Consider the following 57,671-nt stretch of genomic DNA (forward strand, 5'->3'; position numbering starts at 1 on the left):
CTGGACGCCTATCATCAAGCCTACAACCCGGCCCGTCTGGGAAACTGAAGGCGGCGGCGCGGGCATTGTATGAGCAACGCCCCTCCGCCGAGCAACTGGCGTTTCTGGGACTCACCCTGGACGACGTTGAAACCGAGGATGTGGAGGTGTGGCCGGATGCATGGCCGGCCTTCTGCCTGTTCGAAGCCCTTGGCACGCAGTGGCGCCTGGGGCCGGGCGGGCCGTCTGGACTCGACTACGCCGCCATTCCCTGCACGGCCAAGATGATTGGCTTAAAGCACCGCGAGCTCTCCGAGGCCTTCAACGACCTACGCGTCATGGAGAACGAAGCGCTGACTGTGATGGCTGAGGCGGCGGAGTAGGGCGGACCATAGAAATCATCGTGTTTGGTGGGCCCTGGCTCGACCGGACGCGCCTTGTACTGCGTCATCGGGACGCAAAATGAAGCGGCATGGACCTAGGAGAAAAATATGAAACTCATGAAATCGCTCTTGCCGAGCGGGAAGGTTGTGATGAGCGGAATAGATATGGGTGGCGGCAGATCACCGTCTGCCGCACAGCCTGTCACTTCAGGCGATCTTGAACCATCGAAATCGCATCGGTGTAAAGGCGCTGGTTGCCGTTCTCGATGTGAACACCCTTGATCTCTTCAAGCTCATTTTGCAGGGCAATTCGGTCAAAATCTGGTTGATTATTGAGCGAAGTTACAACCGCCATGAGCGTGTTCTGTAGAGCGCTTCCTACGGAGTTCAGGGCTTGCTCCAGCTCAACAACTCGCTGATCTAGCGTTTTCAAATAGACCTCCTAGGTCATGATACCCCAGTCCATGGGCTCTCCGGCAACGGACCGGGCGGCTCGTTTAGGTCAATCGTTCCAGTCGCGCTCAATCATCAGCTGAGGACCGCCGTTTCTTCCGCTCATGGTAAAACGAACCACGGCAATTTGGGTGTGGGTTGCCAAGTGGAACGTTAGGGTGCCCGACCAGGGGTCGTTTCCGGAAAGGCTTCGCGTACATGGGGCATCTGCAAGCTCGGGGTACACCCGATCGATTGCAACTTTCAGTGCTCTGTCTTGTTCTGGTGTCATCGTGTCGCCTCACTGTGAGAAGGCACAACGCTACTACGGCGCCGAGCCGGGCGGCTACTGGCTTTCCGTCCAGGGTGGATGGGCGGACAGGGTGGTGCGCGTGATGATAGCGTGGCAGGCTCCATGGTTTAGTCGAGCAGAGAGGTGTCGTCAGGTGATCAGCGAGGATGAGAGGCGGGGTCGGTGCTTCGAAGGTATGGGGGATGCTCTTGGGGCTATGTATTGCGACCTCAACGATCACCTAGTGGACGTTCTTTTGTTGTGGGAGCAATTTGAGCAGCTTTTCGGTGCAGATGAAGAGACAGTGCAGGTCTTGAACAGCGCAGCGCCTACTTTCTTTGGTGTTGTGCAGGCACAGTTCTTAGATTCAGTGATGCTCGGGATATCAAGGCTTACCGATTCGCCTGTCAACTCACGTCAGAAAAATCTTTCCATTCGATCGATCCCGCCGTTTGTCAGTGATTTAAACCTCCGCGATCAGGTGGACGGTGCGATCCAGATAGCGTTGGCGGATACGAAATTCGCGCGCGACCATCGCAACAAACGTATTGCTCACACTGATCTTTTACATGTTCAAGGGTGTGCCGCTAAACGACTTCCTCCTGCGAATCGCCAAAAAATCAAGGCTGGCTTGGAATCAATCTGCGCGGTTCTCGAGATTCTCAATGGGCACTACCTGCAGTCAGAATTTGCCTACGACACTCTCATCTACGGAGGAGGCGCTGGTAGTGTGGTCGCCCTCTTGAGGGGTGGCCTGAAGCATCAGGACTGTGAAGTCGAATACTAATCTGTAAGCCCAGCACCGCGCTGGGCTTTTGCTTCAACCCCAAGCGTTATGGGTTCAGCTTTCTGCTGAGGTAATGGAAGATAGTTCGCGCTGCGTTCACAACCAGGAGTGCCTCATCTGGCTCAATAAGATGCTCGTTTGGATGAGCAACGCTACCGTGATTGCGTACAGGGTTCAGCGCGTCAAGAACTGTGGCGAAGGACTGGAGAATTCTCCCGACTTGTTCCTGGTGCCTACCTAGATTTGAGAGTGCAGGATGCTGCAGGCGCAAGGTTCTGAACGCCTGGGTTATGGTGGCACCGGCCGGAAGGTCTATATTCGCTGCCGTGCATTCGCTCTTTAGGTATCCGTGCATCGCCGTGTGCAAACGATCCACGGCGCTTTGCGCCCCGTTAGATGCCATCAGTTGGTCTGCATCCGCGAGGGCTCTGCGCACTACCTCTGTGGCCGACGGGGAGGGAGCAATTGCTGGAACATTTCCACCGTGGCAGCCTAGTCGAGCTAGCATTTCCGGCTGATCCTGCTGGAGGAGCGGTAGAATTTTCTCGTGCGTAACCAGGGCGGCGAGGGCTTTTATGTCTGCGCGCGCTAGGTAATCCAGGACCTCGTAAACGCAGCTTCCATAGTCGGGATCTCTCCAGCTCAGACTTCTAAGCAGACGACCGTGCCCCGCTATATAACCGTTCTGCCCGCTCAGGTGGCCAAACTCGCGCCAGTCCACTTCAGTGAAAACTTTTACGATCGCTCGTTGAAGAGAGAGCATCAAAGGGCCTTTCGAAAATGTATCTTGAAGAAGGGAGTAATCCAATTCTGACTTCCTTTCCAGTCGAAATGTTAAGCTGTGCCGTCTATGCAAGCCCGGCGCTTGGCCGAGCTTTAAGTAGGGTGACGCAGCTCAAGAAGCATCTCATCGTGCGCCTCTCTCGTGGCTGAGTAGACCATGCAACGTTCAAGAAGTATTTTTTTTCATGCTTCTGCATGAGGCAAAGTGCCTTGGCTCGACCGAGATTGTTAGGATTCTACCGCTTCGAATCTCAGTCACTTCTAGGTGGTAACGCCGAATTAATCCGTCGTCTCGCCTGGTGACTTCGAGGCATTTGAAGGTGAGGGTGGGTTCGGTCACATTGGGCACCACTGGCGGTCGTAGCGCTTGATGTATGTTCACAGCTTGTTCAGGAGGTCGGCAAAGGCCCAGAGCAGGGTGCCTAACGATGCGATGATGAACTCGTGTTTCTGAATTTTCTTCTTGATGGCGCTCGTAATGGCATCGCTGGTGAAAGCTAATCGTCGACGATGTTCTTTCTCGAAGATTACGGATAGCTGTTCATCAGTCGTCTCGGTGGTAATGCCATACAGATAGCTACGTTTTAGCATCTGCTCGAGAACAATCTCCTCTGTCGCCTTTTCGGCTATAGCTAAAGCTTTCTTGACGAACTGTTCAGGAAGGCCGGTAATTTCGAACATCAACGCAAGACAAACCAGGAAAGCGCCGAATCGAGCGAGCCACATCCAGTCGTGCAGATAAATGCTTAAGCCAATTCCGAGCGAGAGCGTCAGGGCGGCCAGTGCATAGCCGCCAATGAGGTGCCACGTAGGGATCTGGAATAATTTATCGGCTAATGCGGCAGTGGGCTTCATGCCGTTTGTTTTCCTTCGTGTCTGGAGAGACATGGCCCGGCGCTTGGCCGGGCTGGTATAGCCATTGGCAATACCTGGTCAGTTCGATATTTAGCCCGCAAAAACTCGCTGGTTAAGAAGTGAGCGATGATTGGTTGGGCTTGTTTCAGGCCGCATCGAACTTGATCCAGACCGAATCCGGACCATCCCATTCGAACTCGTAACCAGCATCGGAAAGCATCTCACTGAACGCATCTATTAGAGCGCTCGAATCTTCTTCAGGGATAGCTTCCAGATTCAAATCACTGAAATCCACACTGGCGCTGGCATGCCCCATTGAGACAGCCTGGTTGACACTGTCCACGATCCTTTTTTTGACCGTTGCCGGGATGCTTTGTCGAGCAATGGCAGACATCTGCTTAGCCTTCCCGGCTGGTATCAGCTCTTCCGCAGATGCTTCACCCAAAAAACTCAGCTCCAGCCTCGCGAGAATTTCGGCTGTAGCAGATCGTCCGTTCTCCTTTGCAGCCGCCATCACCTGATCTCTAAGCACCTCAGGTATGCGCAGGTTGAATTGGGGGTCGGTGCGGCTCATGACGAATCCAGTTCTATTAAACAGAACGGAAGGATGCATCACGGTGGTATTGACAGCAATGCATCACCGTTCTACATTTAGTCGTGTAAACAACGGTGATGCATCAGGAGATGCGTGATGGCTAGGAAAGATCCGCAGTTCAACCTGCGATTGCCAGAGGAGTTGAAGCAGTGGGTGGAAGCTCAAGCGCAGAAGAACCACCGCTCTCAAACAGCGGAGTTGGTTTATCTGATAGCGGAGGAGAAAAAGCGGCAGGAGCAGGCAGCAGCCTGAAACGAAGAAGCCCCGACGAGGTGAGAGTCGTCAGGGCTTCGAGAAACGTCAATCAGCTTAGGAAAAACGTCGAGATGAATAATAGCACAGCGGTGACGGCGGGCAACCTGCCGCGCATTATGTACTCTGGAAAGCTGGTAGTTACTACCTCTGTCTTGGCACACGTCTACGGAACGGATGATGTCCGGATTCGCCAGAACTATGACAGGAATGCTGATCGCTTTGTCCCAGGGAAGCATTTCATCAAGGTAGAAGGCGCTGAACTCAAAGACCTGAAGAACAGCGTATCCCAAAGCTACTCTGTCGAAATCATCCACAAGCAAGCCCGCAGCGTGATGCTTTGGACTGAGCGCGGCGCCGCTAGGCACGCCAAGATGCTGGATACAGACAAAGCGTGGGAGATGTTCGAAGCCCTGGAAGACAGCTACTTCGGTCGGAGCAATGGTGCGCAACAGCTACCGATTTCAGCTATGCAGACTCTTATTGGTACTGTGATCGGCAGTGATGGGGAGCACGTTCTGGATCAGGTCATCGATCAGAAGGCCAGCGCTCTCCCGCCTGCGCTTCGCCGTAGCTTCAAGCACACCATGAAGAGCCGGCTGCGCACTCGGTTCAGCGTTCAGAAGACTGCGCTGATTCCAGCAGAGGAACTGGCAAACGCCTGTAACTTCGTCGCAGCCTACGTCTTCGAGGGCGATCTGATGCCAAAGCGCGAACAGGTCGAGATCGTAGGAAGTCCGCAACAGCGCTACTTGGTTGCCTTCAACCACAAAGGCGAGCAAACGGTTGAAGAGATTCCGAATGACGCTTACGTGCTTTCTCAGCGCGAGCTGATGGCGGGCATGGTCGCGACCCCAGGCGATATCCCAGTCTCGATTCCTGACATGTTCCAGTTTTTGATGGCAGCAGTCGTGAACCTGAAAAGCCGGTACGAGTACATGACCCGGAGGGCTGGGAAATGAGCATGGAGCTTCTGATCCTGAGCATCAAGGGCACCTCGCCTCTGATGATGCACAGCGACAAGCTGGCTAACCCGCTGCACCCTGCGACGAAAGCTCACAAGGAGCTTACCGCGAAGCGCAAAAAAACTGATGATGATCACCTGGCCATTGCCCGGTCGGAGTTCATCGCCGGCGCCTATTTCGATTCCTCGTCCGGGTTCTTCATACCTGGCGCGAACTTCGACGCGACATTCCTTGCAGGCGCCAAGCTTCAGAAGCTGGGTACGCACTGGAAGCGCGGTGCCCTGGTAATGACTGACAAGGCTGAGCTTGAATTCGCCGGACCATCGACGCCGGAGTCGCTTTGGGAGGATCAGCGTTTCGTCGACTGCCGTGGCGTGAAGGTTGGCCAAGCCAAGATCATGCGGTACCGGCCGATATTCCTCGACTGGGCCTGCCAGCTTGAGGTGGCGATCAACACCGATGTGCTGGACTTGCAGGAGGTGAAGAAAGCAATCGAGGACTCCGGAAAGCTGATCGGTGTCTGTGAGTACCGCCCGCGCTTCGGGCGCTTCGAGGTGGTCTATGTCTGATGTCACCAAGTATCCGGTGCACAAGCAGGCCGTCGAAGACTTCCTGGCGCAGTTCAAGTACGGCGATCTCGTCGGCCATGACTGGTTGGAGGCGCGGTTCGGGATGCCTTCGATGAGCGAATCCAAGTCAATGACGGCAGAGCAGTTCCGCGATCGGCAATTCGAGTGGCTGGCCAATGTCGAAGCGTTCAAAGCTGAACTGCTGCGCGACCATCAGGTCTGCTTGCAGTCGGTTCGAGGTCGCGGGTACCGCTGGGTTCCGCCGCATGAGCAGACTGGCGTGGCCATGGAAGAGCTTGGGCGCAACGTTCGCAAGGTTTTCCGCAGCACCGGGCAGAAGTTGCGGCACTTGCGGATTACTGAGCTGACGGACGAGCAGCGGCGCGACAACTTGGACCAGGTCGCAAAATTCTCGGCGTTGCGAGGCATGACAGGCAAAGCGCTGCGATGATTTCACAGCGTACAGCGCATCCAGAGGGTGCGTTGTGCGGTGGAGAAAGCCGCTATGTGGTTAGTGGTGCTGAGGCGCGGCGTGCTAAGCCTAGCCTGGGTTAGGCCGGGTTCGGTTTGCTAAGCTATGGGCTGAAAACAGCGTAATACTCCTTCTTGGAGGGGGTATTGCGGTGGCAACAGCTACCGATTCTCCCGATGCGCTCTGGTCTGCTCAGGTCAGGCGGGGCGGGGTCAGGTCTGGCAAGACGAGGTATGGGCCGTAAACGGCACTGAGAGGGCACCTTCGGGTGCCTTTTCTTTTCCGGTGCTGCTTAATTTTGCGCTGATACGACGCGATGGTAGATTGCCCTCATTTCAAGGAGGGTATCGCTATGCTGAAATTTTCGGTACTGGTAGCGTTGGTTTTTGCATCTGGAACTTGCTTGGCGGCTGGAAGCGTGACCCATCTATCATGCCCTGGACTCGACGAAAGGGCTAAGGACCTTGTGGTCACTATTGATCAACCCAGTGGTAGCGCTTCGGTGCAGAGCAACAGCAGCGGCGAAGGGTTGAACTTCACTTCCCCAGCCTCGTTTGGACCTCAAGAGGTTTCGTGGAGAAACCATTCAAAATCTTATCCGCAGAAATTCTCGGTAGACAGGGCCAAGCTAATCCTAAAGCGAGAAACAACGAGCAGCATGAGCGGCGCGGTCTACACGGAGACGTCACCTTGTACTATCGTGAAAGCGCCTAGCAACAATAAGTTCTGAACTCATACTAGATGCCATAGAGCCGCCTTCGGGCGGTTTTTTGTTGCCCGGAGTAAATCATGACGACAATTGCAAGTCTCGGCATTCGAGTCGATTCCGGCGACGCTGTAGAGGCAGCAGACAACCTTGAGCAAATGGTCGACGCCGGCAGCAAAGCTGAGGCGTCAGCCGGAAAGGCTGGTCGGGCATGGGAATCCGCCTTGCTTGGCATGCGCGGAGATACCAAGCAGATCATCACCGAGCTGCAGGCTTTAAATGCCAAGCAGGGCGAACTGGCGCAGCAGATGATCACCGTAGGCCGCGCTGTAACTACCGCGTCCTCTGCTTTCAGCAGCGCCGCGACGAACATGACCACCTTCCGATCGGAGGCGACGCGGGCCGGTAAAGCTCAGGAAGCGCTGACCGCGGCAACAGACGCTGGTGCCCAAGCCGGCCGCCGTGCTGCCGAGTCTGCGGAAGAGCAGCAGGCCCGTCTGCTGGCCATGGCTCGCTCCTCACTTGAGGCCAGCGAATACGTCCAGTCTCTGAACCGGGCTACCTCGCAGACCGTCGAGGTGACAAGCCTGGCCAATGCGGTACTTTCGGACCAAGCCACTCGCCAGGCTGCCATCAACAGCCGCGCGCAGGCGTTACTGGCAACAGAAGATCGTTTGTCGCAGTCGGCTAAGGGCGCTGCGGGTGCCACGCGAGAACAAGGCCATGCACTAGAAGAGCTGATGGGTAGGATCGACCCTACTGTCGCGGCAATGGGGCGTCTGGATGCCATGGAACAGAAGCTCAAGGGCTTCCGTGCCAGCGGGGTGCTGGACGCCGAGACGTTCACCGAGTATCAGACGAAACTCGACCACGCCCGTACAGCTTTGGGCGGTGTGGACACGGCTCTGGGCAAAACCGGGATGAGTGCGAAGCAGACCGCTGCCGCCATGCGGATGCTGCCGGCGCAGTTTTCGGACGTAGTGATCAGCCTGCAAGCCGGTCAATCGCCGTTGACCGTTCTGCTTCAGCAAGGCTCCCAGGTCAAAGACTCGTTCGGCGGCGTTGGTGCTGCGGCCCGGGCGATGGGTGGCTACGTCGCCGGCCTAGTGACTCCGTTTACCGTAGCGGCCGCTGCTGTCGCAGGGCTAGGGTATGCTTATTACAAAGGGTCAGAGGAAGCCGACGCATTCAGTAATGCGCTGATTGTGACCGGAAATTCGGCCGGTGTTACTGTCGATCAGCTTGGGGCGATGGCCAAGCAGATCAGCGGAACTGTTGGGACCACCGGCGCAGCGGCGGCCGCCCTGGCTAGCATTGCTAGCGGTGGAAAGATTGCTGGTGACAGCTTTCAGCAGGTTGCTCAGGCTGCAATCGGAATGGAGGTTGCAACTGGGAAAGCCGTTGGTGACACCGTGGCTGAGTTCAACAAACTGGCTGATGATCCAGTGAAGGCATCCGCTTCGCTGAACCAGCAATACAATTATTTGACTGCGTCGGTCTACTCCCAAATTGCTGCCCTTGAGCAGCAGGGGAGGCATGCGGATGCAGTGAGGCTGGCAACCAACGCTTTCGCCGACGCGATTAATGAGCGGACGCCAAAGATCATTGAAAATCTAAGTTGGTGGGAGCGGGGCTACAACGCGGTAGCCAAAGCTGCCGACTATGCCAAGAACGCAGGCCGAAATAGCATTGATGATGACATTGCCCAAGCTGAAAGGGATCTAACCAGGGCGCAGAGCGGCGACGTCGGACTCTTCCAAACAAGAGAGGAAATGGTCACGTATTACGGCGACCAATTGCAGTTCCTCAAAGACAAAAAAGCTGCCCAAGAGGACATCGCTAAGTTCGAAAAGGACGAGGCGGACGCGAATAGTCGGTCCCAAAAGGCGATGGAAAAGGTGGATGCGCTCGAAAGATCATCTTGGAGCAATGCCCGCAAGCGCAGTGAGACTCTGAAGGAATATGAGCGCTCACTTGCAACCATTCGCAAGACCGATCCGAATGATGCGAGGCTTGCGGCGGACACTGTGGCGCGGGTGCGGGCAAGCATTGAGGAGCAGTATAAAGACCCTAAAACGCCCGGGTTCCGTGAGAGCGCAGGGGATCGAGCTCTCGATCAGGCGCGTCAGCGCTACTCTGTCCTGCAGCAGCAGAACACCTTAATCGGCGCGCAACGCGGCGAGATGCAAAAACTTGGTGAGGCCGGCCAAGCCCTCGTGAAATGGGAGCAACAGTTGGCCGACATCAAGGACAAGAAGACCTTGACCGCCGACCAGAAGTCACTGCTTGCGAGCCAGGAGTTGATAAGCGCACAGCTTAAGCGAAACGCTGCTCTGGAGCACGAGATGGAGTTGCGGAAGCTTGCTACAGAGGAGGCGCGGAAACTCGGCGCTTTCGAGGGTAACCTCAACACCCAGCTGCAGCGCGCTGCTCTCGGGTTAAATAGCAATCTGGTCGGCGCGGGTATGGGTGATGAGGCCAAGCAGCGCCTGCAAGAGCGATTCAGCATTGAGCAGCAGTATCAGCAGCAGATGGACAACCTGCTGCAGCAGCGCAACGAGGGCCGCATCAGTGAGGGCCTGTACCAGAAGGAAAACGCGGCCCTGCAAAACGCGCTGGATCAGCGCCTTGCCATGCAAGAGCAGTATTACCTGCGTGTTGATGAGCAGCAATCCGATTGGTCGCTAGGCGCTCGCGCAGCGTTCAACACCTATCTCGAGCAGGCGCAGAATGTTGCTGGGCAGACGAGAAGTCTGTTCACTAACGCCTTCTCCAACATGGAGGATGGCATAGTCCAGTTCGTGAAGACCGGCAAGCTGTCGTTCAAGGACTTTGCTGATGGCGTGATCGAAGACTTGATCCGGATTCAGGTGCGCCAGGCGGCTGCTGGCTTCCTTAGCACGGCATTCGGTTTCCTTTCCGGTGGTGGCCAGGCATTAGGCCAAGGCACGATGACCGGGTACAGCGAGACCATCGCATCGTCAGGCTTCTCGGGTGGTGGCTATACCGGTGATGGTGGGAAGTTTGAACCGAAGGGTGTGGTGCACGGCGGTGAATTCGTCCTCCGCAAGGAGGTGGTGGCCCAGCCAGGTATGCGCAACTACCTGGAGGGGCTGAACGTCAGGGGTTACGCCTCCGGCGGATTCGTGACGCCGCGGATAGCCTCGACCGCTACGCAAATGGCTGCCAGCCAACCCAAGGCGTCGACCAGTTCGGCGCCCGGGATCGTTCAGCACATCAGCGTCCAAGGTACTGCCGACGACGCCACCCTGGCCCGAATCCAGCAGGCCGCACAGAAGGGCGCGCAGGACGGCTACAACCTGGTGCTGCGCGACCTCAAAATGAACGGGCCGGCGCGGCAGCTGATCGCCCGCAATCGATAGCAAGAAGGAGTACTGCATGGCTATCCAATGGCCGGCATCGCTGCGCCCGTCTGAAATGACGTGGGGCATAGTCAATAACAGCCGTGCCTTCACCTCAACGCTCTCTAACGCCCAGCAGATTGTTGGGCAGCCGGGCGCCTATTGGCAATGCACCATCACGTTCGGGTTGCTCACGCGCAAGCAGGAGCGGCAGCTGTCTTCGTTCCTGGGCGAACTGGACGGGATGTTCGGTACGGTCAATGTGCCAGCCTTCACGCGGCGTCGTGGCAATAGTGTGGGGGCTCTGAAGGTCGTGAGTGGCCCGTCGCATTCCCGCTCTATCCAGGTTGGCGGCGCCACACCAAACACTCAGATGTTCTCGGTTGGGGATTACATGACGATCGCCGGCGAAATGTTTGAAGTGATCAAGCCGGCCGCGTCCAACGCCCAGGGGCAGGCATTGGTGCAGGTGAACAAGCGCATTCGCCAAACCTTGGCGGTTGGTTCGGCCATCGAATACCTCAACCCGTATTCCGAAATGCGCATGACCCAGGATACCTGGAGCATGACCGTGCGCCAGGCCGTGTCGAACGGCAGCTACCAGTTCAGGGAGGCCTTCTGATGCCCTCGACGTTCCCATTCAGCCAGAGCGTGGTCGATATCATCGCCACGGGCAGGTTCCTCAGCGTGTACGCCTGCCAGCTCGACTTCGAAGACGGCCCTGTATACGCGCATACGGGTACCGGCGATCTGGTGATCGGCGGCATCACGTATCTGGGGGTAGGGCAGTTCGGCGAGGTAGGGCAGTCGCAGGAGAGCGACAACTCGAACTCGCCCATGTCGATCGACCTAGCACTCACCGGCCTGGACAGCTACATCATCACCGAGACCAATATCCGGGGCTGCCGCGGGCGCTCTGGCAAGCTGATGTTTGTGGTGTTCGACGAGCAGGGCAACTACGCCGCCGACATCCTGTTCTCCGGCCGCATGGACGCCGCCACCTTTTCCTATGCTGGCAATGGCGAAGACGGCAACAAGATCACCGTCCCGATCGTTGACCGGATGGCCGAGTGGAGCCGCACGGGTACCGAGCGCTTCACCGACGAGAACCACCGCGCCCGCCACCAGGGCGACCGCTTCTTCTATGCCATCGCCCAAATGTCCGAATGGCCCATCTACTGGGGCTCCAAGAAGGACGCTCCGACGTTCACCTACGAGAAATAGCCATGCGCTACCGAGACTGGACCACACGCCTCAGTGAAGTGATCAAGGCCGCCATAGAGCGGCCTTTTTCATGGGGCGAATTTGACTGCTGCCTGTTCGCGGCGGACTGCGCGGTAGCGGTGTGCGGTACCGACCCGGCTGAAGCGTACCGCGGCACCTACAAGACCGAGGTAGGGGCGAAGCGGGCGCTGAAGAAGCGGCACGGCAGCCTTGAGGCGGCCTGGGATGCCTGCTTCGCCCGGGTGGCTCCTGCATTCATCCAGCGCGGTGACGTCGCGATGTACGAAGCGCCCGGCGGCCGGTCCATGGCTGTGTACTGGGCAAACGAATTCTGGGCGACCACTGACGACGGGGTGGGCCCCGTTGTGTGCGATCCGCTTGCAGTCTGGAGAGTTGAATAATGTCCGGTGGCGTCAAGAAGATTGCTCAAGTCGCCGTCGGCGCGGTCATTGGCTTCGTTCAGGGTGGCCCGGTGGGCGCCGCCATTGGCGCCGGGTTGGCCTTTTACATGGCCGAGCAGCAGGAAAAGCTCAGCACCAAATCCCCTCTGCGCGACAACGAGCCTTCGGCGCAGACCGTCCGCTCGTCCAAGGCGCCCGCGCGCTTCATCCTGGGTCGTGTCAGCACCGGCGGCGTGTTGGTCTGGGCGCAGGAGCAGGCCGGAGACCAAACAGATGGCGAGTGGCTGCACTTGGTCTATGTCCTCTGCGAAGGGCCGGTCGACGCCCTGGAGAACATCTACCTGGGCGAGGAAGAGATCGCCACCTACGGCGAGCATGCCTCCTATGAGCTGGTCGTCAATCCAACACAGGTGAATGCCTTCCTCAAGGCCAACTGCCCAGACTGGAAGGACGAGCAGATCGGCCGTGGCCTGTCGTTCGTGCGCTTGTCGCTCAAGTTCAGCGCCGAGAAGTTCCCGTCCGGCATCCCTGATGCACGCTTCATCGTGCGCGGGCGCAACGATATCTACGACCCGCGTACCAGCATGGCCGTGTACACGGAGAACACCGCGCTGCACATCCTGTGGTTCCTGCGTAACCGCTGCGGCGTACCGGACGACGAGATTGTCTTCGAGACCTTTGCCAGCGGCGCCAACGTCTGCGATGAGTCTGTCGCCAACCCCGACAACACCACCGGCCCGCGTTACCGTAGCAGCTGCGTGATCGGTGCGGACGAGCAGCGCACCAATGTGCTGCAGAAGCTGGAGGCTGCGTGCGGCGGCCGGACCATCCGTGTTGGTGGGCGCTGGATGTTCCAGGCCGGGGCCTACTACGGCCCCTTTGACTTCGAAGTTACCGAGGACATGGTGGTCGGGACGATCACGGGCAGCACCGAGCCGAGCAACGACGCAGCGATCAACACCGTCCGCGGTACATTCATCGACACCGCCCAGTCGTGGACCGAAACCGACTACCCCGAGGTGAGCATCGCTCAATGGGTTGTCGAGGATGGCGGCGAGGCAGCAGAAACCCTGTCATTCTCCTACGTTACCGACGCCTATCAGGCCCAGCGCCTGGCCAACATCGAGCTGCGCCGGCGGCGCGCGGGTGGCACCATCAGCGTGCCGATGAACTTCCTTGGCTACAACTGCCGGCCGGGCCGTGCGGTGCGGGTAAATCTGCCGTCGCTGAATATCTTGGGTGAGTTCATCGTCACCAACTGGAGCATGGGCGCCAACGAAGGCTGCACCGCCCAGCTGCAGCAGTATGAAGCTGCCCAGTTCGATGATGCGGTGGGGCAACCGTACAACCCGATCGGCTTCATCAACATGCCGGCCGGGGGGCTGGGCAGCCCTACCAATGTGGCGTGGACGCCGGCCGAAACGGCAGAGGTTAGCCAGGGTGTGCTGAGCTGGGTGCAGCCTGCCGGGATCGTCACCGGCTACGCCGTAACCGTCCGCCAGGGTGGCGCCGCTGTGCAGGCCCAGCAGGTGCCCGAGACCACAATGCAGCTGCCTATCGCTGGCTTGCCGTCGGGCAATTACACCATGAGCGTGGCCGCCCTGGGCCCGCTGACCCGCTCCGGCGAGGCCAGTATTACGGTCAGCGTCGACGGCCCGCCGATCCCGGAATCCTGCGTGGTGCAGGCGACGATCGACACTATCACCCTGATCCCGGGCAACACGCTGCATGGGCTGAATGGCGGCACCTACGAGTACTTCTTCTCGACCACCCCGCAGGCAACGCAGGGCGATTACTTGGGACAGGGCCTGTCTCTGACCCACACCGGGCTGGCGTTCGCCACCAACTACGCCTATTTCGTTCGGTCGAAGAACGCTTACGGCGTCAGTGCTTTCTTGAAGGTGGTGGCTTCAACGTCCACGGACGTGACCAACATGCTCGCTGCGCTGAAGGACAAGATCGAAAATGGTCAGCTGGCCCCGGCGTTGCGGGAGGAGATTGCCTTGATCTCCGGACCGCCCGACCTTCCCGGATCGGTCAACAACCGCCTGGAAGAGCTGGACGAGCAGGTTACCGAGATCACCGACCGGCTGGACGATGCGGTTACGAAGGTCCAATCCAACCTCGACACGGCAACCCAGCAGGCTCAGCAAGCCATTAACCAAGTTGCCGAGGCGGCCCGGCAGGTGCAGCAGGACCTCGACCGGGCCACGCAGGACCTGCAGGGAAAGATCGACGGCGTCAGCCAGATCGCCAAATCGCTGCCGTACAACGCCGACAAAACCTACACGACCGGCCAGACAGTGCTCGGCACCGACGGCAAGCTGTACCAGGCCTCGAAGGCGGTACCGAAAAACACCGCGCCGCCCAATGCCAGCTACTGGACCGATGTCGGCCAGGTTGTTCAGTCGGCCAACGGGCTCGCCGCCCGCGTTCAGACCGTGGAGACCAAGGTCACCAGCCTGGAGGGCACCACCAGCTCGCAGGCGACCCAGATCACGGGTTTGCAGTCGAGCCTGACCACCACCAACCAGAATGTAACCGCTGCCCAGCAGGCCGCTCAGGACGCGGCCACTCTGGCAGGCGGTAAGGGCAAGGTTATCGTCCAGTCGGCAACGCCGGCAGTAGCCGATAGGCTGGTGCAAAACCTGTGGATCGATACTACCGGCAATGCGAACACGCCAAAGCGTTGGAGCGGCACCACCTGGGTAGCGGTCACCGACAAGGTTGCAACCGACGCAGCAGCGGCAGCAGCGAACGCGCTGACCGTGGCGCAGACCAAAGCCGATGCTTCGGCGGTCAACACCCTGTCGACCCGCGTCACTGATGCAGAGGGTGTAATCACGTCTCAGGGCCAGGCTATGACCGGTCTGCAAAACAGCTTGGTCACTACTAACCAGAACGTGTCGGCCGCGCAGCAGGCCGCGCAGGATGCTTCCACCCTGGCCGGCGGGAAGGGCAAGGTGATTGTCCAGTCTGCTGCTCCTGCCGCAGCTGATCGCCTGACACAGAACCTTTGGATCGATACGACGGGCAATGCCAACACGCCGAAACGGTGGACCGGCAGCGCCTGGGTAGCGGTCACTGACAAAGTGGCCACCGATGCGGCAGCCGCTGCGGCCAATGCAATGTCGGTTGCGCAGACCAAGGCCGATGCCTCGGCTGTTGATTCGCTGTCCACGACCGTGACTCAGCAGGGCAACACGATCACGTCGCAAGGCCAGGCACTCACTGGCCTCAACAACAGCCTGACCACCACAAACCAGAACGTCACTGCAGCCCAGCAGGCAGCCCAGTCCGCGTCGGACCTGGCCGGCGGCAAGGGCAAGGTGCTGTTCCAGGCAACAGCACCGGCGGTAGCCGATCGTGTGGCCCAGAATCTCTGGATCGACACTACCGGCAATGCCAACACCCCGAAACGCTGGAACGGCAGTGCCTGGGTGGCTGTGACAGATAAGGTGGCCACGGATGCGGCGGCTGCAGCGGCTGCGGCAAGCGCGCTGGCGCAGACCAAGGCTGATGCCTCAACCGTGACCGCTTTATCCAATACGGTCACCCAACAAGGCAACACGATTACTGCGCAAGGTCAGGCGCTGACGAGCGTGCAGGCTTCCGTCGGCAGTCTTGCCGGGAGCGGGTCCAACCTGCTGCCTTCACCTTATAGCTGGCTAACCTCAGCACTCCTGCCCGGTGTTGCGTCGGGAGGTCATGCGACAATTTCCGGTCTTGCGGTGCCTGAGTCAGATACCGGATTTGGCTACAGATTCAGCACCAATGCAGGAACTGTAGTGACCACCAGTCTTTACTTGATGTTATCGGCAACCAACAACGCGGCCGGGCGAAACATCCGCATCGAGCCGGGTACCTACTTGGTTTCGATGTATATCCAGGTCAGTGCGGAGAGTCGTGGCCGTGTCTCACTGTACGATGGGACGCACCGCTACTCCCCGGTTGTGCCACTGTCCACGACGCGAACCCGGGTGACATTCCCTGTGACGGTAACGGGTAGCGCGCTGGTATCTCTAACCATTTATCCAAACACAGATGCGCTGGCTGGAATTGTCGCAATCATCGACTCGGTAATGGTCGAAGCTCGCATCGGTGAGAGCAATACGCCGTCTCCCTATGTGGCCGGCCCAACGGCTGGCCAAGTAGGGGCACTTGCTTCGACTGTCCAGTCCATCGACGCTCGAGTCTCGCAAACTGAATCAGGTGTTAGTAGCCAGGGGAGTGCAATTACCGGTCTGCAGAATAGCCTGACGACCACTAACCAAAATGTCACGGCGGCCCAGCAGGCTGCGCAAGCGGCGTCCGACCTTGCCGGTAGCAAGGGCAAGGTCATCGTGCAATCGGCCGCCCCTGCGACGGCTGACCGCCTGGCGCAAAACCTGTGGATCGACACCACCAGCGGGGCCAACACCCCCAAACGGTGGAGCGGTTCTGCCTGGGTGGCGGTGACCGATAAAGTCGCCACCGATGCGGCGGCCGCCGCGGCCAACGCGCTGGCACTGGCGCAGACCAAGGCCGACGCGACCGCCGTGAATAGCCTGGGTACCCGAGTGACGAGCGCGGAGGGAAAGATCGAGGCGCAGGGAACGGCGCTGACGAATGTGCAGGCAGCGGTAGGAAACATCGCGGGCAGCGGGTCCAACCTGATGCCTGCCGAGTACGCGGTGTTTGGCGCTACAGTGCCTGCGCTGGTGCTGGGCGGCGGGCAGACAGCCTCGGTTGAGCCTGACCTGCATGGCTTCAATGGCTATGTGCTGCGGCTACTCCAGACTTCCGGCTCCGGCACGACCTACTTTGCCCCGAACAACATCTACTCGGGTGCCAACATTGCCCTGAAGAACAAGAAGTACATCCTGGCTTGGGACGCCAAGAGTACTTCCGGTGCCAAGCAGATGCAGGTCAGCCTGCGCACGATCACCGCGGACGGTGTGGTCAGGTTTGCGCCTGGCCAGGACGTTGCTATCACCGATCAGTGGGCTCGGTATAGCGTTTTGTTCGATGTTACCAGCCCTGCATTTGTAGCTGATCGGATGGTCGTGTGCGTGTCTGCATCTGCCAATCCAAAGGACGGGATTGCCGTTCTGGTGGACCGTCTCATGCTCGAGGAGCAGGTTGGGGCTGGCGTGGAGCCATCCACGTTCACGGTAGGCAACAGCGCCGGCCAGGTCGGCGCCCTGGCAAACGCTGTCAGCCAGCTCGATGCCCGAGTGGTGCAGACTGAAACGGGATTGACCTCGCAGGGTACTGCGCTCACCGGTCTGCAGAGCAGCTTGACCACCACCAATCAGAACGTGACTTCGGCCCAGCAAGCTGCGCAGTCTGCGTCGGATTTGGCTGGAGCGAAGGGCAAGGTGCTGTATCAGTCAGCCGCCCCGGCTGCAGCTGACCGTCTTGCGCAAAACTTGTGGATCGATACGACCGGCAACGCCAATACGCCGAAGCGCTGGAACGGCTCGGCGTGGGCCGCGGTGACCGATAAAGTCGCCACCGATGCAGCAGCCGCTGCTGCGGCTGCGAACGCCCTGGCTGCCACGAAAGCGGATGCCTCGGCGGTTCAATCGCTGCAAACGACTGTGACGCAGCAGGGCAACACCTTGTCATCGCAAGGCAGCAGCATTGTCAGCATCAGCGCAGCGCTAGGAAATTCGGCTCAGGAGGATGTGCTGCTTAATCCGACCTGGAACGCGGCAGGGCAACTCAAGACCGAAAACGGCGCCGTCTACCAGATGGATTATGCGAACGCCACTGATTCCGGCGTGCCCGCCAATGCTCCTGCAGAGAGGCTTTTGTGGCGCCTGAAGAAGGCGGCCGATACCGGCTGGGGTGGTAACGTTCTGTTGTCGACCAACAAGATCGGTGATACCTACCAGATCTTCAGTCGGGCAAACGCTGGGGATGTGATTAACCTGTCGTGCCACATGTTCTGTGAGAACGCGGCGACAAACGCAGGGAAGATCGCTATCACCCCGGTCGATGCTGCCGGCGAAACCATGGGTGTCGGGAACATTCGAATCCTGGGCTACGTCGCAGCTACTGGCGGCTGGCAGTTCCTTTCGGCCCAGTACAAGATCCCGGCTGGGGCGTCTGGATTCAGGATCTATGTTGTGCCTGAGGGTGTAGCGCCGGTTGGCTTCAAGATGTGGGTCGCCAATCTGAAGGTAAGCCGGCAGGGCGCGGGCGAGTCGGCGTTGGCTTCGGCCGCCCAGGCGCTCGACTCCAGAGTGTCGCAGACCGAGTCCGGATTGACTTCGCAAGGCTCGGCCATCACCGGCCTGACGAACAGCCTTTCTACTACCAACCAGAACGTCACCGCAGCACAGCAAGCGGCGCAAGCTGCTTCGGACCTGGCGGGTGGAAAGGGCAAGGTGATCATCCAGAGCGCGACGCCAGGCACGGCTGACCGCCTGGCCCAGAACCTCTGGATCGACACCACGGGCAACGCCAATACACCTAAGCGCTGGAGTGGCAGCGCCTGGGTAGCGGTGACGGATAAGGTGGCAACGGACGCCGCCACTGCTGCAGCAAGTGCTTTGAGCCAGGTTGCCGCTAAGGCCGACGCCTCAACGGTTCAGGCGCTGACCAACATGGTCACCCAGCAGGGCACAACCATCACGGCGCAAGGCAGTGAAATCACCAACATCAAGGCTTCGGTCGGTGTGGTTTCGGCTGAAAACCTGCTGTTCAACCCGGCGTTTGCGGAGGGTCCGGTGTTCTCTGGTTCGCCAGGGTTCAGCGTGCTGGCGCGCAACGATGCTTCGGTGCCTGCTGGGGCGCCGTCACCCCGGGTGGTGAAGTGGCCCGTGGCAACGTCTACGGGCAACAACTACCTTGGCTTCCAGAGTGCGTTGAACGTGCGGCCGCCGGAGAACGCGGTGACCTCGCAAATCGCGGTCGCTGGCGGTGAGGTCTACGACTTCGAGCTGTACGCCTACAGTTCCGTCGCGCGTCAGCATGGGTTGTGGATTCAGTTCTACGATCTCGACGGAACGAGCGTTGGCCACAACTGGGTGGTTGCCGCAGGTGACGGGGTTCGCCTTACGAATGTTGCGCAAACCTGGACGAAGCTGACGGGGCAGGCCACGGTACCGGCCGGCTGTGTGCGAATGGCGATGACGTTCCGCGTATCGGTAGGCGATGCCGCCGATGTGTTCCTGTCCTCGCCGATCGCACGCAAGCGCGCCGGCCAGGACAATGCCCAGGCGAGCGCACTGCAATCGGTAGACGTCCGTGTGTCAGTGACGGAGGGCGCGGTCTCCAGCCAGGGATCGGCCATCACCCAACTGAACAACGCCGTGGCAGGGAAGGCGGACAACAGCGCGCTGCAAAGCCTACAGGGTACCGTGACCCAGCAGGGCAACACGCTGAGTACGCAGGGACAGGCAGTCACCCAGCTCCAGAGCTCCATCAGTGGCATTGGGGGCAGCGGTTCCAATCTGCTGGCGGATGACTACAGCTGGCTCACTTCCACCACGCTTCCGGCCACGTCAGTGGGTAGCGGTGTGACTCGGGAGGGGGTGGCGGTACCGGATGCTGATTCCGGCTTCGGCTACCAGGCTGGGAGCAGCACCAACAGCTTTCTGATGCTGAGCCCGACCAACAACCTGGCCGGCTGGAACGTACGGATTGAGCCTGGCGTGTATCTGGTATCGATGTACATCCAGTGCAGCGCTGCCACCAACGGGCGCATCTCGCTTTACAGCGGCACGCATCGGTATGGGCCCACGCTTGCCCTGCCGACGACGCGGACACGTGTGACCTTCCCGGTCACAGTCACGGACAGCGCCAAGGTCGGCATCACCATCTACTTCAACATGAGCGCTGTTTCCGGCCTCACGGCCATCATCGACTCGGTGATGATCGAGAAGCGAGTGGGGGAGAGCAACACGCCTTCGCCGTTCGTGGCTGGACCTTCCGCGCGGGCCGTGAGCGGGCAGGCCACGGCCATCAGCCAACTGAACACCACGGTGAACCAGCAAGGGACTGCGATCACCGCTCAGGCCAGCCGCCTGGATGGGCTGTATGTCCAGGTGAACCCGGAAATGGAAGGCGATAGCACCGGCCTGGCCGGCGCCATCGGCAGCCTGGTCGGTGTCTGGACCGAACAGTCGGCCCGCATTGAGGATGGTGTCGCCATGGGCAAGCGGGTGGATACTGTCCAGTCGCAGGTCGGCGATGTAGAGGGTTCGGTGCAGGCTGTGAGTGCATCGGTGCAGCAGGTGTCGGAGACGATCGCCGGGGTTGATGGACGGGTCTCGGCCATGACCACGATCAAGGCTGAAACCATCACAGGCGGGCGCAAGGTGCTGGCCGGCCTTGCAATAGGGAGCGATGGGCAAACAGGAGAGATCCTGGCCTTCGCTCAGCGCTTCGCGATCGTCGACGAGTCGTCGGGGCAGGTGACCCTGCCGTTTGTTGTTTCGAACGGACAGGTGTTCATCAACCAAGCGGTGATCAACCAGGCGTTTATCCAAAACATCGTGGCCGGCATGACAATCCGCTCCCAGGCGGTGAACTCACAAGGGCTGCCCTTGCTGGAGCTGAACTTTGTGACGGGGGCAGTGAGTATTCGTGGGCAGGATGCCAACGGATCGACGCTGCTCAATAACGGCGGCTTGTATGTCTACGACGCCAACGGCATAGAGCGTACGGCGGTGGGGAGGCTTACCTGATGGCTGATCTATACGGACTTCGGACGCGGGATGCGTCCGGGGTCATTACTCTCGATACCACGATCACCTCGGTGCGATCGTTGAAGATGATGCAGGTGACCGGCAACGGCGCATTCGACCAGTACATCTCGATACCGGAGATCCAGGCGCAATCCTTCGTGGTGGTGGATGCGTTGTATGACGGAGGCGAAAACACGACCAGCCCTCAAGCCTGGTTCTCGACGGGGCAGTTGCAGCTGCGGCAGCCCTACACCCGCGCTTGGCAAGTGATGATCCTTTCGCTGGGTGGCGAGCCATTCGCTGCTCCTGGCTCCTATGGCATCCGCGCTTCGAACAACAACATTCGCACGCAGATCGATTCGGTCAACCAGGTGCTCACGGTTCGCCACAACGGCAGATTCAACATTGGCTTTCAAGGTCCTGGTAGCAAAAACCAGATCCAATGGGCCGATGTGGACTTTGCCTCGCCCATCACCACGTACGAAAGGCCTTTGGTCTTTCTCAACGCGGACAACTACATGATGGTGGGCAACTTCTCGGTCAAAGGTAGTCCTGGGAACTGGACGGGATTTCGGCTGAAGGCTTGGAACAATCAGGTGGCACACGGAGAGACTGCGCTCTATCCCATGATGATCAACTGGTATTGCGCAAGTTATCTAACGCCGTCTACCCCGTCGGGGGAATACGGAGCATCGGTCCGCAACAGCTCTGGAAGCAGGACTTTTGTCACCACTGCTAACCTAGCCCTACTCAATGGGCAGCCAGCCTCCAGTTCATTTGTTCAAGCGGGCGATCCGATAGCGAGTGGCGCCTATTACTGCCCGAGCCAGCAGATGCCTTGGACCGGTAACTATCAGGATTATGTTCTGGCCAATGCGCTGTTTTCGGTAACCAACATCGGACAGACCACGCAGCCACTGCGCGCAAACTTTGGCGGGTTCCTGCCCGGTAACAGGTCGGTGTTGCAGATGTATTGCGATAACGGCTCTGGCATTAACCCCCTTACGGCTAATGGGCGAACTCTGTTTGCGTCCAGGCCAATGAAGCCACTTTGAGGCAGCATAATGACAAAACAAGTGATCAACCTTGGCACCGCGCCGAGCGGTACAGGTGGCGATGATCGACGCAGTGCCTGGGTCAAAGCGATTGCGAACTTTGACGAGATCTACGCAGCGCTCGGTGGTAACTCGATACCTGCAGCGCTTCCAGTTGCGAAAGGCGGCACGGGCGGGACTACTGCAGCTGCTGCGCGGACAGGCCTGGGCCTCGGCGCAGCGGCTGTAGCAGCTATTCTCGGCAACGTAGCGTCAGGCACAGCGCTCCAGCAAGTGATCACCAACGCCAACGGCACGGCTTACCGATTCGCTAATGGGATGCAGGTGTGCGTGCTACCGCGGGGAAGTGGGGCTCAAACGGCCTCGGTGGGGGCGACAGCGGTAGGGAACTTTCTTTGGACATTCCCGGCGCCGTTCGCCAATTTGAATTACAGCCCCGCAGCGTCATTTGAGCCAATGCAGAGCGTGGACCACTTCGGCTATATCCACACCGGGAACTGGGGGACGGCGTCCTGCACCCTTTGGGTCCGTAACGGCCCAGCTGTAGCACAGGCATTCATTGTATCGGCCATTGCAGTAGGGAGTTGGCAGTAATGAAAATCAGTTTTTCTCCATCCTATCGGGACTATCCGCTTTCGTTATACCGAGCGGGAGACGTCCTGTACCTCAACGGAGAGCAGTTCGATTTCTCCAATCTCCCTGAAGGAGCAACTCTTCCACCTGGCGCTGTCAACAGCGAGTGGTTCAAGGGAGAGGTCACCCGGATGAATGGTGAACTCGAGTTCACTCTAATCCTGCCCCACGGATTAAACGCTCCGGAATCGACCCGCTTCCCTCAGGCCATCACCCTCTTTGGCGATGGCACTGTTCAACTCCCCCCCTACAACATCGAGGTAGAAAATGCAGATCGACTGGAGCCAGATGGTGACTCGGGAGATGAAGGAGCAGCAGCAGACACAAGTCTTGGCGGCCAAGGTGACCCAGCAAATCCAGAGCCTCAGACAGGTAGCTGATTCCGCTATTGCGCCTCTCCAGGATGCTGTTGAGCTGGAGGAAGCCACCGAGGCCGAGGCAGCAGCACTCAAGGACTGGAAGCGGTACCGGATTGCATTGAATCGCCTGCTCGAGCAGCCCGGCTATCCCGAATTGATCGACTGGCCGGCACAGCCCGCCTGACCCTTAGCGTTACCTCAAACCCAACCGCCGCCGGCGGTATTTTTTTGCCTGGAGAAAACCCATGCCTTTCATCGTCATCGACACCACCAACGACTACAACCCGCTGAACAAGCGCCAGTTCTCCACCGATGCTGAGGCCGAAGCGGCTGCTACTCAGGAGCTGCGGGCCAATCCACGGGTAGTTCTGTCCACCGCGAAGGTGCTCAAGGTCTTCAAGGCTGAGGTCACGGTCACCGCCCAAGAGCCTGCCGAGGTTGAACCGCAAGTGCCGGCGGAGGAGCCAGCATGATGGCAACCCCTCGCGGCGTCCGGAACAACAACCCCGGCAACATCGATTTCAACCCCCGCAATGCCTGGCAAGGCCAGCTCGGCGTGGAGGTAGGCGTGGCCAGTCCGCGCTTCGCCCGATTTGACCTGGCCGAGAACGGCATCCGGGCGCTGGGCAAGCTGCTGCTGAACTACCGGGGCAAGGACGGCATGCCCGGAGTTGGCCGTCCGGGTATCGATACACCGCTGGAGTTCATCAGCCGCTGGGCCCCATCCAGCGAGAACAACACCCTGGCGTATGCGCAGGCCATTGCCAAGCGCCTGGGCGTAGGCGTCCGCGACTCCATCGACATCTCCAAGCCGCAGGTGCTGCGTGAAGCTGTGGTCGGCATCATCGTCCACGAGAACGGCGGAAACCCTTACAAGGCCGAGGTAATCGACGAAGGCATTCGGCGGGCGCTGGCTTGATGCTGTCGACGGTGGAGGGCAGTCGTATGGCCGCCGTACTGTTTGGTTCGGCGCTGCTGATTGGTGCGGGTGCTGCCGGCGGCACTTGGTTGGCGGCCGACCATTACCGGCCGCTACTCGATCAGGCCAATAAGGAAGCGGCGACCTGTGTTGCTGCGCGGGACAACCTCAGCGGGCTGGCGGCAGAGCAGGGTAAGGCTATTGGCGATCTGGCCCTGGCGGCAAATGAGCGTCAGGCTGGCGCCGAGAAGGCTGTGGGCGAAGCTAGGGCCGGCGCAGATGTCGACTATGCCGCGGCAATCCGCCTGCAGCAGGAACAATCCGGTGGCGACCAATGCGCAGCCGCCACCTCGATCATCGACAAGGAGCTGGGCCTATGAGGCTGGTGCTGAACTCACATACCTGTGGCAGTGGAATGGGCCTTTACCAGGCTGCACTACGCGTAATCTATGGCTTCGCCTGTGGGAGCGGGCTGGTGCTGGCGCTTGCTGGGTGCGCAGGGAAAAGCGAACCTCAGACACAGTACGTCCGTGTTGAGGTCCCGGTGCAAGTGCCGTGTCGCGCGCCGGAGATCCCGGTACCGGCTTGGGCCACCGCCGGCCTGCGCAAGACTGACAGCCTAGAGGTGAAAGTACGGGCACTGCTGGCTGAGCGGAGGCAGCGTATCGGGCTTGAGCGGCAACTAGTGGCTGCTATTTCCGCATGTCAATGAAGCATGTACGCATGCTAAGCAATTTTTAGAGGTTGGTGTATTACGTCCGGGTCTACCAACTGATAAAATGTTTTTGTGTCTTCATGATTATAATTAATCCGAATGTCGTTCTGGGTTAGCTTCTCTTTTTTTGTTCTGGTATTTTTACGCCACTAAGTTTTAGGCGATTAAGCTCGGAGATTAGATATTCCTTCCAGAGTGGCCAGGCATCACTAAATGCCACCTTGCTTGCTAAGGATGACAATTTCTCTTCTTCTGCATCTGCAGATAAGAAATATTCAACAATCAATTTTGCTTCGATGACGGCATGGATTGATCTGTTGTCCTCAGTTTTTAAAGATTTTTTCTTGGGCGCGTCGTCGCTGAGCCAGCGAGAACCAAAATTAACAAAAGCTCGATATATTTTTTTCTGGTCTTCTTCGGCAAGGATAATGTCGAAGCGGTCGATATATTCAGCGGTTTGAATATAAAGGTCGTGTAAGTTTGCTACGTACTTTGGGTCGAAATCATTTATGGTTTTTCCAATAGTAGAGGAAAAATACACATCTCGAAGAATCAAGCTGTCCTGAGCTTTTTTTAAGGAAGCGCTCATGTTAAACCTCTTTGGATAGTTAGGCGATCATAATCTATATCGCTATAAACATTTTCAAAGCTCGGATGTTGGTCATCTGGTGAAATATGATCGGGAATCACTCGATATATTCCGCTAGCCTCAGCAATCAGGCCATCTGTCGCATCGAAGCCTCTTACCACCACGACTTTGGAGCTTTCTAGCTTGGCTTCTTGCCAGTAATTTGCTCGTGGGGCTCGCCTAATCTTCACGGCCGATGAATGCACTATTCCTGCGTCTATAATGTGGACGCTATCAGTTTCGTATTCGTCAAGGTGCGAAGTTATTAGTCCTTTCTGCAAACCCTTCAGTGTCATCAGGGCTTCAGCGGATACCCAGCAAAGTCTTATTAGCTTATCCATTGCTTCCGATTGGCAAACATCGTCAGACTCATATTTGGCAAATGCACTTTTTCCGCCGCCGAATAGCTGTGATGCTTCTACCTGAGTTAAGTTCATTTTTTTTCTGGCAGTACGGACTTCGCTTGAGGAAAGTCGGTTATCACATTTTTTGTGAAAGGCGATTAATGCTCTGCGATTATGTCTCTGCTGGCTCGGGGTCAATTGTTCGCAACCACAAGTATCGCACTGCGATATCAAGTTGCGTACGGCGCCGCGAATTCCATTGTACTCAATGGTGCGATCATACCCCGTCTCTTCGAGACAGCCTTCGCCACAAACTGGGCAAATTTCGGTGTGATGGCTCATTTTTTTCTCCGGTTGTCTCGGGAAGTGTGGCAAGAAACTAAAAGTAGAATTTGTCCGTGCTTCCCAATACAAAATTTAATATAATAGGTAATATCGAATTCTTTGTGAGCTGCCTCAATAAACTCTCTTCTAGTGTAAGCATATGCGTCGGCTGCAGCCCATGATGGTATGCTTGATTTAGACATCCCCACCTCACACCACTCTGAGCCGATGAACCTTCCATGGGACACAGCTCCATGGACTAGGTCCTTCGTATCGCCATCTGTCAGAAGAAGGTCCTGGATGTGGTCCGCACAATTTCGAGTGATTGGCTGAACCTTTGCTCTGGGCAGCAATGCGAGGACGTCGATTGGAGCATACAGAGGCCCGCCATCGATAGATCTCGAGGCGCCAGCGAGAGGAGGTGGCCCCCGATCATAGAGGCTGAGAATTCGATGCTTTACCATAATGGTAAGTCTACAGTGCTCTCACAGCGTTTAGCTAGTCGATCATATGATAGTCAATCTCGTTTGCGTGAGGGTAGAGGTGCTCGATTATGCACGAAGGTGCTATGTGGCCTTGATTTGCTAAGCTTTATGGGATGAGTAAGCTTGCTACAGCCGCAGATCCTCTAGTGCGAACGACATCAAATTATCGGGATACTCAATGGACAAGCGTACCTTCATTGGCATGGTCGAGGCCGGCGAGCCGCTGATCCAACAGGCTATGGATGCCCTGCGTGAGTATCATCAAGCCCAGGAGCGGGGTGCGCCGCCAGAAGAAGTGGAACGCCTACATCAGCTTGCTGAGTCTCTGTTCCAGGTGGTATCCGACTATCAGTTTCGGGTGATAGCTAAGCTGCGCGGAAAGGAATTGCCGAAACTCCATTAGCCGCTTATCGGCCATTTTCCGCACCCGGCGCCCTCTATAAGATACTGTATCTTTATACAGTATTGGTGCCACATGTATTTTCTCCTCGTTCGTCGCCGCGAGAAAGGCTTGGCCATTCCTGCCGATCAGCTGCGCAAGGTCCAGCCGCTGCGCGCGGACATCCACATCGGTGATCACCACAGCGAGCCGCTGGGCCGAGTCGCGACCCAAGCCTGGGTGTTCAACCCAACGCCAGGACCGGACATCATCCCGCGGCTGCACGATGCCAAGGTCAACGGCATGGCCCAGCTCGGCATGAACATCAACGGCATCGAGGAGATCGACGGCGTGATGTACGCCCAGTCGTGGCGGTGCAGGGCGGAATGATGGACGGACTACCCAGAGCCTGGCTGGATGAACTCAACGACCAATGCGCCCTGGCCACTGACCCAGATAGCCGGGGCGCCGTCCTCAGCGAGATGGCCATGGCCGCCCACCGGCGTGGCGAGGTCGACGTCGACCAGCTGTGCGAGATGCTTGAGTTTGCCGAGTCAGCCCGGCTGTATGGCCTGAACGAGATTGAAGATGCATACGCCATGGGCCTGTTCGGCTACTACGAGCCTCTACCGGAATGGGGTATCGAAGTTATCAAGGGGCAGGGCAAGAAACCGCCTGCCTTTGAGTAGCTATATAAAGGAAGGGAAACGGTCGGCAGAACGCCGAAGGCGGGCGCGGCGAGTAAAATGCCTGCGTGATTTTTGCGTGACACTCTCACGCAGCTGTTGGCACCTATGAGCAGTCGATTGCAGCGAGCGCCAAGAAAAGTGCCGTGTTTACTGTGTGTTGCTAGGTCCTGCATGCATGGGGTGCAAGGGGTCGAGTGTTCGAATCACTCCGTCCCGACCAAAAATCCCTAAAAAATCCAGTCACTTCGCGGTGACTGGATTTTTTTATGGGCGGCTCTGCGCAAAATGGGCGCAAAACTATCCGGCGAATTCGCCACTATCCAGCTTCTGGTAGTTCCTGGTCATATCTTCAGTGGTATGCCCCGCGATCTTCTGGCCATCTTTCTCCGCCCGCTTGTTCAGGCCGGTCGCCACCAGCACATCAAGGTTGTTCGAGTGCTCGTAGTCATAGCTTTCTCCATGCATGCGCCGCCCTCGCTGGGGTGGCGTTATCGTCGATAGGCAAGGTTGTCTGAACTGCCAAACGCGCTGGCTGCCCAACGGAAGGCAATCCAGAGGCTGCTACGGGAGCTACAAGGGGTTGTGGCACAGTGGCGTGTTACGGATCGCTGAGGGTTCCAGCGCGGGATGCGGCGCTTTTTGATACTCATGAAGGAGAAACAGAACATGGCGACTTTTTCGAGATTGTCACTCATCTGCATCAGCACAATCTTCGTCAGCTCGTTTAGCCATGCTCAGGCGGGCTCGGCTGCGGCAATCGCTGCCCGTTCTCAAATCATGAGCGCGTTCGAGGCGTCGGTGGCGACCCATGCAGAGCCCAACTTTTCGATCTTGAAAACGCTGGACTTCAAGTCCCAAAGCTATCAGGAGACGGTTCAGCGTCTTGGTGTTCGGTTCACGTACCCACAAGGCTTTGAAATCGATGAGCAACGTGACCTGCTGTACGTTCTGCGGTACTCCAATGGCCGGCCTGCTCGCGCCGTGATTGAGAAGTACCGGTGGAGCTCTGGTGAATTGCTCTCGACCTACATCATTCCCGAGCCTCAGGCCTCGGTGTCCGAGGGCATTGTGGTGACCCAGGAAGAGGGGGGTGATGTAGCCTTCCTGCGATCCGATAGCGCCCTCACGCGCTATCGTCTTGTAGATGATCAATCCGGTTTCGGCACCACGCAAAAGCTTGAGGCGGTTGCAAGCAACGTTGCCCAAAGTTTCTATCACAAAGGTGGCGAGTGGTATGTCGAAAAGTTCAAGACGCCCGAAGACGCGCTTGGGCAGAGCCGCGGCCAGTACTCGGTGCTCGACAGCAGCTTCAAACACGTTCGGGACGTGAATTTTGCGCCGCAGTACTCTGGCTACCGAAACTCCGAGCAGCTCAATCTACCCAAGCACCAAGGCTTCGCGGTAACAGATGACGGCTATGCAATGACCATGGGCGGCTATTGGTCATCGCGCATGAAGGCCACGCCTTACCACTATTTTGGCGTAAACCTGTTTGACCGGCACGGCAAGATCGTCAAGTCGGAATACATTGCCCCTGAGGCCCTGGTTTCACAGCTATTAGCGATGGGGATTCAGGCTGACACCGTCGAGAACGAGGGCATTCAGGCCTTGAGCAACGGCAAATTGGTGACCCTGCAGGTTGTTCGCACGAAAGGCGAACGGAGCGGGAAACTGCTTTTCCTCACCCTGAGCCCTTAAACCCATTTTTGGTCGTGATCTGCGGCAAGGAAATTTCGACTGAAGGCGCCGCCCTCGCCGGGGTGGCGCGATTCTGATTGGGCTAGAGTTGCGTCACGTTTTGCGGGAGGGGTGGATCTTTGCTATAACGCCCGGCCATTTCACAGGAAGGACCCTCATGAAACTAGCCATTGCTCCGCTCTTCGTTGCCGCACTCGCTATTGGCTTGGCCGGCTGCAAAGAAGACACCGCCGACACTGCCGCCTACGAGCCCACTGCAGAACACTGCCAGCCCGATTACCTGAAAACGCTTCCGGACAACAAGGCTCGCGAAGACTTGGTCGAGAAGTGCATGACCGGTGGTTCGTACAAGAAGTCAGAGCCGAAGACCTGGTAACGTCCGATCTTCGTCAGTCAGCGCCGCCTCATCAGGCGGCGTTTTCGTTAGCGTGGATGGCGCTGGCGAGGAGCGCCGCAATTCGTGGTGGTAAGCTTCACCCCTTACCAAACAAGGAGAGTGGTAATGGGATTGCGGGAGAGACATAAGGCGTTTCAGAAGTGGTTCACGCCTAAGCGTAGGAGGCGAGCGGGCGGAGCGTTGCTAGCTATCTGGGCTGTCGGTATCTGCGTATTCCCTGGCAAGCACTGGATCTACGTAATGATGCCGGGAATCATAGGGTTCTTCAGCGCTTGGCCACCAGAGCTGCACGATAAGCGTTGAGGCGCTGGCGGGCCGCGCCGGAGTCAGCGCTGGCGCAACGCGGGCGAGCATGGACGGCCGGGTGCCGGAGTCGACCACCTATGCCAAATGGAACCGGATGCAATCGGCAGTGCGTCAGGACGAGATCCTCGGGCCGGAGCGCGGCAAGCTTCTGCGCCAAGGCAAGCTCAAAGAGTTCTACGACGACAAGGGCAGTTTTATCACTCTTGAGGATCTACGCCGGTTCGGATTAGCGGGGCGCAATAGGGCGGCCAGATGGCCCAGATCCGCAAAGCCCATGAGGCCGCTATGGCCGAGCGTGACAAGCGCGTAGATGAGCTGACCCGGAAGGCCGCGACTAGTGCTAACCAGGCTGCCGAGGCCCTGAATCGAGCGCCCCCGTAGCTGCGCTACAAGTAAATGGACGCCGCTTGGTAGTGCGCAATCTCTTTTTGCAGCAATATGCAGTCCCTTATATAGACATCTCAAGGAGTGAGGCGCGTGAAAGGTTTGTTTCAAGGGATCTGCATAGGATCGTTGATCGTGATGGGTGCTGCTCATGCTGATGTTGGCCGCGAGGAAGAGCTGGATGATGCGGTCCGTCAGTTCGCAGCAAAGGTGGAGGCGGTGTGGCAGCAGTGCCTAAGTAGACCAGACGTGCACACTACGAATGATAGCGACATGTGTCTCTCCGCGATGGTGCGCACAAGTAACGAGAAAGTGGAGGTTAAGTACCAGGCAAAACTGGTTAAGGCTCAGCAAATGACTGAGAGTCCTGACATATTTTCGTCCTATGAGAAAGTCCCTGTCATGCTTAAGGCTTCTCAGGCCCGGTGGAAGGAATATGTCAAATCTGATTGTGATGGGATTTACGAAGAGAGCGTAGCTGGAACCGCTCGGTCTACCAATGCACTCTTGTGTGAGTACAAACACGCGCTCCAGCGACTGCGTGCACTCGACGGTTGGTACTAACATTAGTTGGGATACAACGTGCTTCTCCGGCACGATGCAGCCGGCGAATTTTCACCTCAAGGAGTGAGGCCAGTGAGGAGTTTGATTATTGCGATCTGTGTGGGGTCGTTGCTGGTGATAGATGTGGCCCATGCTGATGTTGGCCGGGAGGAAGCACTGGATGCGGCGGTGCGCCAGTTCGCGGCGAAGCTGGAGTCCGATTGGCAGCGGTGTTTGAACGGTTCGGATACGGTCAAAAAATGGGGCTCGGGACGTTGCGCGTATTTGATGCTGCAAACGGCTAAAGATGCGGTGACACAGAAATACCGGGAGAAGCTTGCTACTGCTCAGGATTACGCAAACAAGGACTGGCTCCCGAAAGATGTCCCGGCCATGTTGCCGAAGGCGCAAGATGCGTGGGAGCAGTATGTCAGGGAGGATTGTGGTGTAGTTGCCGCGCAAACAACAGGGACCGCTAGCACTACCGACCAACTAGTATGTGAGTACAAGCATCAAATTCAGCGACTTCACGCCTTGGACGAGTGGTGAGCCCTGCCAGCTTCTGCGCCTTAGTTTAGATTTGGTCGAGCGCTTTTTCTCAACGCTGGGCGAGAAATGGATCAAGCGGCAAGTACATGTTAGCGTCAAAGATCTAGAAGAGCAGTTGTGTGTAGGGGCGATGCAGTCAAACGGAAGGGTGGCAGCTGTGTGTGGGTTGACAGACCGAGGGTACTGAGAGTCCCGGCGCACACAAAGGTGCCCCACGCACAGCTGCCATAACTGGCATTGCACATGCACTCAGTGACCCACGGTCTGTCAAAACCGTATCGCCGATTGGCAGCGACAGGCCGAGACTATGACTCACGTTTTGCGTGCGCAACGAAAAACAGGCGTCGCGAGTATCTTTGGGAAATGCCCTACAAGGAAGGGGCTAAATCTGATTTTCAGCGGTTAGGCGTAACTACATGTATCGCGCTCACCGCACAGGGAAACGTAACGCCTTGTGAGTGCACGGATATTCAGAATTAGTTTAAAATTCGCGCCTCTACCATCTCAAAGGACTGAATTTGTGGTAAGTCAAAATGCCATCACCTGCCCACACTGTCAGGGTCAAAACGTACAGCTTCTTTCTGTCATTCATGCCGCCGGAACCTCTCATTTCCAAGCCACTCATGAGGCGCACTCAGGATTCGGGCCGCGTGTAACGGTTGAAACAACCGGGCGCCAGCAGACTAATCTGAGCGCTAGCGTCGCACCTCCAGGCGCTAAACGTCTGCGGGGCCCGATAGTGCTTACAGTGGTGGGGGGCATCATCCTTTACGATGGGCTTAAATTGTCCTGGGAAGTGGACTGGACCAGGTTCTTCATTGGTGTGACGTTCATCACCATCGGTGTGATCGGATTTGTGCGGCACTGGCGGCACAACGTTGTGCAATATGATCAGTACGAAGAGTGGCGTCGTACCTGGCTGTGCCATGCCTGCAACACGAGATTCCAGCCTTCCTAACGTACACCTCAATAGTCGTTAGAGCCCGCCTAGTGCGTAGTGCTGTTCAGTTAAGTTATTCATCGCCTGTAGTGGGGCCGCTTTGCGGCCCATCGCGGCACAAGGCCGCTCCCACCCGAACTGTGTAGCCTCAAAGGCTAGCGCCGCACCTGTGGGAGCTGGCTTGCCAGCGATGAGGCCGGCACAAGCACCACAAGACAGTTGCTCCCACAACGATCGCTTCATTCTCCCCGCGCCCCTTCAGGGTGCAAAGTGGCCTGAAATAACAGCCTTTATGCACCATCAGTAAGCGTCCAGTGCTAGCTACTACCCCTCAATACGCTTGGATTACAGTTGGCGTGGAAGTTGCTGGCATTTTGATATCTGTGTCGCTTATGGTGAACTTAATGTCGCTTTCAAGTAGTTCCATGCAGTTGTCATCGAGCGAGCGGGGCTGGCTGCCCTGGTTCGGCAAAGCCGGCAAGTTCAGCATGGGGTGGGCGTGCCGGCTCAATCGTTCGAACTATGGAGAAATCGAGCAGACGTTCGAAGCCATTGCCCAAACGCGGGTGCAGTTGCTGCACAACTGGGCGCGCGAACAATGGGATCACCTGGCAGAGTTGGCGGAATACCTGGCAGCAGACTTCGCTCATGTGCAGCCTTCGGCATTACTCGACAAGCTGGCACAGGCCGAAGATTTTTCCGAACTGAGTGTGATCGACTGCACGGGCAACGTCAGGGTATCCACTTGGCCAAAGCGTGGCAGCACCCGGATCGAGCAGCACGCGGCGTTGGCCCATGGTTTGAAAGCGCCGTTTCTTCACGGGCCCTACTGCGACCCGATGACCTTGCAGATCGGCCCATCCTCGTCGCGTTTTCACGATGAGGTGACGCTGATGTTCTACCAACCGATCAGGCACGCGGGCAAAGTCCTGGGCTGCCTGTGTGGCCGGGTCCCCAATGATGTGCTGGGCGACCTGATCCAACGCGAGGCCGGGCATATCTATGCCGAGTCGGGCGACAATTACCTGTTCATGGTGCAGTCACGCTTCGACCCGACCGTGCAGCCAGGCACCGCCTTGTCCCGTTCGCGCTTCGAAGACGGGACGTTTACCCATGGTGAAAACCTCAAGAGCGGCGTGCGCACGCCCTGGAGCACTGTGCAGGTGCAGCGCCATACCGAGTTGGAGTTGCGCTTCACCGACCCCGCGACGCGTGAACTACACCCCGGCGTGCGCGAAACCATCCGGCGTGGCGCCAACCTGTTCGTGACTTACCCGGGTTATTCGGACTATCGCCATGTGCCAGTGGTCGGCAAGGGGGTGACCTTCCAGTTACCAGGGTCGCTCGACCGTTGGGGCATGATGTGCGAGGCAGACTTGGAGGAGGTCTACCGCCGCCGTTCGCTGAGCTACCGGTTGATGAAACCCTACGTGGCGAGCATGGTTGGGCTGTTCGGCTGTAATTACTTGGTGCAGCATTACGCCGGATTGCCACAGGGGGTGAACGACGCCATCCAGGCCCTCAGCATGGTCGGCGCTACGCTGCTGTTCGGCGTGCTCGGGCCCAGGCGCCTGGCGGCCAGGTTGAACGGCATGAGCGGTGTGCTGCGTACCATCGCCGAGGGTGAGGGCAACCTGCGCCAGCGCCTGGACACTGGCGCCCTGGCCAATGACGAGAGTGGCGACATGGCGCGCTGGATCAACAGTTTCATCGACCGCTTGGATGCCGTGGTGGGGCAGGTGGTCAAGGCCAGCCGCACGGTTGGCAGCACCAACCAGATGATGCTCGGGCGCAGCCAGGAAGCGAGCGTGAGTTCTGTCGAGGTGGCTGATGCGGTGCACCAGATGATGATCATCATGGAGGAGCAGCTCGGTGAGCTGCAGCAGGCGTCGGTCAGCGCCGAACAGATGAAGCAGGCCATGGACGAGGTGGTCAGCCGCGCCCGCGAGCAGTACCTGGCTGTGCAGGCGGGCACCCAATCGATTCGCGATGTGGTGGCCCGCTCGGCCTCCAGTGTGCAGCTGCTCGACAGCCGCATGGCGCAGATTGGCAATATCACCGGGCTGATCAGCGACATCACCAACCAGACCAACCTACTGGCGTTGAATGCCGCCATTGAGGCGGCACGGGCGGGCGAGCATGGCCGTGGGTTCGCGGTGGTGGCCGATGAAGTGCGCAGCCTCGCGGCCCGCACCGCACGGGCGGCCGACGATATCCGGCACATGGTCGAAGGCCTGCAGAACGAAACGCAGCAAGCGGTGAGCTTTATGGAGGAGGGCGTGCAGAATGTCGATGATAGTTTGCGCCTGGCAGAGGATGCGTCGTCGGAGAACGTGCAACTTCACCAGGCGGTGGAGGGCATGTTCGCCATCATCCAGCAGCTCAACCGCCGCAGCATCGAGTACGGCAAGACCATCGAGCAGGTTAACCACTCCTCCAGCGAGATGCGCCAGACCGCAGTGGTGCTGCAAAACAGCGCGCAGAAGGTAAAGGTGGATGCCGGCAAGCTGCAGAAGCTGGTGGGGCAGTTCGAGGTCAGCGGTGATGGCGAACGGGTCGCTGCCGCTTGAGCGCCGACGGCGCCTCACACAAGTCACCCAGAATTCGCGTAAAAGTGCGAATTCTGGGTTGTCCGCTGCCAATTAGAAGTAGGTAGTTACCCCGGCAAAGTACGCCCGACCGGGTACGTAAAAGCTGGTCGAGTCATCTCGTGGGTCTTCATCCAGCAGGTTCTGCACGCCGACGTTCAGGGTCAGCCAGCGGGTGGCTGACCAGTTGGCGGTCAGATCGTACGTTGTGTACGACTTGACGAAGTCGGTGCCCAGGCCGCGTTGCTTGCCCACGTGCTGAGCTGACAATTCTGTGCCGATCCGTTCAGTGATCTGCCAGTCGATGGCGCTGAACAACGACAGCTTCGGCGAGCTGATCAGGTCTTCACCGGTCGACAGGTTGCGGCTTTCGAGCATGTAGGTGGCGTTGGTGCGCCAGCTGGCATTTTCCCACAACGGCACTTTGGTGCTGCCTTCCCAGCCGCGGGTGCGGGCTTCCTCAGCATTTTCAAGCATGGTCCACCAGCGGCCCCGGAAATACCCCAGCGGCGCGTACTCGATTTTGTCCTCGAAGTCGGTGTGGAAGTAAGTGAGGCTGGCCTCCCAACCGTCGCGGTCGAAGGAGACGCCAATCTCCTTGTTGGTGCTGATTTCTGGGCGCAGGTTCGGGTTGCCGGCCATCCAGCAACTGCCGGTCACGTAACCCAGCGGGCGTAGCGATGTACAACCGCGACCGCCCGAGTTGGTCGCCGCGCCAGCACTGCCTTCTTTCAGGCTGGGGGCACGGAAGCCTCGTGACACGCCACCGCGCACTGTCCAGTCAGGGTGAGGGTGATAGACCAGGTAAGCACGTGGGCTGTTATGGTTGCCGTATTCGTCGCTGTGGTCGAAGCGGTTCCCCAACGTCAGCGATAGGTTATCGAGCAGAAACAGCTCGTCCTCGACGAACAGCGCAGAGTAGTCGCCCTCAAGGTCCGCGCCGCCCACCGCTGCCCCTTGGTAATCAACGGGTACAGTGCCCAGCGTGTCGGTGTTGGTCAGTTGCTCACGCTTCCACTGGCCGCCAACGGTGAGGCGCTGGTTTACCCACAGGTCAAACGGGATGTTAAGGCTACCCTCGACGATTTTTTCTTCCGAGTTAGCCTTGCCCTCGCTGAGGTCGTTGTTGAACTTGTTCAGGTAAGCGTCGATACGCGAGGTGCCAAAGCCCCAGTCGCCGTGGTGGGAGACCACGAAGCTATCACGGGTGAGGCGTCCGGCACCGAAGGCTTCACCTACCGTGTCACCCCAGTCGCCGTAGGTTTTCTTCGACGACCACGAACGCTCCACGCCTTGAATCGCTTCGAAGGACAACTCATGGTTGTCGTTGATCTGCCAGTTAAGCAACGCATTGACGCTGTGGTCTTTGGCGCCGCCAGCGCCGTCGTTGTAAACGAAGTCACCCAGTGCGTCGAGGCGTGGTTCGGCTTCGTCGGCAGCGCGCCGAGTCAGGTTGGCGCCCAGGCGCAGCCCCAGGGAGTCGGTGACACGGCCAGAAAGGTTAACGCTGGTCTGGTTGGTCTGACCACGGTCGGAGTCTTCCGGGATCGTGGTGTTGACGTTGAGCGAGCCGCTCCACTCACGGGACACTTTGCGGGTGATGATATTGATCACGCCGCCCATGGCGTCTGACCCATACAACGACGACATCGGCCCGCGCACGATCTCGATTCGCTCAATCATGTTCGGCGAGATCCAGTTGATGTCCTGGCGGCCCAGATCACGGCGGTAATTCGTGTCGGCTGAACTGCCGACGCGTTTACCGTCCACCAGGATCAAGGTGTATTTGTCGTCGAGGCCGCGCAACTTGATCTTCGACTGTTCGCCCACCGGGCCGTAGCCCCCGGTGACGCCGGGTATGCGCCGTAGCAGGGTGTTCAGGTCGTAGACCGGCTGTCGCTCGATCTCTTCCCGGGTAATGACGCTGACACTGGCCGGTGCGTCGCGCGCATCAGTGCCGCCGCCCGTGGCGGTGACGAACGAAGCTTCCAGTTCTGTGGCGGGGAGCGGTTCAAGCTCATGGGCTTCCTCGGCCTGGACGGCAGTCGCGGTGAGCAGTGCGACGGTGAGCAGGGCACGGGAAAAAGGTGGGCATGGCATCGTGAAACAGTCCTTGTCGAGCGGTTGGATTCCAGGGGCAGAATGCAATCGGGGCAGGACACTAACGCAAATGAGAATTGTTTAAAACAAAATGTTAAAAATAATTTACTGAAAATTTACAAAAAATTGACCCAGCGAAGGGGCATTCCAGGCGTGCAGCCACGGCTACCTGACGGCAGGCCGTTACCGGCCCACACACCAAGAATCTGACAGTCCCGAAAGAGCGTTCAGGTCGCGATCAATCCACCCAGCGCCACAGCGGCTCATCTAACAGCCCAACACCGCGCAGCTGCGTTTGCCCCTGGATCTTCTCCAGCTCCAGCACATTGCAGCCGTCACAGGCCGACAGCGCCTCGATCAACGGGGCGCTGTGGGATACGACCCAAACTTGGCTACGACGCGAAGCGCGAATGATCAACCGCGCTAGCGCAGGAAGCAGGTCAGCATGCAAGCTGGTTTCCGGCTCGTTCAGCACCATCAACGACGGCGGTCGTGGCGTCAGCAGTGCTGCCATCAACAGCAGATAACGCAGGGTCCCATCCGACAATTCAGCACCCCCCAGCGGGCGCAAAAGCCCGTGCTGATGAAGTTGTACGCTGAACAGCCCACCAGGCGGTGCATCAATCGCCAGGCGACTCCCGGGAAACGCGTCATCCAGTGCCGCTACGAGGTCCTCAACCTCACCAATCTCGATGATGGTCTGCAATGCCGAGGCAAGGTTGCGCCCATCGTGATGCAGAACCGGCGAGCGAGTCCCGAGCTGTGGTTGACGGCAAGGCGCGTCACGGTCGATACGGAAGTGATCGTAGAACCGCCAGCTGTTGATGAACGCCCGCAGCTCCCCGATCTCGGGTGCCTGACGTGGCCGGCCAACGATGTTGAAAAAGCTCTCACAGCTGTCGGCATGTTGATCGAGTACCGTCCAACTGTTTCCCTCCCGGGCACGAACCATCGCGTTTTTACGTTCAACCAGCAAGGACGATGGCCGGTACGCGCCGGCGGCCCAGATGGCTTCGGTTTTGATCTCGGGGTCGAGCATGAATGCGCTGGGATAGGGCAGGGGAATCGGCAGGCCGAGTGAGATGGCAAAGCCGAAATCCTCGGTGGCGAAGCCGAGCCGCAGGCGTTTGGCGTCGCTCGGGTGCTGGCCTTGGATGGGCACTTCACCGCGCTTCATGCGTGCGCTCATCTCAGGCCCCGCCCACCAGGTCGAATCCAGTCCGCCTTCACGCGCGAGCGCTTCGATCACGCCGCCCTGGGCGGTTTCGGCGAGCAGGCGCAGGGCTTTGTACAGGTTGGATTTGCCGCTGCCGTTGGCACCGGTCACCAAGTTGAGTTGGCCTAATGGCAACACAAGGTGGTTGATCGAGCGGTAGTTGCCGATGGCGAGGGTGGTGAGCATGCGGGGCGTCCCAGCTTGAACTGAGTGGCCGATTGTGGCGGAACTGGAGCGGCCTTACTACCGCGGGCCTTTGCTTGGATCGCTGGGGCCGCTATGCGGCCCTTTCGCGGCACAAGGCCGCTCCTACAGGGGGCGGCGTTGGGCCTGCTATTCTGCCGTAATGCCGCCCCTGAAGCAGCGCCGACTCAGATCCACACGTCGTTCAGGGCTGTGCGATCACCCCCTTCATGGCCGGTATTCAGCACGCCGCGTGGCTCGATCATCATCAGTTTCGCCTCACCCTGGGCCGCTGTCCTGTGCTCCACCCCACGTGGCACTACATACAGTTCGCCCGGGTTCACATAGACGCAGCCCTCGGGCAGGTCGATGCGCAACGTGCCTTCAAGCACAAGAAACGCTTCGTCGGTCTCAGGGTGCGAGTGCCAGATGAATTCACCCTCGATTCGCACGACCTTGAACTGATAGTCGTTCATTTCGGCGACCACCCTCGGGCTCCACTGTCGGTCGATCAGCGAAGCCTTTTGGGCCAGGTTTACAGGTTGCAAGTTGGCGTTGGTCATGACGGATCCTCTGTAATTGAGGTAGTCAGCCTATCGAACCCAAAGCTCGCGGCGCTTGTACGATCCTGCAAGTCAGCGCGCAGGTCGCAGCCGTTCCAGCCAGCGCAACGGCGACACGCCATAGCTGCGGGTGAAGTGCCGGGTCATGTGGCTTTGATCGTGAAAGCCCGCGGCCAGGGCAGCATCGACCAGCGTGAAGCCATCCAGCATCAGCCGCCGAACAGTGTCCAGGCGCCGCAACGTGACAAAGCGGTAGGGGCTGGTGCCGTAAAGGGCGCGGAAGTCCCGTGACAAGCTCCACTGCTCGCGCCCGCTGGCCTGTTCGAGCATTTCCAGGGTGATGCCCAGGTGCAGGTGCTCCATGATGAATGCCCGGGCGCGCTCGGCCGAGCGGTAGTCCAGGCGTTTGCGACCGCGTGGCTTGCCGCCGACTGCACGCAAGGCCATGGCCAGGTCATAGACGGCGTCCTGCTCTTCCAGTGTTTCCAGGGGGTGGTCCAGTGCCTGCACGAAGGCTTCACTGGCGCGGTACAGGCGCGGGTCGCTGGACAGCCCGCCAGCTATGAAGGGTAACGGCTCACCACTGAGCACGTTTTGGATCAACGCCGGGTCGATGTAGGCCATGCGGTAGCGAAAGCCCGCATCCGTGCCGGCCATGCCGTCATGCACTTCATCAGGGTGCAGGACCAGCGTATTACCGGGTACGCCGTGGCACAGTGCCCCCTTGTAGTGAAAGCTCTGCACGCCGGCGAGGGTGCGGCCGATCGAATAGGTGTCGTGACGATGCGGATCGTAGCCATGGCTACCGAACCATGCTTCGATCCGCTCTACGCTGCCGGGTTGAGTGCTGCGTATGACCCAGTCCGAGGTGGCTGCGTGGGCTGTTTTACGTTCCATGGAGGGGCTTTCCTGCCGGGTTCCCTGCGTGACGGTCACTTGAAAACGGTTGCCTACTCATTAAAGCTGTACTCAGGTCAGAGGCCTGAACCCCTAAGCCAGATCGGGGGTCCTAGCGTACAGAAAACGCGAACCAAGGAGGGGTATGTCCAACGTGAAATGCATCCAATCGCTTATGCTATTGCTGGCAGCGGCCACACTCGCCGCCTGCGTCCCCTGGAAGCGCGAGCGCCCCGCCTACGCAGACCTTTGCCAATCCGAATTTCAATTCAAAGTGCCAGGCCCGCAGGGGGAGACCACCCTCTACCTGGAGACCTACCTCTACGACCACGCCGCTCACTGGAGCGACCGGCCAATCGAGCAAGTCCTGCACGTCGAGTACCCCGGCGAGAAATACGCGCGGCGTGAATTCTATGTGCAACTGATCGCCTACAACAAAAACCGCCAGCGTCCGTCGTCCAGCTCCACCCGCGGCGAGCCGCCGATCCCGATCCTCTACGACAGCCGCCAGGCCTCTATCACCTTCGAAGATGGCTCACGCCTGCAGGCGCGGCCCGAGGTGTACCTAGGCATCGACAAAACCTACGACTATCCGCTCGTTTACCCAACCGCCGCGCGCCCATCGCCCTACGACATCAACAGCGACGAAGTACACCGCAACATCCCCAAGATCACCAACAACAAACGCTACGGCTCCGCTTATGTGATTTTCCAGACGGACAAGTTCGATGCCAATTCCAAGTGGACCATCCACCTGGGCGCGCTAGAGGTTCAAGGCCAGAAACTGCCGATTCCCCCGATCAAACTCTGCTACCAACCTGTGAAGAAATGGATCGGTATCGAGCCTTTGATGCGGCCATGAGGTAACGCGTTTTTATCGGTATGTAGGGGCAACCCACCGCCGTGGTGCTGCGCCCCTACATTTGAACTGCCCAACTGCAGGGGTGCCTAATGAACATCAACCAGAGGGCAGCACGATGACTGAGTGCAAAGACGACCAGAAGCAACAAAGCCAAGTACCGGCGCACTCCACGGAAGAGGAAAAGGCCAAGCTTAAGGACAAGAACAAGGATGGAATCCCGCCGGGTGCTGAGTGACGCCCGTTGGTTGCGGCGCGGGCACTGCGGCGTAAGGCAAGGGCTGCATCGGTAATCAGTAATTGACAGCGGCCCTACAGCTGAGGACCATCCCCAAATAACGACGCCCCGCTGCACCCAGCTCCCCCAGCGTCAATCCATTCGTTTACGACCGTTACAGTGAGTGACGGTCCGCATCAGATCAGGACGATGAACGATTACGCCCTAAAACTCGCCACCTACTGGCGTAACTCCCTCGCTGACGCTGAAAACGGCAATGGCGCACTAACTTCCGATAAATCCAAGGCACTGACCCCCATACTTTTGGAGCACGTCAACAAAGGCTGCCTGCCTGTGGAACTGGCAGACCCCTTGTTCACCGACGAGCCCGCCTCGACTGCGACAGTTAAGGTCACCCTTCGGCCTTGGGTATTCGAAGCGCAACTGGAACACGGCAAGACGCGTTCGGGTATACCAGCCACGGTCACGCCGGTGATGTGCACTGTGCTTGTTGCGCGGGATGGTCGTCTTTATCCAACCAGCCAGACCTTCGTGCCACGCGATATTCTCGAACCGCTCGACAGGGGCACGTTCTGCATCGGCGCGCAGTCGGTGCTTGATGAGTTCTTGAACGCCAGGGAGGTACCTGCCTTTTCCCCTCCCGAAGGGGAGCAGGTGCTGGATGCGCAGAAGCACCACGAGCAATGGCGCCTGTTCATGCGTTTTTGCTGGAAGATGTTGCTCAAGGTCGGCAAAGGCTGGGACCCAACGGCAGACGGCCTGAGTCGAGCTGAGCACGGCCTGCTGTTCAAAGAAGACAAAGCCGACGGCTTCAGCCAGAACATCGTCAACCTGTACGACTACTTGCGCCAACACAAGCCCGCCGTAGCGCTGTTCGAGCGCTTCGCTCAGCGCGCCCCAAGCCTGGACGAAGCCTGCCTGCCTGCCAATAGCCTGTTTGCCGCACGGCTTGGCCATGCGGGTGACGAATACGCACTGGCGCCGGCCCAGCGTGACGCCTTGGCTCATCTACTGGCAGGCGAGGCGGGCGAGGTACTGGCTGTGAACGGCCCGCCCGGTACGGGTAAGACGACGCTGGTGTTGTCGGTGGTCGCATCGCTGTGGGCCAAGGCTGCCGTGGAGGGCGGCGAGCCACCGGTAATAGTTGCCAGCTCCACTAACAACCAGGCAGTCACCAATATCATCGCGGCATTCGGCAAAGATTTCGCCGAGGGTAGTGGGCCTTTCGCGGGACGTTGGCTGCCCGACGTTCATAGTTTCGGTGCTTATTTTCCGAGAGCCTCGGCCGAAGCGGAAATGGCCACTGTCTTCCAGACCAAAAGCTTCTTCGCCGAACTGGAATCAGTGGCGTACCTGGAGAGGGCGCAGCAGGCTTATCTGGAGCACGCAGCGTTGGCGTTCCCAGGCGTTCAAGAGATGAGCGTGAAGGGTGCGGTGGACCTAATGCGTCAGCAGATCGTCGGTCGTCAGCAGCAACTTGCTGTTATCGAACAGGCGTGGATTGCCCTGAGTTTGGCACGGGAAGCTGTCCAGGCAGCGTTGGGCGACGACCCGCAGGCTGATATCCAAGCACGAAACGCGGCGCTGGCTGGCCATGTGCAGCCATTGGAAAACGTACAGAAACGGCTGAAAAATTTCAGACATTACCTGGCCCACGAGTCGCTGTTTTACAGCCTATTCAGCTGGATCCCCCCCGTGGCGGCCAAGCGGCTTCGGCTGGCCAAGCTGCAGCTCGATGGCGCCGATACCCCGCTGCACAATGCCTCGAGCTTGAGTGAAATCGAAAGCCGTCTGGTGGCGGCCGAGAATGAAGCGCGTGCACAGCATCAACAGCTAACTGCCCGGTTACAAACTGCACAGCAACTGCTTGAGGCGCAACAGCGTTCGCTGCAGCACTGGCAGGGTGTGATAGGCCCGCTGGCCGGGTCGATTGGCAAGCCTGCAGCTGAAGCCACGCTCGTTGACTGCGACGGTTGGGCCGATACGACGTTGCGCTTCGACATTTTTCGGTTGACCACACACTACTGGGAAGGGCGTTGGCTGTTGGAGGTAGGCGAAGACCTGCCTGCCATTGTCAAAAGCCGCACGAAAACCGGCAGGAAAACCCTCGTCAACAGCTGGCGTCGCTGGATGAAGCTGACGCCTTGCGTGGTCTCGACGTTTTTCCGCCTGCCCAAAGAGCTGTCGTGCAAGCGCTACGATGATGGCGACTACATCGACGATTACCTGATCGACTTCATCGACCTGCTGATTGTCGACGAGGCCGGACAGGTGCTGCCAGAGGTGGCTGCGCCATCGTTCGCCCTCGCCAAGCAGGCGCTTGTCATCGGTGACACGCAGCAGATAGAGCCCATCTGGTCGATCCCGGCCAAGGTAGATATCGGTAACTTGACGAACGCCGGGCTGATTTCACACAGCCAGGTCGATGAGGACTACGAGGCCTTTTGTGAGGGTGGGCGCAGCGCGGCGAGTGGTAGCGTCATGGCGATCGCCCAAGCGACCAGCCGCTATCACTACGATCCCGATTTGGCACGAGGCATGTATCTGTACGAGCATCGTCGCTGCTATGACTCGATCATCAGCTTCTGCAATGCCCTCTGCTACAAGGGCAAGTTGCTGCCACGGCGTGGCCAGAAGCCAGACGGGGGCTTGCCGGGCCTGGGCTACCTGCATATCGATGGCAGATGCCAGCAAAACAGCCAGGGTAGCCGTGACAACCTGCTTGAAGCGCAGACGATCGCGGCCTGGATACAGGCCAATGAAGCCGAGTTGAGGCAGCGTTACGAGGGCAAGGCGCTGTTTGAGATCCTTGGTGTGATCACGCCATTCGGTGCGCAAACCAGTGCCATCGTCGACGCCTGCACCGCGCTGGGTATTCACGCCGGTAAAGGGGCGGGCGAAATTACCGTCGGCACGGTGCATTCGTTTCAGGGCGCGGAGCGGCCTGTGGTGATTTTCTCAGCGGTGTATTCCAAGCATGCCGATGGTGGTTTTATCGATCGCCGAGATAGCATGCTCAACGTCGCCGTTTCGCGGGCCAAGGACAGTTTTCTGGTGTTCGGCGATATGGATGTGTTTGGCCAGGTGCCGGTCAGCAAACCGCGCGGACTATTAGCGAAGTACCTGCTGGCGGACCCTGCCAGCGAGCTGCAGTTCGAGTACCAGCCCAGGCTTGACCTGCAAACGGCAACTACCGGGTTGAGCCATTTGCATGAGTGGGAGGAGCATGACCGGTTTCTGATGCAGACGCTGAAGACTGCTCGCCAGCAGGTACAGATCGTGACCCCGTGGGTCAGGCTACACTGCTTGCAGACAACCGGAGCATTGCAGCAGATGCATGCTGCTGTGCAACGTGGGGTGCAGGTTGAGGTGTATACCGACTTGCTCTTGAACACGGATACCTCACGTCAAAAACCCAAAGGCGAGCCACAGAAAGTGGTTGAATTCGAGGCTGTGCTTGCTCACCTGCAGGCGCAAAATTTTCCTGTGCGTGTGGTCAGCAAAGTGCACAGCAAGATGGTCATGGCAGATCAGGAGGTGCTGTGTGTTGGCTCTTTCAACTGGCTGAGCGCCCAGCGTCAGGGTGAGTATGTACGCCACGAGACCTCGATGGTTTATCGGGGCCCGGATGTCAGCGAGGAGATCCAGGTCAACCGCAGCAGCTTGGCCAGTCGGGTGACTTCATATGGGGGAGGGGCCTGAGGCGCCGAAACCAAATGTCAGTAACTTTTCAGTCCAATAGCCTGGTCATCGACCTGGAAGTCGTCCCCGCCAAGGGGGACAAACCCGATCGCATCATTAAAGTCGGCGCCACAAGGCCTGACCTAGATAAACAGATAGATGTAGCGGTCAAACAAAACCTTGCGCAGGTACTGGCTGAGGTCGATACGCTTTCGCACGGTGCTGGCTACCTGCTGGGGCACAATATCATCGAGCACGACCTGCCCATCCTTATGCAACAGGCACCGGCACTGGCCCTGCATGCGCTGCCGGTAATCGATACGTTGCGTCTGTCACCGCTGGCGTTTCCGCAGAACCCGTACCACCGGCTGGTCAAAGACTACAAGCTGATCCGCGACAGTCTCAACTCGCCGCTTGCCGATTGCCGTTCAACGCTGGTTTTGTTCAGCGACCAGCGCGATGCATTCGCGCAGTTGAACGAGGTCAACCAGGCCGAGTTGCTGTGCTATCAAGCGCTGCTGGCCCCAGGCCTGGACAGCGACCTGGGCACTTTTTTCGCCTCCCTGACTGGCCGGCAAGCGGTGTCTATCGCGCAGCTGCGCCAGCTGATTCCAGGCCTGTTGACGGAAACCGATGCGTCGACAGGTCGGGATCTGAAAGTGTGCAACACCCGCTTGCAGCAACTGCTGGGCACTGAGCTTGAACAGAGGGATTTGCACTTGCCTTTGGCCTACGCACTGGCGTGGCTACGGGTGTCGGGCGGCAACTCGGTACTCGCGCCGTGGGTTCGGCATCAGTTTCCGGGGGTGATGCGCCTTATTCGTGAGCTGCGCGATGTGCCTTGTGGCCGTGCGGATTGCCAGTACTGCCTCACCACCCACGATCCACGCCATGAACTCAAGCGCTACTTCGGTTTTGCGGACTTCCGCTACGAACGCCCCGGCGAGAGCCTGCAGCATGACGTGGTACTCGCTGGCATGCAGGGGCAACATGTGCTGGCCATTCTGGCGACAGGCGGCGGCAAGTCACTGTGTTACCAGCTCCCCGCGCTGAACCGCTTTCATCGCAACGGTAGCTTGACCATCATTATTTCGCCGTTGCAGTCGCTGATGAAGGACCAGGTGGACGGGCTGTTGGAGCGCAGCGTGCAATGCGCCGCCACGCTCAATGGCATGCTGACGATGCCTGAACGTGCCGATGTGCTGGAGAAAATCCAGATGGGGGATGTCGGCATCCTGTTGGTATCCCCCGAGCAATTTCGCAACAGGGCGTTTCGCCGTGCCATTCGGCAGCGACAGGTCGGTGCCTGGATTTTCGACGAGGCGCACTGCTTATCGAAGTGGGGCAATGATTTCCGCCCCGACTACCTGTATGCATCGCGCTTCATTCGTGAGCACACGGGCGACCAACCACTTGCACCAATCGGTTGCTTCACGGCAACAGCCAAACCGGATGTATTGGCTGATATCCGGGCGCATTTCAGGGATGGCCTGGGCATCGAGTTCGCCCAGTTTCTGGGCAGCCATGAACGTACCAACCTGAGTTTTGAAGTACAGCCTTGCAGCCGCGACGAGAAGTGGCCGAGGATCCACCATTTGCTTGAAGCAGAGCTCGGTGGCCAGGAAGGTGGGGCGGTGGTGTTCGTTTCAAGCCGTAAGGGGGCTGAAAAGCTCTCGGACTTTCTGATCGAGCAAGGTTGGTCCTGCCGGCATTTCCACGCCGGCCTTGAGCCCAATGACAAGAAGGATATCCAGGACGACTTCAAGGCCGGGCGTATCCGCATCATTGTCGCCACCAATGCCTTCGGCATGGGGGTCGACAAGGCCGACATTCGGCTGGTTGTTCATGCAGACATCCCAGGCTCGCTTGAAAACTACCTGCAAGAGGCTGGCCGGGCTGGGCGTGACCAGGGCGCCGCACGCTGCGTGCTGCTTTACGATGCGCAAGACATTGAAACCCAATTCGGCCTCTGCGAGCGCTCCAGGCTCAGCCTGCGCGACATCCAGCAAATTTTGCGCAAGCTACGTTTTGAGTACGCCAGGCGCAAGGGCGGTGAATTGGTGATTACCGCAGGCGAAATCCTCATGGATGAGGACGTCGAAACCTCGTTCGATGCCGGCGACATCGATGCTGAAACCAAAGTGGTCACCGCCGTTGCCTGGCTGGAGCGCGGGCAATACCTAAAGCGGGAAGAAAACAGCACCCAGATCTTCCCGGCGCGTTTGAGCCTGAACGAAGGGGAAGCCAGCCAGCGTTTACACAAGGCCAACCTGTCGAAGCGGCGCCATGAAGAGTTCGACGCGATCCTGAAGTACCTTTACCGCGCCGAGGCCGACGAGCGGGTCAGCACCGACAACTTGATGACACTCACCAGCCTCACCTCTGAAGAGGTCGTCAGCACATTAAGGCAGATGGAAGCGCTGGGGTTGCTGGTCAACGACACCCAGTTGACCGTACTGCTGCGCCATGGCGTGGTGGGGGCTTCGAGCCAGCGTCTGGCACAGACCCTGGCCTTGGAGGCGGCCCTGTTCGAATTACTCAGCGAACTGGCGCCGGACGCACACGATGGCAGCTGGCAAGACTTGAACCTCACTGCACTGACTGCGGGCCTGCGCGCAAGGCTGGAGCAGGAAGATCTTATCCCCCTTCAAGTGTTGCGCCTGCTGCATAGCCTGTCCTACGACCGCGAGAGCAACAGCCAGCCACGCAGCAGTTTCGAACTCAAGCAGGTCAACCATGACTACATCAAGCTCAGGATCCAGGGTAAATACAGCTGGGCACAGCTCGAACGGTTTGGCGAAAAACGACGGATCATTGCCACAAAGTTGTTGCAGTTTCTGACCAGCAAGCTGGCACCTGCTTCAAAAGGCAAAGACCTGATGGTGCAGAGTACCTTCGGTGAGCTGGCCGGCTTGATCGATTCGGACCTCGTCCTCGCTCAAACCGTGCAGGCCAACCAGCGCCAGAGGGCCATCGAGCACGTGCTGCTGTACCTGCACAAGCAAGAAGTGCTTACGCTTAACCATGGTATGACAGTGATGCGCAGGGCAATGACCATTGAGGTGAATGCCGAGAAAAAGGGCAGTTACCTTAAGGACGACTACTTGCGCCTGGTCGAGCATTACAGCGAAAAACGCATCCAGGTGCATGTGATGCGTGAGTACGCGCAGGTGGCCCTGGAGGCGATGGCAAGTGCGCTGGAGTTGGTACTGCATTACTTCACAGACTCGAAAGATGCTTTTTTACAGCGCTATTTCTCTGGCCGCGAAGAGGTGCTCAAGCACGCCACCAGCGAGGAGTCGTGGCGTTCGATTGTCGAAGACCTGAGTACTCAGCAGCGGCTTGTGGTGGTCGATGACGACGACATCAATCGCCTGGTGCTGGCTGGGCCGGGCTCAGGTAAGACGCGGGTCATCGTGCACCGCATCGCCTATCTGTTGCGCGTGCGGCGGGTACCGGCCCATGCGATCGTGGCCCTGACCTTCAATCGGCATGCTGCCAATGAAATTCGCAAGCGGCTTCTACAGCTGGTGGGTGCGGATGCTTACGGTGTCAGCGTAATGACTTACCACAGCATGGCCATGCGCCTGACTGGCACCCGTTTCGAGCGCAAGGACGGAGTGGATGAAGGGGCGCTCAAGCAGGTGCTGGAAAATGCCGTACTGATGCTGGAAGGCAAAGGCATGGCTGAAGGCGAGGATGACCTGCGAGATCAGCTATTGCGTAGCTATCGCTACATTCTGGTGGATGAATATCAGGATATCGACGCGCTGCAATACCGTTTGGTGAGTGCACTGGCCGGCAGGCAGTCCAGCGAGGAGGGCCGTTTGTGCATCTTGGCGGTGGGTGACGATGACCAGAACATCTATGCGTGGCGCGACACCAACAACCGTTATATCGAACGTTTTCGCGAGGATTATTCGGCCACCACCAGCTATTTGATCGAAAATTACCGCTCGACGCAGCACATCATCGCGGCAGCCAATCAGTTGGTAGGCCATAACCCCGAACGGTTGAAGGTTGACCACCCGATCCGGATCGATCGCAGTCGCCAGCCGAACCCTCCAGGTGGCGCCTGGCAATCGCTCGACCCAGGGCGTGCGGGGCGTGTTGCACGCCTGGCCATTGACCCGGTTGACAGTGGTGTTGGCAATGTTCAGGCCCAGGCCGCCATGAACGAGCTCAAGCGTCTTCTGGCGCTGGAGAAAGGCGCCTGGCACGGTTGCGCCCTGCTTGCGCGTACTCACCAATATTTGCTGCCGGTTCAGGCCGTTTGCGAGCTTGCAGGCATTCCCTATTTTCTGGCTGCCGACAAGGACAGCGGGTTGCCGATCACACGGCAGCGTGACTTCGTAGCGGTGGTCGATCAGCTGCGGAATATTGGCAAAACACTGACTGCTGCAGAGGCGTGGGCGCAGGTTTCGGTGAATGTCAGTGCCGGCTGGCGCAGTTTTTTTGACGAGGCCTTTACCCAGTTACACGTCGAATTGGGGGAATGCCAGCTTCGCTGCAGTGCGGTTGTCGAATGGCTTTATGACTACGCCCGGGAAATGCGCCAGCAAGCACGCAATGGCCTGTATCTGGGGACTGTGCATTCGGCAAAGGGGCTCGAATTCAGGCATGTGGTATTGCTTGATGGCGGCTGGAATACCCAGGCAGACGGGCTCAACGATGAACGTCGGCTGTATTACGTAGGCATGACGCGGGCCGAACAGACGTTGACGTTGTGTGAATTCAATGCGGCTAACCCGTTCAGTGGCAGCCTGACAGCAAACGTCGCACCCTTGGTGTTCAAGGGTGACCATGACCGGGCTTTGGAGCGGCGATTTTTGCAGCTCGGGTTGCGAGACATCGATATCGGTTTTGCCGGGCGCACTGCGTCGACGGATGTCATCCATGAGGCACTGCGAGGGTTGCAACCGGGGGATGAGTTGCAGCTTGTGAGGCAGGGTGACCGGTATGAGATACGCGATAGGCTGGGACGTGTGGTTGGGCGAACCGCCAAGTCGTTTGTGTTGAACGTTGAAGTGGAGCGATGCGAGGTGGCAGGGGTGCTGGTTCGGTATCTGGAAGATACTGAGGAGCAGTATCGAACGTGGCACAAATCTGAGCGGTGGGAGATTGTCGTACCGCGGGTGTGTGGCACGAGCTGCATCGGGAGGCCATGAGCCAGCAGACTAGCCCACTTGCTAGAATGACAGGAGTCGTTGAAGTGGGCAGCTCCAGCGCAAGGTCTAGGTGATTTCACACAAAACGCGATCCGCCTGAAGGGTCAAAGGCTGGAAGCGTTTTCTGCATGACAACCGTCCGCTCCTCCCCATAAAACGCATCCCGCACTGTGCAAAAGCCCAACCCTGCATAAAACCCTTCCGCCGTAATGGAGGAGGGCACACGCAACACCTTCAGCCCACGCGCAATTGCTTCATCTTCGATCACTGCCATCATCTGTTTTCCGACCCCAAGCCCTTGATGCTGGGGTTCGACAAACACACTTCTGACCACATCCCCGTCAAGACTGGCCGTGGCAATCACCTCATCATCAATCAATGCCACAAACACCAACCGCCGAGTCAGCATCTCAAGAATGGGCGCCGCACTGAAAGACGCCTCGATGCGCGAGATAGTCTCGGCATCATAGTCAGCCGCGTTCGACCCGCGTAAGGCCGCTATCACGACTCGGCTTATGCCCTCGGCATCGCCTGCATTCGCCAAGCGAATAGGGCAACTCACTCTCGCGCCTCCGATGCACTCAACTGGGTTTCCTTCGCTAGCTGAATAGCTGCATTGATCGCAGCCCGCGCCTGGGGGCTGTTCTTCCAGCATGTGGAGCCAACGGCCGCTGATGCCTGGGCCAAAATGTCATCGACATTCGCTTCGCTAAGCATCGCCAGTGAATCAATCCCCATTTGCTCAAGGCGAGCTATAACGGTTGGCCCTACGCCCTTGAGGGCCAGCAATGCTGTGTGTTCCGTCAGTGGAAATGGCATCCGTAAACTCCTGTTATCGGCAAATGCTGCCGCTGGAGTTTACCAACTCGCTGGCCTGCTGGGGCTAATCAAGTTTCTCCAGTGCGTTGCTTTGTGGTGTTGCCACCGGCTGTTTCGAAAATCGCTTCGCCCCACTTCTGTTTGCCACCCCAAACGGCACATGCACCATCGGCAGGTCGCCGGCCGGTGATTGCAGGTGGCTGCGTTGATCATCGAAGAACACGTGGGGTTTGAGAATCGACAACACCCGGGGTTTTTCCATCCCGCCTAGAAAGAAGCACTCATCCGGCGACACACCCCAATCCTTCAACGTGGTCACCACCCGCTCGTGCGACGGCGCGTTTCGCGCGGTCACGATGGCGATGCGCAAGATGCGTTTGTAGTTCGGGTCTTGTGCCAGCTTCTGGTCTTCGAGCGTGCGAATGTGGGAGAGCTTGCGGTACAGGTCCGCCAGTGGCCCAGGCTGGTGGGGGATGGCCTTGCGGGCCCGCTCGTGGGCCTGGAAGTCGTCCAGGTTGTCGTTCTCCTTGTACACGCTTTCCGCTTCGTCATCGGCGATCACGCCGTCAAAGTCGAAGGCCACGCGCAGCTCGGTGTCGATCTCATCGTCGTAGATGCGCGTCGGCAGCACCAGGCCAGCGGGGTAGCTGGCGTCGATGGCGCGCTGCACGTCGTCCTCGTTGGCGCTGAGGAACAACGAGGCGTTGAAGGCCGGGATGTACTCGTGTGGCGAGCGGCCGGACATGAAGGCGGCCCGGGTGATGTCCAGTTGGTAATGGCTGATGGAGCGGAACACGCGCAAGCCGGTTTCGGGCGAGTTGCGCGAGAGCAACACCACTTCCACGGGAAGTTGGTCGGGGAAGGCCTGGTTGATGCTGAGGAAGCGGCGAATGAACGGGAACGCAACGCCCCTCGGGAAGGGTTCATCCAGGTTTTGCTCCTGGTGCTGGCGGTAAGCCTCGACGCCGTCGGCCTTGTAGATGTCGTCAGACACGGTGAGGTCGAAAAGTGCACTGGAGGCCACGCCAATGACCAGCTTGTGTTCGATGGGGTAGGGCATTGAACGTGCTCCTTGAGGGGTGCAGGTGACGAGTATACGGGTATGCAGACGGGTGATGGTTAATTGGAGCCGCTCCGCGCCCCTTCGCGGGCAAGCCCACAGGGAAGGCGCATGCTTGCAAACGCGGCACAGATCATTAGCGTTGCCATCGTTAGGCTACTATGTATAATTCCGCCGAAACCCGCATTCCAGAGCGGTTAACCATGGAAAGGCAAGTTTCTTGATGCGTTTCTAGCCGATGCCCTCCAGCGGCACTGCCCGCCATTTTGCGCATTGCATTAACTCCGTTGCATCCAGGCCATTGCTGGGCGTTGGCGAAGCCATGCCCCGCAACAGGCTGCACGCATTTCAACAAGGATATTCATGAAAAAGCGTTTCGTTCTCTGTGCCCTGGCCTCCGCCCTGGCAGGTTGCAACTCCGAATACAACTTCGACGAAGTCACCAGCTACACCGGCACTGTCGGGTCGCCGCATGCGCTGTACCTGGAGCGCAAGTCGGGCGAGCGGCTGAACGGCACCGTGGTGCACAAGGTGGGTGACCGGGTGCTGCAGGCGTTCAAGGTCGAAGATGGCAAAGTGGTCGGAGAATGGAAGGAGTTCGACCAGGACGGCAAGCTGCTGGTTGAAGGCCAGTTGCAGGACGGTGCATTTGTCGGGCCCAAGAAAACCTGGTGCAAGGGCGAGTTCGCCGAGCACCTGGACAACGTCATCACCCTCGAAGGCGGGCGCCGCAGCGAGCAGCACTACGACTGCGCCACAGGCCTGCAGGTCAGTGACAGCACAGAGATCCCGACCGTTGATTTCCGCAAGCGCGCGATCCGTGTCGGCACCCAGCGCGAGTGGAAGGTGGTCGATGGCCAGCAGAAGCTCACCCTGCTGGAGACCTTCGCCAGCGATGGTTCCGGCAAGCTCGATGGCCTGGTGGAGCACTATGACTATCAGGGCACACTGAAGGACCGCGCTACCTACAAGGCTGGCGAGCTCGATGGCGTGCGTGAGACTTGGACGTCGTTCACTGATGGCACGTCGGTGCCGGCTACAAAGGTCGAGTACAGCGCAGGCAAAAAAAACGGCCTGTACGAGGTGTACTTCATTCGCGGCTGGCCTGCCGGCACGGTGTCCGAAAAGGGCAGCTACAAGGACGACAAGCAGGCTGGCGTGTGGGTCAACTATCAGCCTGGCTCGGCCCAGGTACGTGATGTCGACAGCCCGCCAGACACCTCGCCCATGGCCATGCGCCTGTGGGACGCCGCCCAGGGCCAGGCGCGTACGTCGGACTGGGCAAAAGAGATCAAGGACCTCGACGCCTTCGCCTACCTGCTGAAAAGCGCCGGCATCAATGTCAATCAACGCCTGCATTACGAGAACAAGCCGCTGATCACCGTGGTCGCCGATAACGCCTACGACTACCTGATCTCGGTTGGCGCCGACCCGATGGGGCGGGATATCAACGGCAACACGCGCCTGATGAACTGCCTGGCGGGCAGCGACTACAGCTCGTGCAGCTTCGCGCACATGATCACCCTGGCGGGCAAGGAAGACCTGAAGGCGCACAACGTCTACGGCGACACCGCGCTGTCGGTGTTCTGCCAGAAAGCCGGCAGCCTGCAACGCCGCCATGGCGCCGGCCAGCAGCCTGAAGCGCTGTTCCAGGCACTGCTCAAGGGCAGCGACGTCAACGCCAAGGCCTACGGCGGCGAGACGGCCTTGCATGCCTGCATGGCCCAGCGTAACCACAGCTACGCCGAAGCGCTGGTCGCGGCGGGCGCTGACCTCAATGCAGCCGATGTCGATGGCACCACGCCGGTGGCCGCGGCCTTCTTCGGCAGCTACAACCTGGCGGCAGCCGGGCAGCGGGTGGGTTGGTCCGAGAACGTGATCCGCTTCGCTGCCAGCTACCAGGGCAAGTCCGACTTCACCTTCGACACGCCGCTGGCGGCGTTCGGCAAATCGATTCGCCAGCTGGTGCTGGAAAACGGCGACACGGCCTCGGCGATGTTGATCGATTCCTTGGTGGGCACCGCCAAGGGTTGATTGTTTCTTTCAGGATCTACAGACAAGGATTACCTATGCGTCACTTTAAATACGTGCTGGCAGCACTGCCGTTCTGTGTACTGGCTGGCTGCGGCAACGACGCGCTGGATGGCACCTACGAGGCCACGACCAGCGTGATGGGCTACAGCGCAGGCAAGCAGACGGTCGAGTTCTCCAGCGACTACATCATTGCGGCAGGCAACAAGATCAAGGTCGACGAGTGGGAGCGCAAGGACGACGTGGTTGTAGCCCGTGATGCCAACGGTGTCGCGCTGATCAACGTCCGCGTGCTGGACGGCGGCAAGCGTCTTGAGTCGATTGGTGGCAACAACATGGCCAAGCAAGTGTTCGTGCGCGTCGACTGACCTTACCGGGCCGCTCTGCGGCCCATCGTCGGGTAGGAGCAGCCTTGTGCTGCGAAAAGGCCTGTGAAAGCAGTGAATATTCGGTGCGTTTTCACCGGCCGCATCGCATCACAAGGCTATTCTTATGCACTGCAAACACGAAGGCGATATCCCAGAGCTTTGACATTTGTTAAAGGTCATGTATACGTTACATTAACTCTTATTTGTTACGTATACAGAACATGGACCCCTCATTTATCGTTGTACGCCTTGGCCAGCAGGTTCGGCAGCGCCGCCGCCGCCTTGGTTTCACTCAAGCCAAGCTGGCAACGTTGGCCGGCGTTACTCGGCAGAAGGTTATCGCGATCGAGCGGGGCGACCTATCTGTCGGCATGGCTGCCTATGTGCGAGTGGTGGGCGCCTTGGACTGCGAGTTCGCGTTGGTGACCGCAGCCATGCCCACGTTAGATGAGATCCAGGGGGTATTCGAGTGAAGGCGGCCACGCTGCGGGTTGCAACACCGGGAGGGGAAAGCGGGAAAATCTTCAATTCCGCTGGCGACTATGTGTTTCGCTACCACGAAAGTGCTGATGCTCATGCTGCGATCAGCCTTTTAATGCCGGTACGCCTGGATGATTACCGTCATCGGGACCTGCATCCTATTTTCCAAATGAACTTGCCTGAGGGCTATGTTCTGGAACAATTACATAACCGTTTGGCAAAGGTCGCCAATGTCGATCCGATGTTGCTGTTGGCGCTTTCGGGCAGCAGTTCCCCTATCGGGCGCGTGGCAGTGAGTTCAGCTGAGGTGGATGCGCTCTTGCGCCGCCAGCAGTTTCCTGGTGAGCGACTAGAGGAAATTCTGACTTGGGATGGCGCTGACGATATCTTTGCTGGTCTGGTGGACCGGTACATCTTGCGTGCTGGAATATCAGGGGTGCAGCCCAAGGTACTGGTACCAGAAGCGCCGAGCAGTACACCGCAACCTTTTACCTCGAAAACCTCCGACCTGATAATTAAAAGCGGGCGCGACGAGTTTCCGGGGTTGGCTATCAATGAGTTCCTTTGCATGTCTGTGGCCAAGGATGTGGGAATTCCGGTACCCGAGTTCTACCTGTCCGATAATACCAAGCTGTTCGTCATGCGCCGCTTCGACCGTGATGAGCAACTCGACCCCATTGGCTTTGAAGACATGGCAGCGCTGATGGGGCTTGCCGCCGAGCAGAAATACAGCAAGAGCTATGCGGCAATTGCCAAGACCATTCGCCTGTTCTGCCCACCCGAGCAGGTGCAAGGTTCACTGGCGCAGTTGTTTGCCATGGTGAGCCTGTCTTGTATTGTCGGTAATGGCGATGCGCATTTGAAAAACTTCGGATTGTTGTATTCCGATCCGTCTCAACGGGACGCACGGCTGGCACCGGCATACGACATCGTCAATACAACAGCCTACATCCCTGAAGATGTACTGGCACTGGACCTGTGCGGCAGTAAGTCATTGTTCGCTTCGCGGCAAGGATTGATGGACTTCGCTGATACCTGTGATGTGGCTCGCCCCAAGGAGATCATCCAGGAGCAGTTACAGGCGCTTGAGCGAGTTCTTGCTCGTTCTGCTGAACTCTGCGAGCAGGCTCCCAGTGTGGTGGGTGCCATTCGGCAATCTGCAGGGCCGTTCATCAGGACCTTTGGCTAGCCTGCCGCTCCCCCAGGATTCCCTTCAAAACCTGACCTGAAGCAACGCCTCTTCGTCCATCCGCCACTATGCTGATCCGGGCATTCTCTCAAGCTCACTCAGACAGACACGGAGGTGTTTATGAAAGCTGCTGTCGTTGCCAAAGGGCGTCGCGTGGACGTGGTGGAGAAAACACTGCGGCCGCTGGCGCACGGTGAAGCGTTGCTGAAGATGCAGTGCTGTGGCGTTTGCCATACCGACCTGCATGTCAAGAATGGCGATTTCGGCGACAAGACGGGTGTGATTCTGGGCCACGAAGGGATTGGCGTGGTCGTGGAAGTGGGGCCGGGTGTCACGTCGCTCAAGCCGGGTGACCGGGCCAGTGTGGCGTGGTTCTTCCAGGGCTGCGGGCACTGCGAATATTGCAACAGCGGCAACGAGACGCTGTGCCGTGAGGTGAAAAACTCCGGCTACACGGTCGACGGTGGCATGGCCGAGGCGTGCATCGTGGTGGCCGACTACGCGGTTAAAGTGCCGGATGGGCTGGATTCAGCGGCCGCCAGCAGCATCACCTGCGCCGGCGTGACCACCTACAAGGCGGTGAAATCATCGAATATCCGCCCTGGGCAATGGCTGGCCATCTACGGCCTTGGCGGCCTGGGCAACCTCGCCCTGCAGTACGCCAAAAACGTCTTCAACGCCCGTGTCATTGCCATCGACGTCAACGATGATCAACTGGCCTTCGCCCGTGAAATGGGCGCCGACCTGGTGGTCAACCCGCGCGACGAAGACGCCGCGAAAGTCATCCAGGCCAAGACCGGGGGCGCCCATGCTGCCGTGGTCACGGCAGTGGCCAAGAGCGCGTTCAACTCTGCAGTGGATGCACTGCGCGCGGGCGGTCGCCTCGTGGCTGTGGGGCTGCCGCCAGAAGCCATGAGCCTGGATATTCCACGCCTGGTACTCGACGGTATCGAGGTTGTCGGTTCGCTGGTCGGCACCCGCCAAGACCTGCGCGAAGCCTTCGAGTTTGCCGCCCAAGGCAAGGTGGTACCGAAGGTGACTCTGCGCCCGATCGAAGACATCAATGACATCTTCGAAGAGATGCAAGAGGGCAAGATCAAAGGCCGCATGGTGATCCACTTCGCCGATTGAAGGCTGCTGCCTGCCCAGGTGAAGCCGGCCCGCGCGTGCGGGCCGTTTTCAGGGTGGGTTCAAGCCGGTCGCTGAGTCCGCAACACTAACGCCGCCACCGCGCAACCTATCAGCGCCAGGCACGCCAGGTAGAACGCATCGCTGTAAGCCATCAGGTAGGCCTCGCGTCGAATGGTCGCCGCCACCCCCTCCAACGCCTGCTGCTGGGCCGGCAGCCAGCTCTGCACGGTTTGGCTGATGCGCTCTTGCACACTGGGCGCAAACACCGTCACATGCTCGTGAATGCGCTCGCTGTGGTAACGCTCGCGCGTGGCCACGATCTGCGTCAGCGCGGCAGTGCCGATGGCGCCCCCGAGGTTGCGCAGCATGGAAAACACCGCCGAAGCGGAGCCCGCTTCTCGCTTTTCCAACCCCGCCACGGCCAGTACCGACAGCGCCACCATGATGAACGGCTGGCCAATGCCGCGTACCACCGTGGATGGGATGATGACGTTGTCGGCGCTGTCGGCTGTCAGGCTCGCACCCAGCCAGCAGCCGGCGGCCATGATCAGAAAACCGCTGGCCACCATGAACTTGGCGCTGGTCCAGGCCATCAGCCGTGGCATCAATGGCGCCAGCAGCAGTTGCACTACGCCATAGGCGATCAGCGCCACCCCCACGTCGCGGGCGCTGTAGCCCTGCAGTTGGGAGAGGTAGTTGGGCACCAGGAACACCAGGCCAAAGGTAGCCCCGCCAAAGATGAACATGGCAACGCTGGCCACCCCGAAGTTGTACCGCCCCAGCAAGCGCAAGTTGATGAACGCGCGTTGGCCGTACAGCTGCGTGTAGACGAACACCGCCAGCGCCAGGCCGGCGATGATTGACATGCCGACGATGAATGTCGAACCGAACCAGTCCAGCCGGCCGCCTTCTTCCAGCACGATCTGCAGCCCGCCCAGGCCAACGACCATGGCCGTGATGCCCAGCCAGTCGCCACGGCGCAACAGGGTCAGTTGCAGGGGTTTGGCCTCGATCGACC

48 protein-coding genes and 1 pseudogene (2 of these 49 cut by a window edge) are annotated in these 57,671 nt (G+C 58.7%); 34 read left to right on the forward strand and 15 right to left on the reverse strand.

The window, feature by feature from the left end:
- The 3 genes and pseudogenes from MFF34_RS05875 to MFF34_RS05885 form a co-directional block, all read left to right on the forward strand.
- Positions 1-48, forward strand: the final stretch of a protein-coding gene (locus tag MFF34_RS05875; protein ID WP_238211094.1) for a phage tail assembly chaperone. Its footprint begins 336 nt before the window's first position; the window shows 48 of its 384 coding nt (coding positions 337-384); the start codon falls outside the window, past its left edge; it ends in the stop codon at positions 46-48.
- Between the two features lie 17 nt (positions 49-65).
- Positions 66-362, forward strand: coding sequence for a DUF1799 domain-containing protein (locus MFF34_RS05880; protein WP_238211095.1), 297 nt, complete (start codon positions 66-68; stop codon positions 360-362).
- A pseudogene (locus MFF34_RS05885) lies at positions 362-445 on the forward strand (phage tail protein); the annotation flags it as partial. The gene MFF34_RS05880 and the pseudogene MFF34_RS05885, both read left to right, overlap by 1 nt.
- A 119-nt stretch (positions 446-564) precedes the next feature.
- Here MFF34_RS05885 and MFF34_RS05890 read toward each other — a convergent pair.
- Positions 565-795, reverse strand: a complete 231-nt coding sequence (locus tag MFF34_RS05890) for a hypothetical protein (RefSeq protein WP_238211097.1) — start codon at positions 793-795, stop codon at positions 565-567.
- Between the two features lie 445 nt (positions 796-1,240).
- Here MFF34_RS05890 and MFF34_RS05895 point away from each other — a divergent pair, with 445 nt between their 5' ends.
- The gene (locus tag MFF34_RS05895) at positions 1,241-1,873 is read left to right on the forward strand and encodes a hypothetical protein (protein WP_238211109.1); all 633 of its coding nucleotides are present in this window, start codon (positions 1,241-1,243) and stop codon (positions 1,871-1,873) included.
- Positions 1,874-1,919: 46 nt separating this feature from the next.
- Here the strand turns inward: MFF34_RS05895 and MFF34_RS05900 are convergent, their stop codons facing one another.
- From MFF34_RS05900 to MFF34_RS05910, 3 genes are all read right to left on the reverse strand, one after another.
- Entirely contained in the window at positions 1,920-2,681 is a 762-nt protein-coding gene (locus MFF34_RS05900) for an abortive infection family protein (RefSeq protein WP_238211111.1), read from the reverse strand.
- 353 nt (positions 2,682-3,034) lie between these two features.
- Positions 3,035-3,511, reverse strand: a complete 477-nt coding sequence (locus MFF34_RS05905) for a hypothetical protein (protein WP_238211113.1) — start codon at positions 3,509-3,511, stop codon at positions 3,035-3,037.
- Positions 3,512-3,656: 145 nt separating this feature from the next.
- Entirely contained in the window at positions 3,657-4,085 is a 429-nt protein-coding gene (locus MFF34_RS05910; protein WP_238211114.1) for an Arc family DNA-binding protein, read from the reverse strand.
- Positions 4,086-4,202: 117 nt separating this feature from the next.
- On the opposite strand from MFF34_RS05910, the gene MFF34_RS05915 reads away from it, so the two are divergent.
- The 14 genes from MFF34_RS05915 to MFF34_RS05980 all read left to right on the forward strand — a co-directional run bounded on the left by MFF34_RS05915 (position 4,203) and on the right by MFF34_RS05980 (position 24,081).
- On the forward strand, positions 4,203-4,358 hold the full coding sequence (locus MFF34_RS05915; RefSeq protein ID WP_238211115.1) for an Arc family DNA-binding protein: 156 nt from the start codon (positions 4,203-4,205) through the stop codon (positions 4,356-4,358).
- 74 nt (positions 4,359-4,432) lie between these two features.
- On the forward strand, positions 4,433-5,320 hold the full coding sequence (locus tag MFF34_RS05920) for an ORF6N domain-containing protein (protein WP_238211116.1): 888 nt from the start codon (positions 4,433-4,435) through the stop codon (positions 5,318-5,320).
- Positions 5,317-5,892 carry a hypothetical protein gene (locus tag MFF34_RS05925; protein ID WP_308445331.1) on the forward strand — a complete coding sequence of 192 codons (576 nt, stop codon included), beginning with the start codon at positions 5,317-5,319 and terminating at the stop codon, positions 5,890-5,892. Before MFF34_RS05920 ends, MFF34_RS05925 begins: the two co-directional genes overlap by 4 nt.
- Entirely contained in the window at positions 5,885-6,343 is a 459-nt protein-coding gene (locus MFF34_RS05930) for a hypothetical protein (RefSeq protein WP_238211118.1), read from the forward strand. The genes MFF34_RS05925 and MFF34_RS05930 overlap by 8 nt, the downstream gene beginning before the upstream one ends.
- Positions 6,344-7,153: 810 nt before the next feature.
- On the forward strand, positions 7,154-10,453 hold the full coding sequence (locus MFF34_RS05935; protein WP_238211119.1) for a phage tail tape measure protein: 3,300 nt from the start codon (positions 7,154-7,156) through the stop codon (positions 10,451-10,453).
- 16 nt (positions 10,454-10,469) lie between these two features.
- On the forward strand, positions 10,470-11,054 hold the full coding sequence (locus MFF34_RS05940) for a hypothetical protein (protein ID WP_238211120.1): 585 nt from the start codon (positions 10,470-10,472) through the stop codon (positions 11,052-11,054).
- Positions 11,054-11,656, forward strand: coding sequence for a hypothetical protein (locus tag MFF34_RS05945; protein ID WP_061302528.1), 603 nt, complete (start codon positions 11,054-11,056; stop codon positions 11,654-11,656). Before MFF34_RS05940 ends, MFF34_RS05945 begins: the two co-directional genes overlap by 1 nt.
- Before the next feature lie 2 nt (positions 11,657-11,658).
- Positions 11,659-12,057 carry a hypothetical protein gene (locus tag MFF34_RS05950; protein ID WP_238211121.1) on the forward strand — a complete coding sequence of 133 codons (399 nt, stop codon included), beginning with the start codon at positions 11,659-11,661 and terminating at the stop codon, positions 12,055-12,057.
- Positions 12,057-20,735: a DUF1983 domain-containing protein gene (locus tag MFF34_RS05955; RefSeq protein ID WP_238211122.1), complete on the forward strand. Its 8,679-nt coding sequence runs from the start codon at positions 12,057-12,059 to the stop codon at positions 20,733-20,735. The genes MFF34_RS05950 and MFF34_RS05955 overlap by 1 nt, the downstream gene beginning before the upstream one ends.
- Positions 20,735-21,790 (forward strand): hypothetical protein, encoded by a 1,056-nt coding sequence (locus MFF34_RS05960; protein ID WP_099453671.1) that lies wholly within the window; start codon positions 20,735-20,737, stop codon positions 21,788-21,790. The genes MFF34_RS05955 and MFF34_RS05960 overlap by 1 nt, the downstream gene beginning before the upstream one ends.
- Positions 21,791-22,690: 900 nt before the next feature.
- Positions 22,691-22,966 carry a tail fiber assembly protein gene (locus tag MFF34_RS05965; RefSeq protein WP_238211123.1) on the forward strand — a complete coding sequence of 92 codons (276 nt, stop codon included), beginning with the start codon at positions 22,691-22,693 and terminating at the stop codon, positions 22,964-22,966.
- Positions 22,967-23,027: 61 nt separating this feature from the next.
- Entirely contained in the window at positions 23,028-23,255 is a 228-nt protein-coding gene (locus MFF34_RS05970; RefSeq protein WP_238211124.1) for a hypothetical protein, read from the forward strand.
- Positions 23,255-23,701, forward strand: a complete 447-nt coding sequence (locus MFF34_RS05975; protein WP_238211292.1) for a structural protein P5 — start codon at positions 23,255-23,257, stop codon at positions 23,699-23,701. The genes MFF34_RS05970 and MFF34_RS05975 overlap by 1 nt, the downstream gene beginning before the upstream one ends.
- 26 nt (positions 23,702-23,727) lie before the next feature.
- Positions 23,728-24,081 carry a hypothetical protein gene (locus tag MFF34_RS05980; protein WP_238211125.1) on the forward strand — a complete coding sequence of 118 codons (354 nt, stop codon included), beginning with the start codon at positions 23,728-23,730 and terminating at the stop codon, positions 24,079-24,081.
- 447 nt (positions 24,082-24,528) lie between these two features.
- On the opposite strand, the gene MFF34_RS05985 is transcribed toward MFF34_RS05980, so the two are convergent.
- Both MFF34_RS05985 and MFF34_RS05990 read right to left on the reverse strand, forming a co-directional pair.
- Positions 24,529-25,005, reverse strand: a complete 477-nt coding sequence (locus MFF34_RS05985; protein ID WP_238211127.1) for a hypothetical protein — start codon at positions 25,003-25,005, stop codon at positions 24,529-24,531.
- Positions 25,002-25,730, reverse strand: a complete 729-nt coding sequence (locus MFF34_RS05990; protein ID WP_238211129.1) for a type II toxin-antitoxin system MqsA family antitoxin — start codon at positions 25,728-25,730, stop codon at positions 25,002-25,004. The genes MFF34_RS05985 and MFF34_RS05990 overlap by 4 nt, the downstream gene beginning before the upstream one ends.
- Before the next feature lie 645 nt (positions 25,731-26,375).
- Between MFF34_RS05990 and MFF34_RS05995 the strand changes: the two genes are divergently transcribed.
- From MFF34_RS05995 to MFF34_RS06005, 3 genes are all read left to right on the forward strand, one after another.
- On the forward strand, positions 26,376-26,600 hold the full coding sequence (locus tag MFF34_RS05995) for a hypothetical protein (RefSeq protein WP_238211131.1): 225 nt from the start codon (positions 26,376-26,378) through the stop codon (positions 26,598-26,600).
- A 72-nt stretch (positions 26,601-26,672) separates the two neighbouring features.
- Positions 26,673-26,966, forward strand: a complete 294-nt coding sequence (locus MFF34_RS06000) for a hypothetical protein (RefSeq protein WP_238211133.1) — start codon at positions 26,673-26,675, stop codon at positions 26,964-26,966.
- The gene (locus MFF34_RS06005) at positions 26,963-27,265 is read left to right on the forward strand and encodes a hypothetical protein (protein ID WP_238211135.1); all 303 of its coding nucleotides are present in this window, start codon (positions 26,963-26,965) and stop codon (positions 27,263-27,265) included. The genes MFF34_RS06000 and MFF34_RS06005 overlap by 4 nt, the downstream gene beginning before the upstream one ends.
- 297 nt (positions 27,266-27,562) lie before the next feature.
- On the opposite strand, the gene MFF34_RS06010 is transcribed toward MFF34_RS06005, so the two are convergent.
- Positions 27,563-27,730: a hypothetical protein gene (locus MFF34_RS06010; RefSeq protein WP_238211137.1), complete on the reverse strand. Its 168-nt coding sequence runs from the start codon at positions 27,728-27,730 to the stop codon at positions 27,563-27,565.
- 201 nt (positions 27,731-27,931) lie between these two features.
- Here MFF34_RS06010 and MFF34_RS06015 point away from each other — a divergent pair, with 201 nt between their 5' ends.
- The 5 genes from MFF34_RS06015 (at position 27,932) to MFF34_RS28225 (ending at position 34,652) form a co-directional block, all read left to right on the forward strand.
- Positions 27,932-28,963, forward strand: coding sequence for a hypothetical protein (locus MFF34_RS06015; RefSeq protein WP_238211139.1), 1,032 nt, complete (start codon positions 27,932-27,934; stop codon positions 28,961-28,963).
- 157 nt (positions 28,964-29,120) lie between these two features.
- On the forward strand, positions 29,121-29,339 hold the full coding sequence (gene trbK, locus MFF34_RS06020) for an entry exclusion lipoprotein TrbK (protein ID WP_099428889.1): 219 nt from the start codon (positions 29,121-29,123) through the stop codon (positions 29,337-29,339).
- Between the two features lie 804 nt (positions 29,340-30,143).
- Complete coding sequence (locus MFF34_RS06025) at positions 30,144-30,614, forward strand: lysozyme inhibitor LprI family protein (protein WP_238211141.1); 471 nt, start codon at positions 30,144-30,146, stop codon at positions 30,612-30,614.
- Between the two features lie 72 nt (positions 30,615-30,686).
- Positions 30,687-31,142 (forward strand): lysozyme inhibitor LprI family protein, encoded by a 456-nt coding sequence (locus MFF34_RS06030; RefSeq protein WP_238211142.1) that lies wholly within the window; start codon positions 30,687-30,689, stop codon positions 31,140-31,142.
- A gap of 2,859 nt (positions 31,143-34,001) precedes the next feature.
- Positions 34,002-34,652: a methyl-accepting chemotaxis protein gene (locus MFF34_RS28225; RefSeq protein WP_371925411.1), complete on the forward strand. Its 651-nt coding sequence runs from the start codon at positions 34,002-34,004 to the stop codon at positions 34,650-34,652.
- 72 nt (positions 34,653-34,724) lie between these two features.
- Here MFF34_RS28225 and MFF34_RS06040 read toward each other — a convergent pair whose 3' ends face one another.
- The 4 genes from MFF34_RS06040 to MFF34_RS06055 form a co-directional block, all read right to left on the reverse strand.
- Positions 34,725-36,770 carry a TonB-dependent receptor domain-containing protein gene (locus MFF34_RS06040; protein WP_238211151.1) on the reverse strand — a complete coding sequence of 682 codons (2,046 nt, stop codon included), beginning with the start codon at positions 36,768-36,770 and terminating at the stop codon, positions 34,725-34,727.
- A 238-nt stretch (positions 36,771-37,008) separates the two neighbouring features.
- On the reverse strand, positions 37,009-38,172 hold the full coding sequence (locus MFF34_RS06045) for an AAA family ATPase (protein WP_186679892.1): 1,164 nt from the start codon (positions 38,170-38,172) through the stop codon (positions 37,009-37,011).
- 185 nt (positions 38,173-38,357) lie between these two features.
- Positions 38,358-38,732 (reverse strand): cupin domain-containing protein, encoded by a 375-nt coding sequence (locus MFF34_RS06050; RefSeq protein WP_238211153.1) that lies wholly within the window; start codon positions 38,730-38,732, stop codon positions 38,358-38,360.
- Positions 38,733-38,804: 72 nt separating this feature from the next.
- Positions 38,805-39,629 (reverse strand): AraC family transcriptional regulator, encoded by an 825-nt coding sequence (locus MFF34_RS06055; protein WP_238211162.1) that lies wholly within the window; start codon positions 39,627-39,629, stop codon positions 38,805-38,807.
- 175 nt (positions 39,630-39,804) lie between these two features.
- Here MFF34_RS06055 and MFF34_RS06060 point away from each other — a divergent pair, with 175 nt between their 5' ends.
- From MFF34_RS06060 to MFF34_RS06070, 3 genes are all read left to right on the forward strand, one after another.
- Positions 39,805-40,491: a hypothetical protein gene (locus MFF34_RS06060; protein ID WP_371918136.1), complete on the forward strand. Its 687-nt coding sequence runs from the start codon at positions 39,805-39,807 to the stop codon at positions 40,489-40,491.
- A 424-nt stretch (positions 40,492-40,915) separates the two neighbouring features.
- Complete coding sequence (locus MFF34_RS06065) at positions 40,916-44,428, forward strand: AAA domain-containing protein (protein ID WP_238211167.1); 3,513 nt, start codon at positions 40,916-40,918, stop codon at positions 44,426-44,428.
- Positions 44,429-44,442: 14 nt separating this feature from the next.
- Positions 44,443-49,575 carry a RecQ family ATP-dependent DNA helicase gene (locus tag MFF34_RS06070; protein ID WP_238211168.1) on the forward strand — a complete coding sequence of 1,711 codons (5,133 nt, stop codon included), beginning with the start codon at positions 44,443-44,445 and terminating at the stop codon, positions 49,573-49,575.
- 76 nt (positions 49,576-49,651) lie between these two features.
- Here the strand turns inward: MFF34_RS06070 and MFF34_RS06075 are convergent, their stop codons facing one another.
- The 3 genes from MFF34_RS06075 to MFF34_RS06085 all read right to left on the reverse strand — a co-directional run bounded on the left by MFF34_RS06075 (position 49,652) and on the right by MFF34_RS06085 (position 51,454).
- Positions 49,652-50,137, reverse strand: coding sequence for a GNAT family N-acetyltransferase (locus tag MFF34_RS06075; RefSeq protein ID WP_238211170.1), 486 nt, complete (start codon positions 50,135-50,137; stop codon positions 49,652-49,654).
- Positions 50,134-50,394: a helix-hairpin-helix domain-containing protein gene (locus MFF34_RS06080; protein WP_238211171.1), complete on the reverse strand. Its 261-nt coding sequence runs from the start codon at positions 50,392-50,394 to the stop codon at positions 50,134-50,136. Before MFF34_RS06080 ends, MFF34_RS06075 begins: the two co-directional genes overlap by 4 nt.
- A gap of 64 nt (positions 50,395-50,458) precedes the next feature.
- On the reverse strand, positions 50,459-51,454 hold the full coding sequence (locus MFF34_RS06085) for a 5'-nucleotidase (RefSeq protein WP_238211173.1): 996 nt from the start codon (positions 51,452-51,454) through the stop codon (positions 50,459-50,461).
- Positions 51,455-51,817: 363 nt separating this feature from the next.
- Here MFF34_RS06085 and MFF34_RS06090 point away from each other — a divergent pair, with 363 nt between their 5' ends.
- The 5 genes from MFF34_RS06090 to adhP all read left to right on the forward strand — a co-directional run bounded on the left by MFF34_RS06090 (position 51,818) and on the right by adhP (position 56,653).
- Positions 51,818-53,488 carry a hypothetical protein gene (locus tag MFF34_RS06090; RefSeq protein WP_238211176.1) on the forward strand — a complete coding sequence of 557 codons (1,671 nt, stop codon included), beginning with the start codon at positions 51,818-51,820 and terminating at the stop codon, positions 53,486-53,488.
- A gap of 35 nt (positions 53,489-53,523) precedes the next feature.
- A complete protein-coding gene (locus MFF34_RS06095; RefSeq protein ID WP_027596171.1) occupies positions 53,524-53,853 on the forward strand; it encodes a hypothetical protein in 330 nt (109 codons plus the stop codon).
- A gap of 221 nt (positions 53,854-54,074) precedes the next feature.
- The gene (locus MFF34_RS06100) at positions 54,075-54,326 is read left to right on the forward strand and encodes a helix-turn-helix domain-containing protein (protein WP_238211185.1); all 252 of its coding nucleotides are present in this window, start codon (positions 54,075-54,077) and stop codon (positions 54,324-54,326) included.
- Positions 54,323-55,522 carry a type II toxin-antitoxin system HipA family toxin gene (locus tag MFF34_RS06105; protein ID WP_238211187.1) on the forward strand — a complete coding sequence of 400 codons (1,200 nt, stop codon included), beginning with the start codon at positions 54,323-54,325 and terminating at the stop codon, positions 55,520-55,522. Before MFF34_RS06100 ends, MFF34_RS06105 begins: the two co-directional genes overlap by 4 nt.
- Before the next feature lie 120 nt (positions 55,523-55,642).
- Positions 55,643-56,653, forward strand: a complete 1,011-nt coding sequence (gene adhP, locus MFF34_RS06110; protein WP_238211189.1) for an alcohol dehydrogenase AdhP — start codon at positions 55,643-55,645, stop codon at positions 56,651-56,653.
- A 59-nt stretch (positions 56,654-56,712) separates the two neighbouring features.
- Here adhP and MFF34_RS06115 read toward each other — a convergent pair whose 3' ends face one another.
- On the reverse strand, positions 56,713-57,671 hold the 3' portion of the coding sequence (locus tag MFF34_RS06115; RefSeq protein WP_099428907.1) for a DHA2 family efflux MFS transporter permease subunit. The gene runs 556 nt beyond the window's last position; 959 of the gene's 1,515 nt are visible here — the last part of the coding sequence; the start codon falls outside the window, past its right edge — the gene reads right to left on this strand; its stop codon occupies positions 56,713-56,715.

Origin of the sequence: Pseudomonas sp. PAGU 2196 (genome assembly GCF_022179005.1) — a bacterium.
Classification (GTDB): Bacteria; Pseudomonadota; Gammaproteobacteria; order Pseudomonadales; family Pseudomonadaceae; genus Aquipseudomonas; species Aquipseudomonas kermanshahensis.

Coding starts and splice junctions, on each gene's coding strand:
- MFF34_RS05905 (WP_238211113.1), bottom strand. CDS start 3,511: ATGAAGCCCACTGCCGCATTAGCCGATAAATTATTCCAGATCCCTACG.
- MFF34_RS05910 (WP_238211114.1), bottom strand. CDS start 4,085: ATGAGCCGCACCGACCCCCAATTCAACCTGCGCATACCTGAGGTGCTT.
- MFF34_RS05915 (WP_238211115.1), top strand. CDS start 4,203: ATGGCTAGGAAAGATCCGCAGTTCAACCTGCGATTGCCAGAGGAGTTG.
- MFF34_RS05920 (WP_238211116.1), top strand. CDS start 4,433: ATGAATAATAGCACAGCGGTGACGGCGGGCAACCTGCCGCGCATTATG.
- MFF34_RS05925 (WP_308445331.1), top strand. CDS start 5,317: ATGAGCATGGAGCTTCTGATCCTGAGCATCAAGGGCACCTCGCCTCTG.
- MFF34_RS05930 (WP_238211118.1), top strand. CDS start 5,885: ATGTCTGATGTCACCAAGTATCCGGTGCACAAGCAGGCCGTCGAAGAC.
- MFF34_RS05935 (WP_238211119.1), top strand. CDS start 7,154: ATGACGACAATTGCAAGTCTCGGCATTCGAGTCGATTCCGGCGACGCT.
- MFF34_RS05940 (WP_238211120.1), top strand. CDS start 10,470: ATGGCTATCCAATGGCCGGCATCGCTGCGCCCGTCTGAAATGACGTGG.
- MFF34_RS05945 (WP_061302528.1), top strand. CDS start 11,054: ATGCCCTCGACGTTCCCATTCAGCCAGAGCGTGGTCGATATCATCGCC.
- MFF34_RS05950 (WP_238211121.1), top strand. CDS start 11,659: ATGCGCTACCGAGACTGGACCACACGCCTCAGTGAAGTGATCAAGGCC.
- MFF34_RS05955 (WP_238211122.1), top strand. CDS start 12,057: ATGTCCGGTGGCGTCAAGAAGATTGCTCAAGTCGCCGTCGGCGCGGTC.
- MFF34_RS05960 (WP_099453671.1), top strand. CDS start 20,735: ATGGCTGATCTATACGGACTTCGGACGCGGGATGCGTCCGGGGTCATT.
- MFF34_RS05965 (WP_238211123.1), top strand. CDS start 22,691: ATGCAGATCGACTGGAGCCAGATGGTGACTCGGGAGATGAAGGAGCAG.
- MFF34_RS05970 (WP_238211124.1), top strand. CDS start 23,028: ATGCCTTTCATCGTCATCGACACCACCAACGACTACAACCCGCTGAAC.
- MFF34_RS05975 (WP_238211292.1), top strand. CDS start 23,255: ATGGCAACCCCTCGCGGCGTCCGGAACAACAACCCCGGCAACATCGAT.
- MFF34_RS05980 (WP_238211125.1), top strand. CDS start 23,728: ATGGCCGCCGTACTGTTTGGTTCGGCGCTGCTGATTGGTGCGGGTGCT.
- MFF34_RS05985 (WP_238211127.1), bottom strand. CDS start 25,005: ATGAGCGCTTCCTTAAAAAAAGCTCAGGACAGCTTGATTCTTCGAGAT.
- MFF34_RS05990 (WP_238211129.1), bottom strand. CDS start 25,730: ATGAGCCATCACACCGAAATTTGCCCAGTTTGTGGCGAAGGCTGTCTC.
- MFF34_RS05995 (WP_238211131.1), top strand. CDS start 26,376: ATGGACAAGCGTACCTTCATTGGCATGGTCGAGGCCGGCGAGCCGCTG.
- MFF34_RS06000 (WP_238211133.1), top strand. CDS start 26,673: ATGTATTTTCTCCTCGTTCGTCGCCGCGAGAAAGGCTTGGCCATTCCT.
- MFF34_RS06005 (WP_238211135.1), top strand. CDS start 26,963: ATGATGGACGGACTACCCAGAGCCTGGCTGGATGAACTCAACGACCAA.
- MFF34_RS06010 (WP_238211137.1), bottom strand. CDS start 27,730: ATGCATGGAGAAAGCTATGACTACGAGCACTCGAACAACCTTGATGTG.
- MFF34_RS06015 (WP_238211139.1), top strand. CDS start 27,932: ATGGCGACTTTTTCGAGATTGTCACTCATCTGCATCAGCACAATCTTC.
- trbK (WP_099428889.1), top strand. CDS start 29,121: ATGAAACTAGCCATTGCTCCGCTCTTCGTTGCCGCACTCGCTATTGGC.
- MFF34_RS28225 (WP_371925411.1), top strand. CDS start 34,002: ATGGACGAGGTGGTCAGCCGCGCCCGCGAGCAGTACCTGGCTGTGCAG.
- MFF34_RS06040 (WP_238211151.1), bottom strand. CDS start 36,770: ATGCCATGCCCACCTTTTTCCCGTGCCCTGCTCACCGTCGCACTGCTC.
- MFF34_RS06045 (WP_186679892.1), bottom strand. CDS start 38,172: ATGCTCACCACCCTCGCCATCGGCAACTACCGCTCGATCAACCACCTT.
- MFF34_RS06050 (WP_238211153.1), bottom strand. CDS start 38,732: ATGACCAACGCCAACTTGCAACCTGTAAACCTGGCCCAAAAGGCTTCG.
- MFF34_RS06055 (WP_238211162.1), bottom strand. CDS start 39,629: ATGGAACGTAAAACAGCCCACGCAGCCACCTCGGACTGGGTCATACGC.
- MFF34_RS06060 (WP_371918136.1), top strand. CDS start 39,805: ATGCTATTGCTGGCAGCGGCCACACTCGCCGCCTGCGTCCCCTGGAAG.
- MFF34_RS06065 (WP_238211167.1), top strand. CDS start 40,916: ATGAACGATTACGCCCTAAAACTCGCCACCTACTGGCGTAACTCCCTC.
- MFF34_RS06070 (WP_238211168.1), top strand. CDS start 44,443: ATGTCAGTAACTTTTCAGTCCAATAGCCTGGTCATCGACCTGGAAGTC.
- MFF34_RS06080 (WP_238211171.1), bottom strand. CDS start 50,394: ATGCCATTTCCACTGACGGAACACACAGCATTGCTGGCCCTCAAGGGC.
- MFF34_RS06085 (WP_238211173.1), bottom strand. CDS start 51,454: ATGCCCTACCCCATCGAACACAAGCTGGTCATTGGCGTGGCCTCCAGT.
- MFF34_RS06090 (WP_238211176.1), top strand. CDS start 51,818: ATGAAAAAGCGTTTCGTTCTCTGTGCCCTGGCCTCCGCCCTGGCAGGT.
- MFF34_RS06095 (WP_027596171.1), top strand. CDS start 53,524: ATGCGTCACTTTAAATACGTGCTGGCAGCACTGCCGTTCTGTGTACTG.
- MFF34_RS06100 (WP_238211185.1), top strand. CDS start 54,075: ATGGACCCCTCATTTATCGTTGTACGCCTTGGCCAGCAGGTTCGGCAG.
- adhP (WP_238211189.1), top strand. CDS start 55,643: ATGAAAGCTGCTGTCGTTGCCAAAGGGCGTCGCGTGGACGTGGTGGAG.